This is a genomic window from Pseudoalteromonas sp. P1-7a, from assembly GCF_001401855.1.
Taxonomy (GTDB): Bacteria; Pseudomonadota; Gammaproteobacteria; order Enterobacterales; family Alteromonadaceae; genus Pseudoalteromonas.
In genome coordinates, this window is the sequence record NZ_LKDU01000002.1 from 229,894 (window position 1) to 287,564 (window position 57,671).

Annotated in this window: 50 protein-coding genes and 7 tRNA genes (2 of these 57 only partly in view); 36 read left to right on the top strand and 21 right to left on the bottom strand. The window is 40.7% G+C overall.

Features of this window, described 5'->3' with window-relative positions; translation table 11 throughout:
- On the bottom strand, window positions 1–2,040 hold the 5' portion of the coding sequence (gene dinG, locus AN389_RS03170) for an ATP-dependent DNA helicase DinG (RefSeq protein WP_055019233.1). 36 nt of this gene lie to the left of the window's left edge; 2,040 of the gene's 2,076 nt are visible here — the first part of the coding sequence; its start codon is at window positions 2,038–2,040; its stop codon lies off the left edge, out of view.
- A 233-nt stretch (window positions 2,041–2,273) separates the two neighbouring features.
- On the opposite strand from dinG, the gene AN389_RS03175 reads away from it, so the two are divergent.
- The 6 genes from AN389_RS03175 (at window position 2,274) to AN389_RS03200 (ending at window position 14,069) form a co-directional block, all read left to right on the top strand.
- A complete protein-coding gene (locus AN389_RS03175) occupies window positions 2,274–4,616 on the top strand; it encodes a DNA polymerase II (RefSeq protein ID WP_055013921.1) in 2,343 nt (780 codons plus the stop codon).
- A 245-nt stretch (window positions 4,617–4,861) separates the two neighbouring features.
- Window positions 4,862–7,483: a TonB-dependent receptor domain-containing protein gene (locus AN389_RS03180; RefSeq protein WP_055013920.1), complete on the top strand. Its 2,622-nt coding sequence runs from the start codon at window positions 4,862–4,864 to the stop codon at window positions 7,481–7,483.
- A 67-nt stretch (window positions 7,484–7,550) separates the two neighbouring features.
- Window positions 7,551–8,417: a class I SAM-dependent methyltransferase gene (locus AN389_RS03185; protein ID WP_055013919.1), complete on the top strand. Its 867-nt coding sequence runs from the start codon at window positions 7,551–7,553 to the stop codon at window positions 8,415–8,417.
- A gap of 451 nt (window positions 8,418–8,868) precedes the next feature.
- Entirely contained in the window at window positions 8,869–11,688 is a 2,820-nt protein-coding gene (locus AN389_RS03190) for a TonB-dependent receptor domain-containing protein (RefSeq protein WP_055017235.1), read from the top strand.
- 153 nt (window positions 11,689–11,841) lie between these two features.
- Window positions 11,842–12,144, top strand: coding sequence for an H-NS family nucleoid-associated regulatory protein (locus tag AN389_RS03195; RefSeq protein ID WP_055013917.1), 303 nt, complete (start codon window positions 11,842–11,844; stop codon window positions 12,142–12,144).
- A 173-nt stretch (window positions 12,145–12,317) separates the two neighbouring features.
- On the top strand, window positions 12,318–14,069 hold the full coding sequence (locus AN389_RS03200) for a DEAD/DEAH box helicase (RefSeq protein ID WP_055013916.1): 1,752 nt from the start codon (window positions 12,318–12,320) through the stop codon (window positions 14,067–14,069).
- Between the two features lie 16 nt (window positions 14,070–14,085).
- On the opposite strand, the gene AN389_RS03205 is transcribed toward AN389_RS03200, so the two are convergent.
- Window positions 14,086–14,421: a ribonuclease E inhibitor RraB gene (locus tag AN389_RS03205; protein ID WP_055014124.1), complete on the bottom strand. Its 336-nt coding sequence runs from the start codon at window positions 14,419–14,421 to the stop codon at window positions 14,086–14,088.
- 227 nt (window positions 14,422–14,648) lie between these two features.
- On the opposite strand from AN389_RS03205, the gene AN389_RS03210 reads away from it, so the two are divergent.
- From AN389_RS03210 to AN389_RS03220, 3 genes are read left to right on the top strand one after another with little or no spacing between them, the layout of a single operon-like run.
- Window positions 14,649–16,352, top strand: a complete 1,704-nt coding sequence (locus tag AN389_RS03210) for an autotransporter assembly complex family protein (RefSeq protein WP_235575945.1) — start codon at window positions 14,649–14,651, stop codon at window positions 16,350–16,352.
- Window positions 16,352–20,035, top strand: a complete 3,684-nt coding sequence (locus AN389_RS03215; RefSeq protein WP_055019235.1) for a translocation/assembly module TamB domain-containing protein — start codon at window positions 16,352–16,354, stop codon at window positions 20,033–20,035. The genes AN389_RS03210 and AN389_RS03215 overlap by 1 nt, the downstream gene beginning before the upstream one ends.
- Window positions 20,036–20,045: 10 nt before the next feature.
- On the top strand, window positions 20,046–20,927 hold the full coding sequence (locus AN389_RS03220) for a peptidylprolyl isomerase (RefSeq protein WP_055019236.1): 882 nt from the start codon (window positions 20,046–20,048) through the stop codon (window positions 20,925–20,927).
- A 67-nt stretch (window positions 20,928–20,994) separates the two neighbouring features.
- Here the strand turns inward: AN389_RS03220 and queF are convergent, their stop codons facing one another.
- Window positions 20,995–21,840, bottom strand: a complete 846-nt coding sequence (gene queF, locus AN389_RS03225) for an NADPH-dependent 7-cyano-7-deazaguanine reductase QueF (RefSeq protein ID WP_055019237.1) — start codon at window positions 21,838–21,840, stop codon at window positions 20,995–20,997.
- A gap of 59 nt (window positions 21,841–21,899) precedes the next feature.
- On the opposite strand from queF, the gene syd reads away from it, so the two are divergent.
- On the top strand, window positions 21,900–22,439 hold the full coding sequence (gene syd, locus AN389_RS03230) for a SecY-interacting protein (protein ID WP_055019238.1): 540 nt from the start codon (window positions 21,900–21,902) through the stop codon (window positions 22,437–22,439).
- Between the two features lie 44 nt (window positions 22,440–22,483).
- On the opposite strand, the gene AN389_RS03235 is transcribed toward syd, so the two are convergent.
- The 3 genes from AN389_RS03235 to AN389_RS03245 all read right to left on the bottom strand — a co-directional run bounded on the left by AN389_RS03235 (window position 22,484) and on the right by AN389_RS03245 (window position 23,883).
- Entirely contained in the window at window positions 22,484–23,257 is a 774-nt protein-coding gene (locus AN389_RS03235) for a Zn-ribbon-containing protein (RefSeq protein ID WP_055019239.1), read from the bottom strand.
- 13 nt (window positions 23,258–23,270) lie between these two features.
- Window positions 23,271–23,534, bottom strand: coding sequence for a hypothetical protein (locus AN389_RS03240; RefSeq protein WP_004585969.1), 264 nt, complete (start codon window positions 23,532–23,534; stop codon window positions 23,271–23,273).
- Between the two features lie 109 nt (window positions 23,535–23,643).
- Window positions 23,644–23,883 (bottom strand): DUF2789 domain-containing protein, encoded by a 240-nt coding sequence (locus AN389_RS03245; RefSeq protein WP_055013909.1) that lies wholly within the window; start codon window positions 23,881–23,883, stop codon window positions 23,644–23,646.
- A gap of 210 nt (window positions 23,884–24,093) precedes the next feature.
- Between AN389_RS03245 and AN389_RS03250 the strand changes: the two genes are divergently transcribed.
- Window positions 24,094–24,738, top strand: a complete 645-nt coding sequence (locus AN389_RS03250) for an N-acetyltransferase (RefSeq protein WP_055019240.1) — start codon at window positions 24,094–24,096, stop codon at window positions 24,736–24,738.
- 741 nt (window positions 24,739–25,479) lie between these two features.
- Here AN389_RS03250 and AN389_RS03260 read toward each other — a convergent pair.
- Window positions 25,480–25,779 carry a DUF3301 domain-containing protein gene (locus tag AN389_RS03260; RefSeq protein ID WP_055013906.1) on the bottom strand — a complete coding sequence of 100 codons (300 nt, stop codon included), beginning with the start codon at window positions 25,777–25,779 and terminating at the stop codon, window positions 25,480–25,482.
- The gene (locus AN389_RS03265; RefSeq protein WP_055019241.1) at window positions 25,779–26,807 is read right to left on the bottom strand and encodes a DUF3549 family protein; all 1,029 of its coding nucleotides are present in this window, start codon (window positions 26,805–26,807) and stop codon (window positions 25,779–25,781) included. The genes AN389_RS03260 and AN389_RS03265 overlap by 1 nt, the downstream gene beginning before the upstream one ends.
- A 105-nt stretch (window positions 26,808–26,912) precedes the next feature.
- Here AN389_RS03265 and AN389_RS03270 point away from each other — a divergent pair, with 105 nt between their 5' ends.
- From AN389_RS03270 to AN389_RS03280, 3 genes are read left to right on the top strand one after another with little or no spacing between them, the layout of a single operon-like run.
- Window positions 26,913–27,233: a YqcC family protein gene (locus tag AN389_RS03270; protein ID WP_055013904.1), complete on the top strand. Its 321-nt coding sequence runs from the start codon at window positions 26,913–26,915 to the stop codon at window positions 27,231–27,233.
- Entirely contained in the window at window positions 27,226–27,990 is a 765-nt protein-coding gene (gene truC / locus AN389_RS03275; RefSeq protein WP_055019242.1) for a tRNA pseudouridine(65) synthase TruC, read from the top strand. Before AN389_RS03270 ends, truC begins: the two co-directional genes overlap by 8 nt.
- A complete protein-coding gene (locus AN389_RS03280; protein WP_055019243.1) occupies window positions 27,990–28,439 on the top strand; it encodes a flavodoxin in 450 nt (149 codons plus the stop codon). The genes truC and AN389_RS03280 overlap by 1 nt, the downstream gene beginning before the upstream one ends.
- A gap of 279 nt (window positions 28,440–28,718) precedes the next feature.
- Here the strand turns inward: AN389_RS03280 and AN389_RS03285 are convergent, their stop codons facing one another.
- Window positions 28,719–30,296 (bottom strand): LysM peptidoglycan-binding domain-containing protein, encoded by a 1,578-nt coding sequence (locus tag AN389_RS03285; protein WP_055019244.1) that lies wholly within the window; start codon window positions 30,294–30,296, stop codon window positions 28,719–28,721.
- A gap of 140 nt (window positions 30,297–30,436) precedes the next feature.
- A complete protein-coding gene (gloB, locus tag AN389_RS03290) occupies window positions 30,437–31,210 on the bottom strand; it encodes a hydroxyacylglutathione hydrolase (protein ID WP_055017257.1) in 774 nt (257 codons plus the stop codon).
- Window positions 31,211–31,263: 53 nt separating this feature from the next.
- Here gloB and AN389_RS03295 point away from each other — a divergent pair, with 53 nt between their 5' ends.
- The gene (locus AN389_RS03295) at window positions 31,264–32,040 is read left to right on the top strand and encodes a class I SAM-dependent methyltransferase (RefSeq protein WP_004585979.1); all 777 of its coding nucleotides are present in this window, start codon (window positions 31,264–31,266) and stop codon (window positions 32,038–32,040) included.
- Between the two features lie 78 nt (window positions 32,041–32,118).
- Here the strand turns inward: AN389_RS03295 and rnhA are convergent, their stop codons facing one another.
- Entirely contained in the window at window positions 32,119–32,583 is a 465-nt protein-coding gene (rnhA, locus tag AN389_RS03300; protein ID WP_055019245.1) for a ribonuclease HI, read from the bottom strand.
- 68 nt (window positions 32,584–32,651) lie between these two features.
- On the opposite strand from rnhA, the gene dnaQ reads away from it, so the two are divergent.
- From dnaQ to AN389_RS03375, 15 genes are all read left to right on the top strand, one after another.
- Window positions 32,652–33,365 carry a DNA polymerase III subunit epsilon gene (dnaQ, locus tag AN389_RS03305; RefSeq protein WP_055013898.1) on the top strand — a complete coding sequence of 238 codons (714 nt, stop codon included), beginning with the start codon at window positions 32,652–32,654 and terminating at the stop codon, window positions 33,363–33,365.
- Between the two features lie 8 nt (window positions 33,366–33,373).
- Window positions 33,374–34,744, top strand: coding sequence for a TIGR03503 family protein (locus AN389_RS03310; protein WP_055019246.1), 1,371 nt, complete (start codon window positions 33,374–33,376; stop codon window positions 34,742–34,744).
- Between the two features lie 98 nt (window positions 34,745–34,842).
- Window positions 34,843–34,919 (top strand) — tRNA-Asp (locus AN389_RS03315).
- Window positions 34,920–34,946: 27 nt separating this feature from the next.
- Window positions 34,947–35,023, top strand: a tRNA-Asp gene (locus AN389_RS03320).
- Window positions 35,024–35,064: 41 nt separating this feature from the next.
- A tRNA-Asp gene (locus AN389_RS03325) sits at window positions 35,065–35,141 on the top strand.
- A gap of 31 nt (window positions 35,142–35,172) precedes the next feature.
- Window positions 35,173–35,249 (top strand) — tRNA-Asp (locus AN389_RS03330).
- A 37-nt stretch (window positions 35,250–35,286) separates the two neighbouring features.
- Window positions 35,287–35,363: transfer RNA gene (locus tag AN389_RS03335), tRNA-Asp, on the top strand.
- A gap of 37 nt (window positions 35,364–35,400) precedes the next feature.
- Window positions 35,401–35,477: transfer RNA gene (locus AN389_RS03340), tRNA-Asp, on the top strand.
- Between the two features lie 53 nt (window positions 35,478–35,530).
- A tRNA-Asp gene (locus tag AN389_RS03345) sits at window positions 35,531–35,607 on the top strand.
- A 240-nt stretch (window positions 35,608–35,847) separates the two neighbouring features.
- Complete coding sequence (locus AN389_RS03350; RefSeq protein ID WP_055017259.1) at window positions 35,848–36,561, top strand: response regulator transcription factor; 714 nt, start codon at window positions 35,848–35,850, stop codon at window positions 36,559–36,561.
- On the top strand, window positions 36,558–37,913 hold the full coding sequence (locus tag AN389_RS03355; protein ID WP_055019247.1) for a histidine kinase sensor domain-containing protein: 1,356 nt from the start codon (window positions 36,558–36,560) through the stop codon (window positions 37,911–37,913). Before AN389_RS03350 ends, AN389_RS03355 begins: the two co-directional genes overlap by 4 nt.
- Before the next feature lie 111 nt (window positions 37,914–38,024).
- Window positions 38,025–40,064, top strand: a complete 2,040-nt coding sequence (locus AN389_RS03360; protein WP_055019248.1) for a TonB-dependent receptor domain-containing protein — start codon at window positions 38,025–38,027, stop codon at window positions 40,062–40,064.
- Between the two features lie 17 nt (window positions 40,065–40,081).
- Window positions 40,082–41,215, top strand: a complete 1,134-nt coding sequence (locus AN389_RS03365; RefSeq protein WP_055013893.1) for a PepSY domain-containing protein — start codon at window positions 40,082–40,084, stop codon at window positions 41,213–41,215.
- A gap of 200 nt (window positions 41,216–41,415) precedes the next feature.
- Entirely contained in the window at window positions 41,416–42,006 is a 591-nt protein-coding gene (locus tag AN389_RS03370; RefSeq protein ID WP_055019249.1) for an ATP-binding cassette domain-containing protein, read from the top strand.
- Window positions 42,003–43,115: a DUF6136 family protein gene (locus AN389_RS03375; RefSeq protein ID WP_055019250.1), complete on the top strand. Its 1,113-nt coding sequence runs from the start codon at window positions 42,003–42,005 to the stop codon at window positions 43,113–43,115. Before AN389_RS03370 ends, AN389_RS03375 begins: the two co-directional genes overlap by 4 nt.
- Before the next feature lie 3 nt (window positions 43,116–43,118).
- Here AN389_RS03375 and fadE read toward each other — a convergent pair whose 3' ends face one another.
- Window positions 43,119–45,575 carry an acyl-CoA dehydrogenase FadE gene (gene fadE / locus AN389_RS03380; RefSeq protein ID WP_055019251.1) on the bottom strand — a complete coding sequence of 819 codons (2,457 nt, stop codon included), beginning with the start codon at window positions 45,573–45,575 and terminating at the stop codon, window positions 43,119–43,121.
- Between the two features lie 297 nt (window positions 45,576–45,872).
- Here fadE and AN389_RS03385 point away from each other — a divergent pair, with 297 nt between their 5' ends.
- A complete protein-coding gene (locus AN389_RS03385) occupies window positions 45,873–46,637 on the top strand; it encodes a class II glutamine amidotransferase (protein WP_055019252.1) in 765 nt (254 codons plus the stop codon).
- 71 nt (window positions 46,638–46,708) lie between these two features.
- On the opposite strand, the gene AN389_RS03390 is transcribed toward AN389_RS03385, so the two are convergent.
- From AN389_RS03390 to cmoA, 5 genes are all read right to left on the bottom strand, one after another.
- The gene (locus AN389_RS03390; RefSeq protein ID WP_055014123.1) at window positions 46,709–47,446 is read right to left on the bottom strand and encodes a DUF3108 domain-containing protein; all 738 of its coding nucleotides are present in this window, start codon (window positions 47,444–47,446) and stop codon (window positions 46,709–46,711) included.
- A gap of 16 nt (window positions 47,447–47,462) precedes the next feature.
- On the bottom strand, window positions 47,463–48,110 hold the full coding sequence (gene purN, locus AN389_RS03395) for a phosphoribosylglycinamide formyltransferase (protein WP_004588939.1): 648 nt from the start codon (window positions 48,108–48,110) through the stop codon (window positions 47,463–47,465).
- Window positions 48,110–49,162, bottom strand: a complete 1,053-nt coding sequence (gene purM / locus AN389_RS03400) for a phosphoribosylformylglycinamidine cyclo-ligase (protein WP_055013888.1) — start codon at window positions 49,160–49,162, stop codon at window positions 48,110–48,112. Before purM ends, purN begins: the two co-directional genes overlap by 1 nt.
- Before the next feature lie 202 nt (window positions 49,163–49,364).
- Complete coding sequence (gene cmoB / locus AN389_RS03405) at window positions 49,365–50,333, bottom strand: tRNA 5-methoxyuridine(34)/uridine 5-oxyacetic acid(34) synthase CmoB (RefSeq protein WP_055019253.1); 969 nt, start codon at window positions 50,331–50,333, stop codon at window positions 49,365–49,367.
- A gap of 12 nt (window positions 50,334–50,345) precedes the next feature.
- Window positions 50,346–51,071: a carboxy-S-adenosyl-L-methionine synthase CmoA gene (cmoA, locus tag AN389_RS03410; RefSeq protein ID WP_055019254.1), complete on the bottom strand. Its 726-nt coding sequence runs from the start codon at window positions 51,069–51,071 to the stop codon at window positions 50,346–50,348.
- Between the two features lie 116 nt (window positions 51,072–51,187).
- Between cmoA and AN389_RS03415 the strand changes: the two genes are divergently transcribed.
- Window positions 51,188–51,877 carry a DUF3334 family protein gene (locus AN389_RS03415; RefSeq protein ID WP_055013885.1) on the top strand — a complete coding sequence of 230 codons (690 nt, stop codon included), beginning with the start codon at window positions 51,188–51,190 and terminating at the stop codon, window positions 51,875–51,877.
- 113 nt (window positions 51,878–51,990) lie between these two features.
- Here AN389_RS03415 and AN389_RS03420 read toward each other — a convergent pair whose 3' ends face one another.
- Genes AN389_RS03420 through AN389_RS03430 form a run of 3 tightly spaced genes read right to left on the bottom strand, consistent with a single transcriptional unit; the run spans window position 51,991 to window position 53,998 of the window.
- Entirely contained in the window at window positions 51,991–52,578 is a 588-nt protein-coding gene (locus AN389_RS03420) for a hypothetical protein (protein WP_055019255.1), read from the bottom strand.
- Between the two features lie 60 nt (window positions 52,579–52,638).
- Window positions 52,639–53,136, bottom strand: coding sequence for a M48 family metallopeptidase (locus AN389_RS03425; protein ID WP_055019256.1), 498 nt, complete (start codon window positions 53,134–53,136; stop codon window positions 52,639–52,641).
- A gap of 13 nt (window positions 53,137–53,149) precedes the next feature.
- Entirely contained in the window at window positions 53,150–53,998 is an 849-nt protein-coding gene (locus AN389_RS03430) for a DUF72 domain-containing protein (protein ID WP_055019257.1), read from the bottom strand.
- Between the two features lie 247 nt (window positions 53,999–54,245).
- On the opposite strand from AN389_RS03430, the gene aspS reads away from it, so the two are divergent.
- The 3 genes from aspS to AN389_RS03445 all read left to right on the top strand — a co-directional run bounded on the left by aspS (window position 54,246) and on the right by AN389_RS03445 (window position 57,084).
- Window positions 54,246–56,024, top strand: a complete 1,779-nt coding sequence (aspS, locus tag AN389_RS03435; RefSeq protein ID WP_055019258.1) for an aspartate--tRNA ligase — start codon at window positions 54,246–54,248, stop codon at window positions 56,022–56,024.
- A gap of 203 nt (window positions 56,025–56,227) precedes the next feature.
- Window positions 56,228–56,458, top strand: coding sequence for a hypothetical protein (locus tag AN389_RS03440; protein WP_055013881.1), 231 nt, complete (start codon window positions 56,228–56,230; stop codon window positions 56,456–56,458).
- A 29-nt stretch (window positions 56,459–56,487) separates the two neighbouring features.
- The gene (locus AN389_RS03445) at window positions 56,488–57,084 is read left to right on the top strand and encodes a pentapeptide repeat-containing protein (RefSeq protein ID WP_055013880.1); all 597 of its coding nucleotides are present in this window, start codon (window positions 56,488–56,490) and stop codon (window positions 57,082–57,084) included.
- A 76-nt stretch (window positions 57,085–57,160) separates the two neighbouring features.
- Here AN389_RS03445 and AN389_RS03450 read toward each other — a convergent pair whose 3' ends face one another.
- Window positions 57,161–57,484 (bottom strand): hypothetical protein, encoded by a 324-nt coding sequence (locus AN389_RS03450; protein ID WP_055014122.1) that lies wholly within the window; start codon window positions 57,482–57,484, stop codon window positions 57,161–57,163.
- A 125-nt stretch (window positions 57,485–57,609) separates the two neighbouring features.
- On the opposite strand from AN389_RS03450, the gene AN389_RS03455 reads away from it, so the two are divergent.
- Window positions 57,610–57,671, top strand: partial view of an alpha/beta hydrolase gene (locus AN389_RS03455; protein ID WP_055019259.1) — the 5' portion only. Its footprint extends 682 nt past the window's final position; 62 of the gene's 744 nt are visible here — the first part of the coding sequence; the start codon lies at window positions 57,610–57,612; its stop codon lies beyond the right edge, outside the window.

Sequence of the window (57,671 nt, forward strand, 5' to 3'; positions counted from 1 at the left end):
GTCGAGCATGGCTTTGCCGTAGCGCTTGGTAACTAAGCGTCTATCGAGAATGGTTATACGGCCTTCATCGCTCTCTTTTCGCAGCAGTCTACCACAGCTTTGTACCAATTTCTTTGCTGCATCGGGCACGGTGATAGACAAAAACGGGTTACCGCCTTTACTTTGTACAAATTCGGCTTGGGCTTCTTCTATTGGTGATGTAGGTACGGCAAATGGTATTTTTGTAATTATTAGGTTTTCTAAATATTTACCAGGCAAATCAAGCCCTTCTGAGAGGCTTTGCGTACCAAACAAAATACTACCTTTACCACTATCAATATTTTGAGTGTGCTTTTTTAATAATGCCTCTCGCGACATTTCGCCCTGCACTAATAAGTTAAAACCTTTTGTTCTAAGAAACTTAGCCACATGGTCCATTTGCCAATACGATGCAAACAACACTAAATTAGCTTTTTTTGTGTTTAAGTACTCAGGCAAGGTTTGCGCTATATGATCGCTAAAGGCTTTGTCGGTTGGCTCAATTTTACTTACCGGAATACGCAAGGTTGCTTGTTTAGGGTAATCAAAAGGAGAGGGGACCTTAATAAACTTAACACCTTCTTCTTTTGCTAAGCCACTTTCATAAGCAAAATGATCAAACGAACCGAGAGCACTTAAAGTAGCAGAACACAAAACTGCACCGGCGCATTCATTCCATAGTTTGTCTTTTAAGTAGTAGCCAACTTCGATAGGACAATCACTTAATAGGTGATCGTGATGGTTTTTATATTCTAAACGCTTTATCCACCTAGCGTGGGGTGTGCCTTCGCCTTTATTTGCATAGCTATACCACAGCTTATTTAATTGCTCTAAGCGGTTTATGTAGTGTCCGCTTTCGGCCAAAACAGGGTCGGCAACGTAGGGTTTTATATCGCCATCGCTTACATCTTGCGTGAGGGTATCGTGCATTTTATTTAAACAACGCAGTGCATCTAGGGTGGCATCACTTATATCTTTAGCTTTGTTGTGCAATGATTTTGGTATTTCGCCATGCTCAAAACGGTATGTGTCGTCTTTTGAATATTCAAAGTCGGCATTATCAAGAATATCACGCACTACTTTTAAGTCTTTATTAGCATCGTTAATGCTATCGCATAGCTTAAAGTTTTGCCCAATGGCTTTTTGCCCCACTAGTACCTTAGACATTTTGCCGCTAAATTTGGTGAGCTTATCGAGCCAATCAATAGTGCCTTTAATAGTGGCCGCTGCCGATGAAAAGTCGCGGGTAATATGCGCAAGGTGGTGCGCTTCATCTATTACATAAATAGTATTATCGGGCTCGGGTAAAATTTTACCACCCCCTAAATCCAAATCAGCGAGTAATAACGAATGATTAATTACAAGTACATCCATTTGCATAAGCTGATTACGAGCAAGCTGAAATGGACAAGTTTGGTGGGCTTTCATTTGGCGTTGGCATGCGTGTTTATCGCAAGCGATTAAGTTCCATACCCTATCGGGGATGGTGTCGGCCCAGCTATCTCTGTCACCTTGCCACTTTTTATTTACATAGGCATCGTAAAGACCTTTTAAGCATTTAGTTTCCATAACACTTAGCGGCGAGGTAAGTGTGGGCATAAACTCCATTTGCGTTTGGCTATCACCATTAACTGCGTTATGTAGTTTATGGGCACATATATAGCGCTGCCTGCCTTTTACTAGGTCAAACTTAAAGTCGAGCCCAGAATGCTTTTTAAAAAAAGGCAGCTCTTTTGCTATTAATTGCTCTTGCAGTGCCACGGTAGCCGTAGAAATAACTAGCTTCTTTTTTTGTGCAAGGGCAAGCGGTAGTGCGCCTAAACAATAGGCAAGTGATTTACCTGTACCTGTGCCTGCTTCAATTACACAAATGCGCTGCTTTTTATGGTATTCGCCAGCCAGTGTTTTTGCTATTTCGGCAACTAGGTAGTTTTGGCTACTACGCGGGCGGTAATCAATGAGGTTATTAGCCACATGCTGGTGTACTTGCCTAATGGTTTTTTTTAGTTGGTCAGAAAGCATGGGGAGATAAACCTAAAATATGTATATAATTACAGTGTAGGAATTTTAGAGTTATAACCGTGTAACTACAAGCAACGATGAAATTAATTTAGTAAATTAATGCGGCGATTTTTTAAGTTTATAAATTACTCCCTATTGTGGTCTGTTTATATTTTGAGATTGAACAATTATCAACCCTTAATGTTTATAGGCCCTAAAGTAGAAAAACAAAATATAAGTAAGGTTTATTGATAGTGTATTTAACTTCTGGCTTTGTACTTTCTGCACAAGCGCACGATAGCGCTCAGGGTTTACAATATGAAATTTGGTTTGCTACCGATAATGGACCTATAAAAACAATTTCTGAGAATGAAACCGCGCTATTTTTTATAAAAAAGTCAGATGAAAAAGCAGCTCAAGCTATTTTATCTGCCGAATCACTGAACTTTTTAATCAAACCTCTTTCACTTAAAAACTTTCAGCAGCAAGTAATGTGTGGCTGTTACTTTTACTCGCTCAAACACTTTTATAGTGCGAGCAAAGCGTTAAAAAGTCGCGGTATTACACTTTATGAAGATGATATAAGGCCCATTGAGCGCTATTTAATGGAACGCTTTATTAAAGGTGGAGCGTGGGTTACGGGTAAACGAGTAGATCATGCGCATTACATTGAAATTTTAGATGCTAAATTAAAAGCTAACGCAGACTATACACCTACACTTTCTAAGTTATCACTTGATATAGAGTGTAATGAAAGTGGAGTGCTGTTTTCTGTTGGCTTAGTAGGCTGTGGTTTAGACTGCGTGATTATGATTGGCGAACCTGAGTATCATGATCCAAACATTGGTTATACTATTATATGGTGCGAAGACGAGGTTGCTCTATTGCATCAGCTTGTAACACTTATTAAGCAATGCGACCCAGATATTATTATTGGGTGGAATGTTATTGAGTTTGATTTTGCAGTTATTTATGAGCGCTCTGTGGCACTTGGAGTAAAACTATTACTAGGAAGAGGAAACCTTCCTTTATATGTTCGAAAAGGGCATTTTACACGGGTGTCTATTCCTGGGCGCTGCGTAATAGATGGTATTGATACTCTAAAAAATGCCACTTATAGCTTCGAGACCTTCTCACTTGCCAATGTTTCAAAAGAGATTTTAGGTGAATCTAAATTAATCGAGTCCAGTAACGGCTTACAAGAGATTATTCGTCAATTTAATGAAGATAAGCTCGCGCTCGCTAACTACAACCGCCAAGACTGCATACTTGTTAATAAAATTTTCGATAAGCTAAAGCTTCTCGATTTTGCAGTTATTCGCACACAGCTAACCGGCCTTGAGCTCGAAAAGCGTGGCGGCTCAGTGGCGGCTTTTGTAAACATGTATTTGCCTTTACTACATAGAAGCGGTTATGTAGCCCCCAATATGGGCGATCATGGGCTGACTTTTGAAAGTCCAGGTGGTTATGTTATGGAGTCGGTACCGGGGCTGTATAAAAATGTCATCGTGCTTGATTTTAAAAGCCTGTACCCCAGTATTATGCAAACCTTTCATATAGACCCGCTTGGCCTGATAGAAGGGATTGAAAACCCTGAAAATAGTATTGAAGGTTTTAATAGCGCACAGTTTTCTCGAGAGCAGCACCACTTACCCAAGCTTATAAAAAGCCTAGCACTCCAGCGTCAACGAGCTAAAGATAATCACGATTTAATGCTATCCCAAGCCATTAAAATAATAATGAACAGCTTATATGGTGTATTAGGATCACAAGGCTGTCGTTTTTATGACCCTAGACTCTCAAGTTCTATTACTTTACGTGGCCATGAAATAATGCAGCAAACTAAAAAGTGGATTGAAGAGCAAGGTTATAGCGTTATTTACGGCGATACCGATTCGACCTTTGTAAAATTAACGGATGATTTAAGTGTTGAAGTGTGTAATAAAATAGGTAAACAGTTAGCTAAACACATAAACACGTTGTGGCAGCAACACATACACGCTAAATATAATTTAACTAGCCATTTAGAAATAGAGTTTGAATCGCTTTACAGCCCGTTTTTTTTACCCACCATAAGAGGTAAAAGTGTGGGGTCTAAAAAGCGCTATGTAGGTCAGTTGATAAAGCCGGAAGAATCAAAATTGGTTTTTAAAGGCTTAGAAACCGTAAGAAGTGACTGGACTAAACTGGCTCAACAGTTCCAATTTGACTTATTTACCCTCCTTTTTAATCAACCTGAGCAAATTAGTGACCTTGTAAACGATTACATTAGTAAACTTTTACGTGGCGAATTTGATCATTTGCTGGTTTTTAAAAAACGTTTAGGTCAAAACTTAACCGATTATCAAAAAAATATCCCACCCCATGTACAAGCAGTAAAAAAGTTTCAGAAACAAAATAGTGAATTTACGCCAAAAAGAGGTGAATTTGTTACATTCGTTTACACAACCCACGGTGTTGAGCTGTATCAGGGGCTGCATAGCTATGACTACCCATTGTATATAGATAAACAGATTGTACCTTTATTAGAAATGGTTGCACAGTTTGTTAACGTTAACGTAAACAATTTTGAGCTAAAACAGTTCGAATTGTTCTAACTTGTACCCATTAATGCATTTTTTGATTACATAATCCACGTTTTAGCTCTATTTTTGTACAGCAATTCTTCATTTAAGCTAAAAACCAATAAAAACCCCTTTTTTAATTAATATTTGGTTAACAGTAGTTGGCTTTTAGATATTTTTTGTTTAGTATTTGGTTTAGTCGCTGTTAACAAACTGTGACAACAAAAAATAATTAAATAATAGTCGCTTCTAACAAGTGGTGACCCAGGGAGAATCAAATGTTAAATAATAAAGTTTCAAAGGCAGTTCGCTTAGCGATTGCATTTGGTGCAGTATCAACAGCTGCATTTTCGTCAAGTTCATTTGCTGCAGAAGAAGAGTCTGCAGAGAAAGTAGAACGCATCCAAGTAACTGGTTCACGTATCAAACGTACAGATTTAGAGGGTGCTTCTCCAGTAGTATCTATTACTTCTGCTGATATTAAACTAGAAGGTGACTACACAGTTGCAGATGCGCTACGTTCTAGTTCATTAAACTCATTCGGTTCGTTTTCAGAGCGTTCTGGTAGCTCAGCTCAATCACAGGCAACTATCAACTTACGTGGTGCTGGCTCACGTCGTACTTTAGTACTTTTAAATGGTCGTCGTTTCCCTGGTTCACCAACATTAGGTGGTGCTTCTGCTAACCTTAATGCTATTCCAATGGCTGCTGTTGAACGTATCGATATCATGACTGAAGGTGCATCTTCTATTTATGGTTCTGATGCAATGGCGGGTGTTGTTAACGTAATTTTAAAAGAAAACTTTGAAGGCCTAACGTTTAACATCGGTGCAGGTCACCGTGACCAAGACGAAGGTACTACTTCTACAGAGTTTTCTGTAACAGGTGGTGTATCTAGCGATAAAGGTAACATTACATTCTCTTTTGACCACCAATCTCGTAAAGGCATTTCAGATGCTGACCGTGACTACACTAAAGCGCAAATTGGTGATTTAGACGGTGATGGCGACATTGAGGCTTACACTGCAGATACTGTAGGTTGGTCTTACTACGGCGCTACTGTACTTTCACCTGATTTTGCTACAGCATCAGCTTCACTTTTATGTGACGATTTAATCTCTGAATACGGTGAAGATACTTTCCGTCGCGTTGATGCAAACGAAAGCTGGGGTCCAGGCTCTGAGTACTGTATGTATGCGTTCGCTAACGTATCTTACAACACAGCTTCAATCGACCGTAACACATTATATGTTAGTGCTAACTACGAGCTAACAGACGACATTGAGTTCTTTGCTCAAACAATGTTTGTACAAAACTCTTCATTTGGTCGTTACGCTCCACCGGCTGCACCATGGGAAAACATGTCAGCTGATAACCCACACAACCCATACGGTGAAGACGGTGCATATGGTTTATTCCGTTGGGTAGGTATAGGTACACGTGATGGTAACGTAGACGATTACAACCAAGATTTAACAGCTGGTTTACGTGGTGATTTAGATTGGAACAACGCTTCTTGGGAAGTTTACTACCACCACAACAAAGCAGATAACAAATCTGTGGGTGAGTACTACCTTTCTTACAGCGGTTTAGCATACAACGAAGCTAACGATATCGATTTAGGCTCTGATGAAGGCATTGCCAACATGAAATCGACTACGTTACAAAGCTCTGCTTCTACTTTTGACCAATACTTTGCTGGTTTAGGTTTTGACTTATTTGAACTACCAGGGGGCGCTGTTGCTCACTACGTAGGTGTTGAGTACTTTGAACAAACTTACGAAGATATTTACGATGGTCAATCTGAAGCTGGCCTAATCGGTGGCTCTGCTGGTAACTCTTCAATGGGTGACCGTGATGTTACTGCTATCTTCTTCGAATCAGTACTACCAGTTTCTGATACAGTAGAAGTAAACTTAAAAGCTCGTTACGATGATTACTCTGACTTCGGTGATAACCTTGCTCCTGCAGTATCTGCTCGTTGGCAGGTTGCTGATAACGTAGTGATTCGTGGTTCTTACTCTGAGTCTTTCCGCGCGCCAGGCCTAGATTTACTTAACGCAGCACGTACATTCTCAGCTGAATCTGCAATCGATTACTCTGCAGGCTCTACTACATCACGTCAGTACGATACGTACTACACAGCAAACTCAGAGCTTGAAGCGGAAGAGTCAGATTACATCAACTTAGGTGTGGCGTGGGATGTAAACGACAACTTAAGCTTTAAGTTAGATTACTTCCAACTTTCTATTGATAACGTTATACAGTCAAAATCTCTACAGGGCTTATTATCTGATGAGGCAGCTGGCCTAATCACTGCAGTAAGTGCTGATACAGATACGTCTAACGAAACTTTCTACCTTAAGCGTTCTGCTTCAGGTACGCTACTTGAAGCGGGTACTTCTTACTTTAACGGTGCTGGTTTCGAAATTGAAGGTTTTGACTTCACTATTAATGCAAACGTAGAGACTGATTTTGGTGATTTCCGCTTTAACAATGTTAACAGTGTAACTCTTTCATACGATTCTGAAGTGGGTGGTGTTGTACAAGACACTGCTGGTTGGTCTGGCCAACCTGATCTTAAGTCAGTAGCAACAATTTCTTGGTCACTTGATGATCACACAGTATCTTGGAACTCTACTTACACAGCAAGTACGTCTGAAACTGAAGTTGATGAAGATGGTGATGGTTTCTACGAGCAATCAGGTGACTTAGACAGCTGGTTAATCCATAACTTAACTTACAGCTACAATGCAGGTGTTTACGGCGCTGTAACATTTACAGTAAGTAACTTAACTGATGAAGACCCAGTTCTTTCTTCAGCTGGTACATGGGATAACCAAGACCTTTACAACAACTTTGGTCGTGATTACCGTCTAAACTACTCAATTAGCTTCTAATATTAATTAGAAACAGGTTGGTATATAGGGCTGAATTTATTCAGCCCTTTTTTTATGGGGATTTTATATGGAAAATTATTGGAGTGAGTATTGGTCTCAAGGGTATTTAACTTCATTTGGGCAGGATATTAAAAAAAACTATACAGGCAAGCTCAAGCAGAGCTGGACAGGTTTTGCTAGCGAGCTTAGTCCACAGTGTAAGATATTAGACATAGGGACTGGCAATGGCGCACTGATAAAGCTCATACACGATAGTAGTAAAGATCAGTTGAATTTTATTGGTATCGATAAAGCAACAGTGGCAAAGAGTGTTACAGGCGTGCCTGAGTCGCGTATTTTATCAAGTGTAAGTGCAGAGACCTTACCTTTTGAAAATAATGAATTTGATGCGATAGTGGCTCAATTTGCAATTGAATACAGTGAACTATCAAAAAGTATTCCTGAATTATTTAGAGTATTAAAACCGGGTGGGTTTTATCAAATTGTTTGCCATGAAATAGACTCAGATATAGTTAAACCAAATGTGCTTATACTGGAGTCTGCTGTTCGCGTACGTAGCGACTTGTTAACCCCCTTAAAGCAGCTAATTGATGAGTTAACAAAAGGTGATAATGCTCAGGTCAATAACTTGATAAAAACAATAAATAACCTTATCCAGCTTGAAAGGGAAGTACATCCACACGCAGTTAATGGAACACGGTATCCTGACTTTTTTCAGTTTATTTTGAATAATAGAAAAATAGATTTAGAACGCGCCTATCAATTATTTACTCAAGAGCTTGAGGGGCTGACCTTTAGGCTAAATGACTTAAAGCAAGCGGCGTTAAATTCACAGAAAATTAGCCAGTTGTTATTAGGCAATAAAATATCTAAAGAGGCTTTAGTTGACGCTAATAATGAATATATCGGAACGCTTTACAAGGGACGCAAATAGCTAGCCTCATCACTAAAATGCGTTCTGTGCATTAATAACCTAGCAGCTTTGATGGTATTTCATAGGCCGTATGAGCTGCATAGCCCACCCCTTCTAGCTTTGTGGCGACTTGTTAAACAACATTTTCACTCACATTGTCATTTATAAATTTTAAATTATCTTGTTAATACCTTTAAAAATGTTAATAAATAAATGTGTTTTAGACTTTATACCTAAAAATACATCGTTCCGATTTTTGGTATATTTAAGTTTAATTGTTTGTCCCTTTTATTGAAATAAACTCTAGTTAATTATATTTAAAGTGATGTGAATTATTGGTTTTTAATGTGTTGACTATGTTTATATATTGGTAATAACATTTACAAAAGAAGCGATGCTTTCACTTCTTATGCTATTCATTTAATAGCTAAAATAATAAATATATAAATAAAATTCTTTCAGGGAGAATCACATGTTAAATAATAAAGTTTCAAAGGCAGTGCGCTTAGCGATTGCTTTTGGTGCAGCATCTGCAGCTGCGTTTTCAGCAAATACATTTGCTGCTGAAGAAGGGGTTGAAAAAGTAGAACGTATTCAAGTTACTGGTTCACGTATTAAGCGTACTGACGTAGAAACACCAGTACCTGTGACTATCATTGGCAGAACAGATATAGAGCAAATGGGGGCATTAAACGTAGCTGACGTTTTAAACCAATCACCTGTTGCTATAGCCGGCGCAGACCAATCTAACTCTTCATTCAGTACTTCTGGCGTAGGTTTAAACACAACCTCATTAAGAAACTTAGGTGAAGCGCGCACTTTAGTATTGGTTAACGGCCGTCGTTTTGTATCTGGTCGTTCACCTTCAAGTGGTTATGCCGTTGATTTAAATGCCATCCCAGCCTCAATGATTGAGCGAATCGAAATATTAAAAAGCGCTTCATCTGCCATCTATGGTACAGATGCTGTAGCTGGTGTAGTAAATATTATCACTCGTGATAACGTAGAGGGTGTTGAAGTTAACGCTCAAACTGGTATTTCCGACGAAGGTGATCGTGAGAAGTACTCTCTAAATCTAACCGCTGGTAATAGTTGGGATTCAGGTAATGTAACCGTTGCTATTGGTTATGATGATGACAAAGGTCTAAAACCTTCTGACCGTGCGTTTTCTGAGTTTGATGAAGCGATACTACTTGATGAAAACGGTAACGAGTATGTAGGGAAGGTATTCTCTTCGTATACTCCTCAGGGGCGTGTCGGCTCGTATAATGCTGACGGTACTCCTTACACTGGGCTTGAAGGTGGCGATGCATTTAACAGAGCTGATTATCGTCAATTAGTTACCCCACTTGAAAGAAAGTATGCTGCGTTAAACATCAAGCAAGAAATTAATGATGATGTGGAATTCTTTGCTGAGATGAACTGGAACTCATCTAAAACTTATAACTCGACTATTGAGCCAACGCCATTTTCTACTAATGATGTATTCTTACCAGAACGTGGTGGAGAAGGTGGGATAAAGCTTAGTAATCCTATGGTTCCGGAGTTACTTCGTGAAAATCTTCTTAATGACGGTTATGGCTTAGATGATAACATTCCCGAGCTAGTTCGCCGTATGGTTGAGTTTGGTGCTCGTTCTACTGATTTAGAGCGTGATACTGTTCGAATTGCGACAGGCATAGATTGGATGATCAATGATGACTGGTCATTAAATACTTATGTATCTTGGGGTAAAACTGATCAACGTCAAGACAGTGGTGGCCAAGTTAACATTGAAAGAGCAGCACAAGCTTTTGATGTAGTACAAAACGATGATGGTTCACTTCAATGTGCAAATGATCTAGCTGTTTTACAAGGTTGTGTGCCATTAAATTTATTTGGTGAGGGCTCTGTTTCAGCAGAAGCTGTTGATTATGTTAAAGTACCTGCCAAAATTGCTGGCCAAACTGAGCAATTTATAGTTTCTGCTTCTTTAGTTGGTGAATTACCAGTTGAACTAGCAGGCGGAAGAATTGGTGTAGCTATGGGGGCAGAGCACCGTTTAGAAAGTGGTTTCTTCAACCCAGGTGATCTAGCTCAAACTGGTGCGTCAAGTACTAACCGCTCATTACCAACTGATGGCAGTTACTACTCTAACGATTACTATGTAGAAACAATATTACCTATTTTAGATAATCTTGAGCTTGATTTAGCTGCTCGCTATTCAGATCATGAAATTGTTGGTGGTCAAACAACATGGAATGCGGGTATTCAATACTCACCAATTGATACATTGAAATTTAGAGCTTCAGCAGCAACAGCTATACGTACACCAAACATTGCAGATTTATTTGGTGGCCGAGGTGAGACCTTTGCTACAGTAACAGATCCGTGTAGTGGTGTGACTGCTTCAGATACTGGTAATGTAGCTCAAAACTGTTTATCAATTCCTGAGATTGCTGCTCGTGTTGCCGCAAATGGCTCGTTTGAATTAACACAAACAGAGGCACAAAGCACTGGTGGTTTTATTGGTGGTAATGAAGATGTTCAAGAAGAAACTGCAGATACATACAGCTTAGGTGTTGTGTGGCAAGCAACTGAAGAGTTTGCTTTAACAGTAGATTACTATGATATCTCTGTGGAAGATGCTATTTCAACGACAAGCCGTACTACAGTACTAAACCGTTGTTTTGATGTAAGTGCTGCTGACTTTGATCCAACTTGTGGTGGGAATTCTTTACGTGACCAAAATGGTGCTTTAGTTGAAGTAAACTCAGGAACAAGTAACGAAAACAATATCGAAACTGCTGGTCTTGACATTGAGTTAGCGTACAAGATTGATACTGAGCATGGTGAATTTGGTGCAAATCTGATTTGGAATCATCTAATCAAATATGATGAAACAGGTATCGAGAGTGGTGAAACAGTTGAATATGCTGGCCAAGTATTCACTCCAGATAACAGAGCAAATCTTAACTTAAGCTACGGCTTAGAAGATTTAAATCTTTCGTGGCGTATGCGTTACTGGGATCGTTCAAAAGATAGTGTTGATGGAGGTAACTTCAACTACACAGACTTTACTCCTTTAGAGAAATATAACGAATTCCCATCAGTTGTTTATCACGATATTTCAGCAGGCTATAGCTTCTCTGATAGTACAAATGTGACATTAACAGTGCGTAACTTATTTGATAAGCAACCACCAGTTGCTAACCAAAGTTCTTCTAGTGGTGGTACAGGTATTAATACAGTTTCTGAAGCATATGATGTAACTGGTAGATACTTACAATTAAGTTTAACTACTAAGTTTTAATTAGTTATTAAATGTCAAAGCCGTGATTTTAATCGCGGCTTTTTTTTAAACTTTAAAAAAATAGCTAATACTTTCTTCTCGTAGCCTATTTTCTATTTTAGGCTTATACTAAAAAGGAATTAAAATCTAACCCTATAATTTAGCGAGATATAAATGAAAGAAGTTCGATCTTTTATTAAAACAGCATCATTAACTGAGCTAGAAAAAGCACAACAATTAATCACTGATGCGATTGCAAAATATACTGAGCAGCTACAAGCTAAACAGGAAGTGTTGGATCTTTTAAAAGAAAAAGGACTTACGTTAGAAGATTTACAAGATGGTACTGCAGATAAGCGAACTAAAGTAAAAGCTAAGTATCGCATTGAAGTAGATGGCGAGGTGGTTGAATGGACCGGTCGTGGACGTCGTCCTAAAGCGTTTGAAGGTGTTGATTTACAAAAGCACCTAGCTTAATAAAATAACAGAGAAGCTACGGCTTCTCTTTTTTTATGATGTATAACTTAATAACTAAACCTTAGGCTTACGCTTTGCAAGTCAGGTTTAATTGGCGAAAACTTACCTTAAACTCCCCGCAGTCGCTTAGTATTTGTTAAACTGCATTTCTGGTTATTCTATTTACTATTTTCATGAGCTATAAATTAAGGCCGTATCAGCAAGAGGCCGTAGAGCGCACCGTTTTACATTTTAGAAAAACAAATGACCCTGCCGTAATTGTACTGCCTACCGGTGCCGGTAAAAGCCTTGTTATTGCAGAGCTTGCGCGAATAGCTAAACAAAAAATACTGGTGCTTGCACATGTTAAAGAGCTTGTAGAGCAAAACGCACAAAAATATAAAAGCTTTGGTTTAAAAGCGAGTATATTTTCAGCAGGGTTAAAAGAAAAATCACTTAGCCACCAAGTTACCTTTGCCAGTGTTCAATCTTTATCGCGTAATTTAAATAAATTAAATGAGCATTATTCTTTGCTTATTATTGATGAGTGCCACAGAGTAAATGGTGATAAAAAAAGCCAATACGGAAAGGTTATAAATACGCTCAAACAATATAACCCTCAGTTAAAAGTATTGGGTTTAACGGCCACACCTTATAGATTAGGAATGGGGTGGATATACCATCATCATTACCATGGTTTTGTAAAAGGTAATAAAGAAAGCCCATTTAAAAACTGTATATTTGAATTACCGCTCAGGTATATGATCAAACATAACTACTTAACGCCGCCAAATGAAGTGGACGCGGCAATTAGTCATTATGACTTTTCGTCTTTGGCTACTAATGCGTTTGGGCAATATACGACTGATGATATGAATGCGCTTTTAAAAAACAGTGAGCGCGCAACGCAAGCTATACTAAAGCAGGTAATACAATACAGCGAAACCCGCCAAGGCGTAATGATATTTGCGGCAACGGTGATGCACGCGCAAGAAATTTTAACTTATTTACCCGCAGAGCAAAGTGCCCTTATAACTGGTGATACCCCAAATGCTGAACGCGATAAATTAATAAATCAATTTAAACAAAAAAACATCAAATACCTCGTTAATATTTCTGTTTTAACTACCGGATTTGATGCGCCGCATGTCGATTTTATCGCTATTTTACGCCCTACCGAATCGGTTAGCCTATACCAGCAAATTGTTGGCCGTGGACTTAGGCTAAATGAAGGAAAAACAGATTGCTTAGTTATAGATTACGCAGGCAACGGCTTTGATTTATTTCACCCTGAAGTGGGTGATAAAAAAGGTGACAGCGATAATGAACCCGTTCAAGTGCTTTGCCCTGGGTGTGGGTTTGCAAATATTTTTTGGGGAAAAACCGATTCAGCAGGCAAAGTCATTGAGCATTTTGGTAGGCGCTGCCAAGGTTTATTAGAAGATGACGAAGGCCATAAAGAGCAATGCGATTATCGGTTTAGGTTTAAAGAGTGTGACCAATGTGGCGCTCAAAACGATATTGCTGCGCGTAAATGCCATGATTGCGGCGCTGTAATGGCCGACCCCGATGACAAGCTACGCAACGCACTTAACTTAAAGGATGCGTTAGTACTACGCTGCAGCGGGTTATCAGTGGTAAAACTGAAAGATGATTTAATTAAAATAACCTACTTTGATGAAGATGGCGCAAGTTGCGATGAGGTATATAACCTTGCCAGTAAAGGTGGGCAATATATTTTTAATAAACAGTTTGGAAAACGCCTAGGGCAGGGGCAAGCGCCAGTCGAATTTAAAAATGCTGAGCAGGTTATTAAGGCACAGTTTGATTTAGTGCACCCTGACTTTGTTATCGCGCGTAAAAGTAAAAAGTATGGCTGGAAGGTATCTGATAAATTATTTGATTACACAGGCAGCTTTAGAAAAGCGAATCAGTTAAGCGGCTAGGCTTAACTGATCCTTATCAAGCGGCGTCTTCGTCCATTAAACCCCAGCCATCGCCATAGCCATTGTAGCTATTAGCAATGCTTTCAAGGTATTGCTCTGCTTGGCCAAGTAATGTGTGCTCTGGCACCATTTGTACATGAGTAATTACTTCCCATACGCCTGTGTCTTTGCATTTTTCAACGTTAGTGCTTTGTACTAATGCATCAGAGACTATTTCTTTAGCAAACTTTTCAGCGTCAGCTTGTTGTTCAAATAAAATGAAAAAATCGATTTGGTGCATTTTGCTTAAATCAACGCCAGCAGCGGCTATTTCGGCTAAAAGTTGGCCGTTATCATCATCAGGGAATTGCATTAAAAACTCATTTAAAATTAATTTTGTATTCGTAGTGGCTATTGTAACCAAAATATTGCTTTAAAGCGTATTAATTTTAACGTTAAAAACGAGCAAAATTTGGTGCAAGATTACGATTAAGTTAATGTGTTGCTCATTATGGCTATGTTAGTATGCAACTCATCCAAGGTTAAATTTAAAGAATAAAAAGTAAGGATATTTACTTGTTCAAACAGTTATTACGTTTTGTGTTTTTTTTCGTTTTTTTCATAAGCACTCAAGTCAGCGCTGAGCAAAGGGTAATTGAAGATTACGAGATTAAAGGGATCAGTGGCGAGTTAGAAAGTAACGTTGAGCTATATTTAAAGCAACTAGTTGGTGAAAAGCCTACAAGAACCTTGCGTCGCTACGCCAAAAAGCAAGTACAAAGCAGTATTAAAGCGCTGGGGTATTACAATCCAACGATAGACATTGAGTTTGATAAAGACGATAAAGAGCTTATCGTCCAAATAGAACGCGGACCTGCCACTCGCATTGAAGCAATTAATATAACGCTCAATGGTGAGGGGAAAAGCGACTCGCAATTACAAAATGTTATTAAAAATTTAAATTTAACCCAAGGCGATGTGCTTAATCACGGCAAGTACGACTCAGCCCATAAAAAAATAGAGTCGATGTTATTAGAACTAGGCTATTTCGATGCTAAATGGCCAGTTCGAAAGCTTGCTGTATCAGTGCAAAAAAACAGTGCCGTTATCACATTCAGTATAGACACCGGCGTGCGCTACGCCTATGGCGATATTATCATCGCAAAAGACACGCCCGCAGAAAAATACATTCGCTCACTTGCGCCTTTTACCCAAGGTCAAGCTTATAAAGCCACACAGATTGCTGATTATAACCTTGAACTTTCAAGCACGCCGTATTTTTCAAGCGTGCGTATTTATGCCGATATACCAGCAAGGGCCAACGGGCAAGTACCGATTAATATTGACGTGCTGCACAAACCCGCTAATAGCTACGAAGTGGGTGGCGGCTTCAATACCGAACTGGGTCCAAAAGTGCGTTTTAAATGGAGTAAACCCTGGATCACAGAAGACGGGCATTACCTCGAAAGCAATTTAAATGTAGCTGAGAAACAACAAGATATTTCTATGGCGTACACCATTCCAGTCGATGACCCGAACGACGATTTATGGCGGTTTTCAGTAGGTTACAAATTAGAAGATGAACTTGCCGATGATATTTACAGTGAAATACTGACCGGACAATTACAGCGCCAATGGTTAACTGAAGATAAATGGGTACGCACGGCATTTTTACGCCGCGACCAAGAAACATACCGCATTGGTGATGAACCTGAAGAAAGCACCGAAATGCTAATGCCAGGTATTAGCTATGCCCGTAAAAAAACAAAAGGGGGCACAACGCCTTATTGGGGGGAGCAGTGGTTAATTTCGGCAGAGTTTGGTTTAGACGATGTACTTTCAACTACAAACTTGGTGCGGGTGCAATTGCAGCATGCGTGGCTACGAACTTATTTAGATAAACACTTAGTTTTTTTAAAAGCAAACGTTGGCGCAATGCTGGTCGATAATATTGAAAACGTACCTTATTCGTTGCGTTTTTATGCCGGTGGTGACCAAAGTGTACGTGGTTTTGCTTATCAGTCTATTTCTCCTGAAGATGAAGACGGTGACTTAATTGGTGGTAAATACTTACTAACTAGTACGATTGAGTACAACTACCAGTTTGCGCAAAACTGGCGCGCAGCCATATTTGTAGATGGTGGTACCGCCACAAATGACTTTTCGGATGACTTTGAAGTGGGCGCAGGCTTTGGCTTTCGTTATTTAACGCCCATAGGCCCCGTAAAAGTAGATCATGCATGGGGGCTGACTAAAGAAAGTAAAAGCACACGTTTAAGTATTACCATAGGGCCAGAAATTTAATGTCAGTATTTAAAAAAATATCCGCCGCTGTCATCGGCATTTTAATCACGCTTGCCGTTATTATATTTTGTTTGTTATTTACTGCGCCCGGTAATCAATTTATTGCTTATAGTGCAAACAAAATGGTAGACGGCTTACATATTGAGATTAAAAAAGGGCGCTTTTTATATAACAACCCGTTTAATGTGAGCTTTAAAAACCAAAGTACAGATTTTAAAGCCCAGCAGCTTAAAATAGATTTATTTTGGTGGCAGTGCGATGGCTTATGTATTGAAAATGTAAGTGCGCGGTCAGTCAAGCTTGCTCTTGGCAATCCGCCCGAAGCTACACAAGAGAGCGCCTCAGAGCCATTAGCTAAAATTACGTTTCCCTTTAATATTGCAGTAAAAAATATAGCAATAAACGAATTTGTATTAAATCATTCCAGTGCTGATGTAACCGTAAATAACTTTACCCTTGCAGCGAAAGCCGAAGATGCAACCTTAGCGGTAAAAAGCCTGACTATTAGCGATGTACTGGTAAAGCTTAAAGAGCAACCCACCTCATCCAAACAGGCAACGGTTCAGCAAAGCCAGGCGCTAACAGCGCTACCCGCGTTACCAGATATAGAATTTACATCGCCCCTTAATTTACGGGTAGAGCAGTTTGACGTAAAAAAAGTGGGTATTGAACTAGGTGAGCAAACACATACAGTTGAAAACATAGCGCTTGCACTAAATGTAGAAGATGAAATAGTTAACTTACAAACCCTTAGCGCGCAGTATCAACAATGGCAATTAAATACGCAGTTGAGCAGTGAACTTACTGGGAACTTGCCGATAAAGGGTGAAATAGCCTTAAATAGCGACTTACATCAAGCTAATCTGGCATTAAGTGGCGATCTATCTGATTTAAATATAAAGTTAAATACAACCGGCCAATACCCATTGAATTTAACGGCAACGGCTAATTTAAAACAAAAAAATTATCCATTTGAACTTACCGGTAAAGTTGAGCAGTGGCTGATTGACGCGCAAAGTAATGAGCTAAAAGTAAGTCATGTTGATTTATCAGCCTCGGGTAATGCAGATGATTATACGCTAAGTTTAAAAGCGGATAGCCAGCTAGGTGCCTATCCAGCTGTTGTATTAAATACGCAATTAAACGGCTCGCTTAGCCAAGCACAGCTAAGCACTTTAAGCCTAAAAGCAAACGACAGTAGTGCAATATTCAATGGCAACGTTAATTGGCAAAAGGGCATACAGGCCGAATTTTCTGGTTCGTTAAATAGTTTAAAAGCACAGTATTTAACAGATACCGTTACAAGTGATATTTCTGGTCAGCTAGAGGGGCGCTTTAATAGCGAAGGGCAAAACTGGCAATTGCAAATGGATAATACGCAGCTTACAGGAACACTTAACCAAACACCGCTTGAATTTGCCTCAAACTTTACACTTAATAATACGCTTAAAGCTAACATAGATAGCCTGTATTTGAGTAGCGGGCCTAATAAGTTAACCTTGAGCGGGCAAGTAGACGACACCTGGCAGGTTGACGGGAAAGTAACACTCACAGGAAGTGAGCAAACAAACCTGCCATTTGTAGCAAATGGTAAGGCCGATTTAAAGATTAGAGGCCAGCGTTTAACCCCTGCCGTTGATTTATCGTTATTACTCGACAACTTTATCTATAACGATATAAACGTTAACAAACTCGCCCTCAAAGGAAAGCTCGATACCGCCGCAGACTGGCAAACTGATGTGAGCTTAAACGTAGGCTCAGCAAAGGTTGCTGATGAGATCATTAATCGCGTTGAGCTAACAGCCTCTGGCGATAAAACCGATCACCAAATTGTTGTCGCTATAGATGCAGAGCAAGGGGCTGCTGAGCTTGAAGTAGCCGGTAAGCTAAATAATGACGTGTGGAATGGCTCGCTCAGTAACATAACGCTAAGTGATAAAAAGCTTAGTTTTAGTAATAGTAAAAAAATTGCAGTGATGTTTAATACTCAAACCAGCGACTTTGATGTGAGTGCGCATTGTTGGCGCTCAAACAAAAGTGAGCTATGCATTAACACTCTTGCGCAAACCAAAAACTTGGGCCAATTTAATGCCAGCTTGAGCAATTTAGCGCTTGAAGAGCTAAAACATTTTTTACCAGATAACATGCGTACGCGAGGCGATATAAGCGGCGACTTTGCTGCAAATTGGAGCGAGGGCGCTTTAAAAACACTACGGGCTAATTTAAATTCGCACGAACTTGTTGCGGTTCTTACCTCAGAGGAAGACCTGTTTAGGTTGCCTATAGAAACGCTAAAAATCAGTGCCTATACTGACTCTCAAACAGGTAAACTAGAAGCAGATTTAGACTCAAGTGTGCTGGGTAAAATAACCACCCAAATTAATATTGATGATATTCAAAATCAGCAAACATTAAACGGTAACATCGATATAGACAAAATTTTGCTATCAGACTTACATCCATTTTTAGAGACCCTTGAGCAATTAAAAGGGGATGTAACCGGTAATGTGGCACTTGCTGGCACATTACAAGACCCACTATTAAAAGGTGAGCTAAATGTTAGTGATATCAATTTAGAAGGTGAGCAGTTACCTATAGTATTGCAAAAATCTAATATAAACATTTTATTTGATAAAACTACCGCCACAATTAAAGGTAATTTAAACGACAGCCAAGGTGGTAAAATAAACTTAACTGGCGATGTAGATTGGCAAAGCGCACAGCCTGAGGTAAACGTAAGCGTTAATGGCGAGCAGTTTTTTGTGCGTGCACAGCAAGGCGTGACGTTTAAAGTATCTCCTGATTTAACCATTGGACTGGCAAATAATGCATTAAAGCTGTCGGGCGAAGTGATTGTACCTTATGGCAGAGTAATGATTGAAGAGCTGCCAGAGGGCGCCGTTCAAGTGAGCGACGATGAGATTATTGTTGATCAGCAAACGGAAAAATCAGAAAACGTGCCATTTGACTACGATGTAAATTTAAAAGTCATTGTTAAAAACGATGTGAAAATAGAATCGTTTGGCCTTGAGTCTAAAATAGCGGGAGATTTGGCCATCAAAATGAGCCAAGGGGCCCCTATAATTGCCACCGGCGAGCTCAATTTAATCGATGGAACGTATTTAGCTTTTGGCCAAGATTTAATTATTAGTACTGGGCAAATAGGGTTCAGTGGCTCGATTGAGCAACCATTTTTAAATATTGAAGCCATACGTAATCCAGACACAACAGCAAACGGTGTTGTGGCAGGTGTTACGCTTACTGGTAACGTTGAGCAACCTACCTTAAAAGTGTTTTCTGAGCCGGCAATGGACCAAGCACAAGCGCTTGCTTATTTACTCAATGGGCAGCCGTTAGGCGAGGGTGACAGTTCAAGCGACGCCATGCTTACTCAGTTATTGCTCTCACAAGGGGTGAGCCGCAGTGAAGGCGTTGTATCTAAAGTTGGCGAAACCATTGGTTTATCTGATGTAAGCTTAAGCTCAACGGGTTCTGGCGATAACACTAAACTTGAAATATCGGGCTATGTAGCGCCTAGCTTACAAGTTAAATACAGCGTAGGGGTGTTTGACTCGCTCAGCGAGGTCGCTATTCGTTATCAGCTGCTTTCGCAATTTTATGTAGAGATCACCAGTGGTTTAAATCAAAATGTTGATTTACTCTATAAGTTTGATTGGGATTAAATAGAATTATATGAAAGGATTATATTTAGCAGCACTAATAACAGGATTAACTGGCTGTGCCCAACACACAGAGCAATACGCGAGTACTCAACAAACACCAACACGTAGCGCAAGCGAGGTAATAAAGCAGGCTAAAGCGCACGAATGGCGAAATGTAGACAAGCAAAATATTTTAAAAATTACGCTACCTACAGGGCCGGCTTATGTTGAGCTTAACCCGCAGCTTGCAGCTAAACATACTGCGCACATAAAACAACTTGCACGAGAAGGTTTTTACAAAAATACCCGTGTTTATCGTTTTGTTGAAGGGTTTGTAGCACAAGGTGGCGACAGCTCAGGCAACAAACCAATTAAAACGGCTAATAAAACGGTGCCAGCGGAGTTTTACCATACCACTACACAGCCGCTTAAAATTACAGAGCTGCAAGGTGATGGGTACGCGCCTGTAACGGGGTTTTTAAACGGTTTTGCCGTCGCACAAAATGCTACTAATACAAAAACTTGGCAGGTACATTGCCACGGCGTGTTTGCCATGGCGCGTGGCAATGAGATAAACAGTGCAAGCACGGAATTTTTTGTCACCATTGGGCAAGGTCCGCGCTACCTTGATAATAATATTACTGTGTTTGGAAGAGTGCTTGAAGGTATGCAGCACTTTAATCGTTTACAGCGTAAGCCTGTTCCTAATACGCCATTTAACCCAATTACAAACATTGAGGTGTTAGCTGATATTAAAAGTGATAAAAGCACCTTTAGTGTTATGAACACAGACTCACAATCATTTAGAGAATTGATTGAGGCGCGAAAAAATCGTACCGAACCTTGGTTTGTGCACGCCCATAACTATGTTGATGTGTGCGCAATGCCTATTCCGACTAAGCGCATTAATTAGCATATAATGTGTATAAAAAAAGGAGCTTAGGCTCCTTTTTTTATAGTGATATTTAAGTCGATTGGTATTACTGGCGATTAATTTTTACCGCAAACGGCGTATCGTTATAGTGCGTTGAACGATACGGATTTATATCTAGTCCACCACGGCGTGTATAACGCGCATAGACCTCAAGCTCTTTAATATTTAGCTGCGTGGTTAAATCACTATAAATACGCTCTACACATTGCTCATGGAATTCATTGTGCGTTCTAAATGAAATTAAATAGCGCAAGAGTGCCTCATGGCATATTTGCTCACCAGTGTAGCGAATAATTATACTGGCCCAATCAGGCTGCGAGGTAATTAAGCAGTTAGATTTAAGCAAATGGCTATGCAGGGTCTCAGTTACTTGGGTGTCACTTTTTGATTTAAGTGAGTAGGCGTCAATATCGTAGTTATCTATTTCAATATCTAAATCGTCAATACATTGCCCAGGTAATGGCGTGCAAGGTAAGCAGTTATACTCATCAGGTGCGTATAAAGTTACTGCTACATCGCTATTTACCGCATTTGATAAGTCTTCAATTAAATGCTGTCTTACTACCTCAATACTTTCAAAGCGGGTTTGATTAAAGCTATTTAAGTAAAGTTTAAACGACTTAGATTCAATAATATGGCTGCTTTGGCACGCAAAAGTAAATAAAGCCACGGCAACCTGTGGTTTACCTTTAGCGTTTAACCATGAAAGCTCATAACCTGTCCAAATATCTTGGCCTTTAAAGGGCAACTCGGCTTCGTCAATATTTAAAGCATCACGATTTAACTTGCGGGCAATAGGAAAAAGTAAGCTAGGCGAATATACATCTACGTATTCAGTAGACTGCCCTAACACACTACCTTTGAGATCTGGAGAATTGCTGTAATCTGTCATGTTTGCTCTTAAATAGTTACAATAGATGGATTATATCTAATTTAAATGAGTTTCGCAGTATGTCTGTTGCAATGCAAATGGCCCAACTTCACGCACAATTTTGTGAAAAAACCGTTAAAAACACCGCTAAATACCCGCTTATGGCACACGATGAGCAATGGCCTAGCCCGTGTGAATTTGGCGAAGTAGACGCCCAAGGCAATATTCAATGGAAAAGTGCTTTGCAATCTCCCATAGGTTCGTTATCAGATTTAGCTAACGCACTTGAGCTGAGCTTCCCTGCAGGGTTTGATGAGTTTTATGGGCACATGTATGGCGGCAGTATTTTAGCCAGCATAGAAGGCCATCGTGTTGAGTTATTACAAGCGTGGAATAAAGATGATTTTGACCTGCTGCAACAAAATATTACTGGCCATGTCTTAATGAAACGAAAGTTAAAGCAGCCAGAAACCCTATTCATTGGTTTAACTGAGCAAGATGACCTACTGGTTACCGTGCAGGTAAATACCGGTGAGGTATGTTTAGAGTACGTGGGTAAAAAGCCGCATCATGTACTTGCACCCAATATAGAATCATTTTTAAAAGCGTTAACAGTGTAAAAAGTAGGTGCCAGCTTAACTCACTACTGGCACCTATTAGTTTGTTACTGAAAATCCCACGAAACATTAGATACCAACCCGCATGGCTCACATCTAAAGTCAAATAACCCAAACCACGGTTCTGGCAGTTTCCACTCACTATTGCAGCTAGGGCATTTACGCTCAAGCTCTGAGGCTTTATCGACACCACCTACACGGTATAAATAATAATAAACCGGTTTTTGAGTTAAAAAGCGGATACGTTTAGCAATGTCTTTACCGCGGCGATATAAGTCACTTTTTGTGCTTGATATTTCTTCAAGCGCGGGAAATTCGCACCGCGTAGCGCCATTAATTTGTATTTGATCGCAGGCTTGCCAATCTTCTTGCCATTTTATGAGTGTTTTATAGTCCCCATTTGCAATGGCGGGAATAGTAAACAATGGCACAGGTAAAAAGTCATCACCACAATACAGTGGGCTACAGGTATGCACATAGGTTGTGTATAAAATATAGCTTGAAGGCGATTTACAGGTATCGGCACCGTTTGAGTGAATGTCTTGGCCAATCACTTTTATTTTAGGGGCAAGCAAACCAGCACTGTGTAGCTTCTCAATACTGTGTTTTACAAAAGGGCTATTATTTAATGGGTGCATGGCGTCTTCGGTTGGGCACATGACCCGGGTAATAAAATAGCCATCTTTTAATACAGTTGGGAATTCTTCCCCCATAATTTGGCCATTAAAACGCAGTGCATTAACTAACCGGTTAATGGCTTGCTCGGCGTGTTCTAGGGTAGTGTCTTGGTAGCAGTCAAACGTTAAATCAACAACGAACATTTATAGTCTCAAATTATTTTTGCTCTAACAGGGCTAGCAACCTATCGAGTTTTTTCTCAATGCGATCGAGTTGAGATGTTTTAGGCTCAACGATGCTCTGCTCAGGGTTTTTCATTAAATTATGAATTGAATCAGGATTATTTTTATATTGGCTTACTGCGGCAATAATAACCGGCATAGGCACAGGTTGTGCTAAACGGCTTTTAGTTAGGGCAACAGTAGGGGTTTTGCCTTCATCAAGAAGGACTTTAATTGCATCAAATACAACTGCATTCATTAGATTTGTAACTCTTTAATATATATGCGCAGCAAGTGTTTGTTGCGCGGGTGCTATAGTAGCAACAATACCAAGGCGCATAAAGCCTTGGTATAAGTAGAGGGGGGGATTACTTACCTTCTTGGCGAAGCCTCACATCAAGTTCATCAATTACTTCGCTCCACGCGCCATCTTCTGCTAGCGATTCTGCTAAAAAATGCTGCTGTGCTTCATCCCAAAAAGGAGCGTGTTGTAAAAGCGTTGTGTCTTCTAGTGAGTGAGAAGCAATAAAATCGTCAATCTGTTGCTCTGAGCTAGGTAAACCCAATTGTGCAAACAACGTTTTCATATCATGTTTTGTCGTATCCATATTATTACTCCATCTGATTAAATTGAACCAAGCTTAGAGCCAGACTATAGGCTTTGCTAGTTAAACTCTCGCTGAATTGACGGTATTTTTGCTTTAGGTATATAGTTAACGTGTAGTATAGATAAACATTTTCGCCATACAATTACCAACCATCTTACATGTGGTAAACAACTGGCAACGTTGAGGGTAGAAAAGCAAAAAGGATACACAATGACAGTCACCTCTAATGAGCACATATTAAGCGTACAATACCTCGCCCCTGAAGATATAAGCACGGCAGGGAGTTTAATCTATCAGGCCTATCATGATGATCCGCTACTGCAAAATTTATTAGGTTATGATCAACATAATATGGCTGCCTACGAGAAAAAATTACGCTCAGTGATACGCGAAGAACTCAGTGCTTTTTGGCAAGAAAAGCTGCCATTAATAGGCTTGTACCGCGATGATAAATTAAAGGCGGTCGCGTGTGTATTTGAGTCAAGCAGCCAATTACAACCAGAGCGTTATTGGCATTGGCGCTTAAAGTTAATGCTCAGTGCAGGGTATTTGCAAACCAACCAACTAATAGAAAAAGAGCAAACAATACGCGCTGCGCTTAATGAGATTGGCGATTACTACTATTTAGCGTTTATTGCGGTAGACCCGCACGTGCAAGGCCACGGCCTTGGGCGTTACCTGTTACGAGGCTTGGATGATTTAGCAACTAAAAACACAGGAGCTAAAGGGCTTGCCGTTTTTGTTACACGCCAAGAGCATAATACGTTTTTTAAATCAGAAGGATTTAGCACCTATAAAGCACTTGCCTTTAATAAAGTATCTGGAGAGCTTCTTTTTAAATCTTATGCAAAATAGGCAGGTAAGCGATAAGCGCCATTACGGACATATGCCCGTGAGATATATCTTACATTGACGTGCGCATTATCAGTTACGGTCGTTCACAAATGCAGCTTTAATAGGGTAAGGTTTTGTTTTGTATGGGGTTTCATATTTTTTCATATATATTACGAAAAATTAATTTTGTTTACCTAGTAGGATGAAACCCAAACTCGCGTAGTATTTAACGTGTCAAGACGACATAGCTTAATGACTAAGCTACTGCCAAGGATACGGAATAGGCAACATAGCAGATGCCAGCAGGAAGCATAAAGGACAAATTAAAAAGGACGCAAGGACGAACGAGGAAGTGCATGAAGCGCTTAGTAGTTGGAACTACTTAAGGATATTTACGGATGAGGCTACAGGAAGTAGCAGGAGCGTTAGTTTACGCAGGATGGCCAAGGCGGCAAGTGGAAAGTGCAGGATGCATTTAAAGTGGCAGGAGCTACTTAAAAGGATGACCAAGGATGATGCTACAGTAAGTAGCCAAGCGTTAGTTTACGCGGGTTAGCCAGGATGGTTATGGATTTTGCAGGATGCAATGTTGAGGGTAAATAGGGTTGTTTACTCGTTCAGGGGATGATAATACGGATTTTGGGTCAAGGATAACAAGCAGGATGCTGTAAGAGTGAGGCGTAACTTTTGTTACGCCTTAGTTTTATGTATTAACTTATTTTAGTGGTTTCACTTTAACCCCACTGGTTTTAACGATTAGCGTTAAATTTTGTGTGGGGGCACAACAACACTTTTTAGCATTTCATTTTCCATAATTAAAATACCTTGATAGGCATTTTCGCCATCACTTGAAAACTCAAACATAAATTCGCTTTTGATCCCCGGTTTGCCATTTTTTAAAACGCCAAAGCGGCGCTTTGTGCACGCTACGCTCATTAACTGAACCTGTAATTGTTCAGCTTGGCGCGCAGCATGACTGTTAGCAGCTTCTGCTACTTTTCGGTTTAGCCAAAATAAGTATATTACAGCGCCAATAGCGATAAACGTCCACAAAGTAGCCATTAAGAGAACAACCTTCCAATTGCGCGAGCGAGCGTTTCGCTGCGATTTTCTTTACGTAATAAGCCTAATAAGTGTGGGCGTATAGTGGGTATTGCAACTAAATCAGCAAATATACTGGGAAATAGCTCGGCAATTTGCTGGTGGTGCGCACAATTATCCATAAAAATATGTAAGCGCTCAGGCTCTTCTAGTTGAGCAAAACAACGCCCTGCAATTGTTAAAAGTACATCTGAATCAGTACTAAGAGATGAGCTTAATGCAGCATCTACTAGTTGTGTACACAGCCCTTGCGCTTGGCCTTTTGAAAGTGAGCGCAGTGCGGCAGTCAGTGCAATAGTATCGTTATTTTCAATGGCTGTGTGGCCATAGGCCACTAAAAGCTGACTGAGTGATGGCGGTATTTCTACATGTTCAAGCATAGCGCTCAGAGGCTGTAATACTTCAAGTGGTAAATGCGGCCAAGCATTTTGCAAGTTTGCTAAGTTGTTGTCGTGATTTAGGCGCAGTGCAAAATCCGCAATACCTTGTAGCGCAACGCTTTGCCAATCATCAAAACCTAAATCACCACTAAAGTACAGCTGCGTATGCTCGTAATATTTAGAGGCTGGCTGCTTTAACAATACTTTAAGTTGGGCGTTAAAAGCCGCTAATTTATTTGCATTAGGGGTAAACACATAAGGGTTATTATCTAGCTTACCATCGGCTTGCTCGCCGGTAATTTCGCTGCCTAGGGCCTCAATAACCATATTAGCGAAATGATCGCGGCTCGCGCTCACTAATTTACTTTGCTCATCAAGTGGAAATTTTAAAAACCACACATAAGGTTCTTTACTTGCTTTGCTATCCCAAAATTGAATAGCCAGCCATGCATGCCCTGCAAGCGGATAAGGATAAGGAACTTGCGCTTGCTCGATAGCTAAAAACTGTTTTTTATCAAGCTTAGTAATATGCCTGCCAATATCAAAAGCACGCCATTGTGTACCGGCGCCATCTAAAAGTTGGCCAAGTGTCGTTATGTGTTCGCTCATCGTTATCTCAATTGTTTTTACTGCAAAATTACCTCAATTATACGCCATAGCAGGCATTGAGGGAACAGGGTATAATTGCCCCATAACGTAAAAAGAAGAGTGGTTATGTATCAACAAACGCAGGCTTATTTAAACCAATTAAGCACACTTTTAAAAAAACATAAGCTGTGGCAAATTACGCCAATAGAGGCAAATAGATTACAATCTCAAGTGCCGTTTTGTCACGATACTATGGCATTTGAGCAGTGGTTACAGTTTGTATTTATTGAAAAAATGCAGCAATTAATAACGCTTAACCAACCATTACCACAAAATTTTGCTATTGCGCCCATGGCTGAAATGGCGTTAGTGGGTAAAACCGGCAGCGGCGAAATTATAGCGTTACTTAGTGAGCTTGATGCTTTTTTAGGTAACCCCCATGACTGAAAAGAGAGAACCTATAGCGTACGGCGAGCTTAATATTCTTTACCATGACGACTACTTTGTTGCCATAGATAAGCCCGCAGGCTTATTGGTTCATCGCTCTTTTTTAGATAAACACGAAACGCAGTTTGCAATGCAGATGCTGCGCGACCAACTAGGGCAACATGTATTTCCGGTGCACAGGCTAGATAGACCAACATCAGGTGTGCTGTTATTTGCGCTAAGCTCAGAAGCCGCCCGAGACATGAACACGCTTTTTATTGAAGGCACGATTACAAAACGTTATTTAGCGCTTGTACGTGGTTTTGCACCTGAATCGGTATTTTTAGATAAACCATTAAAAGAAGAGCTTGATAAAATAGCTGACAAATTTGCTACGCAAAATAAAGCGCCACAAGCGGCGCAAACGCAATTTAATTGTCTGCATCAAGCCACGCTACCCATCCCTATCGGTAAATACCCCACGGTACGTTACTCGCTCGTAGAGTGTTTTCCAAAAACTGGGCGAAAGCATCAGATTAGGCGCCACCTTAATCATTTATCAATACCTATTATTGGTGATGTAAATCATGGTGATAATCAGCATAATCAATTTTTTAGGGAGCATTTTGCACTTAGGCGGTTAATGTTATTTGCAACGCAGCTTAGCTTTGTGCACCCTTATACGCATAAACCCATCGTAATTAAAGCGCCACTAGGTGAAGACATGCTTAGTATATGTAAGCAACTAGGTTGGCCACAGCAAGAAAAGGATTATTAATGGCACATATTAGTATTTTTGTAGGCAGCGTTAACGGCGGCGCAGAACGTTTAAGCTACGACGTTGCAAATACAATAGAAAAAGCGGGGCACACTGCGAGCGTTATTAATGAGGCCTCACTTGATGATATAAAAAACGCATCACATATATTAATTGTTACCTCAACCACAGGGCAGGGCGATGTACCTAGCAATTTAGCGGGGCTCTACTTTGCTATGAACAGCACATTTCCGATGCTAACCGATAAGCCATTTGGTGTTATTGCTATGGGCGATAGATGCTACGGCGATACGTTTTGCGGTGCAGGGCGCAGCTTTGATGAGCTACTACGTGACTTGCAAGCTAAGCCGATAGGAAACCGTTTAGAAATAGATGCCTGTGAAGACTTTGAGCCATGGCCTGTAGCAGAGCCGTGGTTAAAAGCATGGCTTGAAAAGTTACCAGCTTAGTAAACTGCTTTATACCAATGCGCATAATTAAGTGATCTATTTTGAGGATGGATAAACGTGTTGATAGCAAGGCAAAAAATTCGCGATTTAGTTGTTCTCGGCAATTGCTCCTGCATTGCTCTACCTTCTGCATCCATGCAGTCGTAAATGAGATTTTTTAAACGCAGATAGTGACACGTTTAGTCCCTGAAAATGATTAAGTATTATTGCGTATTGGTATTATATGCACAAAACAAAAAAGGAGCGCATGCGCTCCTTTTTTAAATATTAAACCGTTGGTTAACTACTTCTTACATCAACCTTAAGCTTTAACTTTTGGCCTGGTTGTAAATACTTTTGGCCGGCTAAGTTATTCCACTTAATAATTTCGTTTACGGTTAAATTAAATTTAGACGCAATACGTGCGAGCGAGTCACCACGGCGTACTTTGTAAGTAATGGTGCGATTAGTACTTGCAGTTGCTTGTGGTTTACTCGCTGATTTATACACAGTGAGCTTTTGATTTAAGCGCAACACTGCGTTTTTCTTCAGTTTATTCCACGCGGCCAGCTCATCCATGGTGACATCGTATTCACGACTAATGTCCCACAGGGTGTCGCCACTTTTAACCGTGTGCGACAGCTTTTTACGGGTGGCTTTATTAGCGGCTAAACGCATTTGCTTAGGTAAATGTTCGCTATTAATTGCCCCATCGGTTAAGGGGACCAATAACTGTTGGCCAATACGTATGGTGTTTGACTTTAATTTATTAAGCGAGCGAATAGCACTGGTGCTGGTGGTAAACTTTTTAGCAATAACCGATAGGCTATCACCGCGCGCCACAGTGTATTGTTGCCAACGTAAACGGTCTTTCACATCGGTTTGTGCCAGCTTTTGGCTAAATTGCTCAGCTTTATCGCTGGGTAACAATAAAAAGTGCGGGCCGTTAGGATCGGTCGCCCAGCGATTAAAGCCAGGGTTTAACCTGTATAGCTCAGTCAGGGTCATATCGGCCATATCAGCGGCCAGTGCTAAGTCTATCTGTGAGCCTACATCAACCACTTCTACAACTTGCGCGTTGATTACCGGCTTCCACTTTACATTAAACTCATCAGCGCGTTTTAATAAATCGGCAAGGGCTAAAAGTTTTGGTACGTACGCGGTGGTCTCGCTAGGTAAATCCAAAGACCAAAAGTCGGTGGGTAAATGCTTTTTACGGTTTTTCTTAATCGCACGCATTAAACGCCCTTCGCCTGAATTATAAGCCGCAATGGCGTTTAACCAATCGCCCTCAAGGGTTTTGTGTAAATACGATAAGTAATCAAGGGCAGCACGCGTAGATTGCACTATGTCGCGTCGGCCGTCGTACCACCAGTTTTGTTTTAAATCAAAACGCTCGCCTGTGGCTGGCATAAATTGCCAAATACCCGAAGCACTGCGATTAGAGTAGCCAAATGGGTCAAACGCGCTCTCTACAATAGGTAAAAGCGCGATTTCGATAGGCATTTCGCGCTTTTCTACTTCTTCAACAATAAAGTGTAAGTAAGGTTCTGCGCGTTTTGAAATGCGATCTAAATAAGCTTGATGACGTGCATAGTAATTGCGCTCAGTAACAACAGGGCGGTTTTGCGGTACATCAATAGACAGTTGGTAGCGAATACGCTCCCACACATCGTCAAAAACGGGGGCGTCTTCGCTCTGTTCAACGTGTTGATATTGTGCGTTTACCATCAATGCATTGTTAATATCGTTAGGGCTTGCACCTTCTAAGCGCTTATTTGCTTGGGTAGCAGCTTGTGCGTCTGAATCTACGGTTGTTAATGTTTGACAACCACTTAGCGCAACCGCCAAGGCAATTAATAGAGGAGATTTATTCATATATACCAATACATCAGGTAAAAAAACTCGGCGAATACTACCCGTTATGAGTCAACATTGCCACTTAACGACCAACTTTATCTAGGTCATACCTAACCACGATGCTGCAAAATTAATAACAGCAGGTCAACATATCCTAACTAAAAGTTGTCTTTGAATCGTCTCAGACTGGCAAAGTTTTCCCAGGGTTCATTGTTTTTTGTAACCAACACAAACTCTTTTGGAATTAACTCTGTAATTGTCGGTAGGTCGCTGCGCATAAACGGATTAACTTTTAGCTCTTGGCCTATTGTACTTGGCAGTGTAATTTCGTTGTTAGCGCGCTGTGCATCTACTTTATCGCTGTATTGGAGTAGTTCAGGGTTACGCGGCTCTACGGCTTTTGCAAATGCTAAATTAGCTTGTGTGTATTCATGGGTGCAATACACTTTGCAGGTTTTAGGTAGCTCACGCAGCTTATTAAATGAGTGCCACATTTGCTCTGGCGTGCCTTCAAATAATCGCCCACAGCCACCGCTAAAAAGCGTATCGCCTGTAAAGGCCAACTCTTCATGAGTATAACAAATGTGATCAAGCGTATGGCCTGGGGTAGTAATAATATTAAAGCGCACACCCAATACCTCAATGCTATCGCCATCAACCAGAGTGTTGGTGACTCCCGCAAAGGGACTGTTTATAGGGCCGTACACGGCAATACTTGGAAACTGTTTTACAAGTTCGCCTACGCCACCGGTATGATCGCTATGATGATGGGTAATTAAAATACCACCAAGTTGTAAATTATGCTCTGCTAAATGTGCTATAACGGGCTGAGCGTCGCCAGGGTCAACCACCCATGCTAGGTCGCTATTATGGGTAGTTAAACACCAAATGTAATTGTCAGAAAAGGCTTTAATTGCTTTAACTTGCACCATATTAATTTGCTCTATAAAGTGACAGATAACACCTAGTATAACGAGCTATAAAAATGAAACCAGCCCTTAGTTTTCAAGAAGGACCCAAACCGCTGTCATGGCAGCAGTTCCCTCATGGGGACTATTTACGTGCTGACATTGAACAAAAAATGGATCAATGGCTGCCACGTATGTTTGGCTACCATATGCTTAAATTGGGGAATTTAAGTGGCGAGCTTAATACCAGTGTAAGCACTATAAAGCACCAAGTATGTGTTGCCGAAGAGGGGCCTTACACAGGTGTGATAGCCGATATAGACGAGTTGCCCTTTTATGAGCACAGTGTGGATGCATGTATTTTAAGCCACTGCTTAGAGTATCACTCAGACCCTCATCACATATTACGCGAGGCGCACCGCACGCTAATACCCGGTGGTTACATTGTTATTACCGGATTTAATCCGTTTAGCTTATGTGGATTGGCGCAAATGTTGCCTTTTAGCGGCCAAAAACTGCCGTGGACGGGGCGTTTTTTTACGCCTGCGCGGGTAAAAGATTGGCTTAATTTATTGGGGTTTGAAATTATTAGCGATGAGCGCTTTATTTACTCATCTCTTGCGCGTGGTAACAGGCTTTCGCGGTTTGCATTTTGGCGCAGTTTTGCCAAACAGTATTTAAAACCTATGGGGAGTGTGTACATGCTGGTGGCGCGAAAACGCGTAGCTCCGCTTACGCCTATAAAACCTAAGTGGCATGCAAGGCCGCAGTTTTCACCCGTAAAAGGGGCTGGGCTTAGGCAAACCTCAAAACAGCACTTTAAGCAGTGTGAGCAAAAAAATAATAATAGTTAAAGAAAGTAAGACGCACTTTTTTATTGGCTCGATAAACCTAACATTCATGACATTAAAAAGTGCGTAAGCTTTAACGGGTTAAGGCTGATAGCCTTCATCATCAAGTAGATTGCTACTGCTTGCTGCTTCACGTGCTAAATCGTCAACTATTTCGTTATATTTATGCCCGCTATGCCCCTTGACCCATTTCCATGTAACCGTGTGCTCGCTACAAGCGCTATCAAGGCGTTTCCATAAATCGACATTTTTAACCGGTTTTTTTGCTGATGTTTGCCAGCATCGCTTTTTCCAATTTGCAATCCACGATTCAATGCCTTGCTTAACATATTGGCTATCTGTAGTGAGGTTAACTGTGCAAGGGCGGGTAAGTGATTCAAGGGCAACAATGGCTGCGAGCATTTCCATGCGATTGTTCGTGGTGAGCTTATACCCTTGGCTTAATTTTTTTTCGTGGCCGTTATAAATCATAAAAATACCATAACCACCCGGGCCTGGATTACCTAAGCATGAGCCATCGGTGTAAATCTCTACGGTTTTTTGCACTGTTTTACCTTGATATTATGTACAATAAAGTGATTATAGAAAGATACCAGAGTCAGGCTAAATTCGATATGGCACGTAGACAAATAGTTTTAGATACAGAAACCACCGGCATCGACCCCAAACAGGGGCACCGCATTATAGAAATTGGGTGTGTAGAGTTAGTAAACAGGCGCTTAACCGGCAACAATTTTCACGTTTATATAAATCCACAACGTAGTATTGAAGAAGAAGCAATAGATGTTCACGGTATTACCAATGAGTTTTTACGTGACAAACCACTTTATCGCGATATAGCGCAAGAGTTTTTTGATTACATTAAAGGTGCAGAGCTTGTAATACATAACGCCCCGTTCGATGTGGGCCACATGGATAACGAGTTTGCGCTGCTTAACCAAGGCTATCCAAATACGCACGAGTACTGCCAAGTTCTCGACACCCTTAAAATGGCGCGTGACTTGCATCCTGGTCAAAAGAATAACCTCGATGCTTTGTGCCGTCGTTATGATATAGACAACGCCAAACGGACCTTACACGGCGCGTTACTGGATTCTGAAATTTTAGCCGATGTTTACCTTGCCATGACTGGTGGGCAAACCAAGCTAAACTTAAACCAAAATAAAGACGACGGCAGCGAGCAACAAGCTGGCGGCATAAGGCGCTTAAGTAGTGACCGAGCACCTTTGGTTGTATTGCGCGCAAATGACGCAGAGCAAAGCGCACACGAAGCACGACTCGATCTTGTAAACAAAGAAGGCGGCCACTGTTTATGGCGCGCTGAATAAGGCCAACTATGAAAACGATGTATTTTATAACTGCACTATGCGCCGCCTCGCTTTTTAGCGCCAGTGCGTTTGCCGTTAAGCAAGTAGAGCTGCTCAAACGCGACGGCCAACAAAATGAAATACCGCTGCTAGATAACCGTTTTCGTATAGACAGCCAATTAGACGAAATAACCTTACTATTTTTTAGAAAGCCAGGGTCGCCTGCGGTTATTTTAGTTAGGCCCGATGGCAGCAAATACTTTGCCACCAACGCCGTTAAAGATCCTAATCTCGATTGGTTTGATGAGCTTAGTTACGATTTAATCACCATAAAAAAACCGATGGCGGGCCCATGGCAAGTTATTGGCCGTATTTTGCCCGACAGCCGCATTGTGGTTTTGGGGGAGGTGTCTTTAAAAGCACAGCCGTTACCCCCTATGTTGTTTAGAGGTGAGACAATAAAAATAACGGGCGAAATTTTAAATGATGATGAGCCTATCGATGCAAACTTATTTAAAGATGTGGTAAGCCTTAACGTTGACTTTGTAAGCACCAACGATGAAAGCTACGCAAACTTTGGTGCCGGCATTCAAGAAGTTGCCGAATTTAAAGACGATGGGCGCGGCTTTGACGAGCGTCCTAAAGATGGGGTGTTTACTGGCGAATTTAAATTAGACTTTCCAGCAGGGCAGTGGACGCCTGAGCTCTACATAGCCACTCCTTTACTACAACGACGTATTGTGCAAGACCCTATTATTGTGCATGAACCGCCATTTAAATCTGAAATAGCGTTAGCAGAGCTTGATACCGATGAGCACTTGCTAACTATTAATATAGATAGCAACATAGTTAAACCCGACACCGTTATTGTACAGGGGAAAATTTATTACCCTAACAACGAAGAGCAGATGTTTACGATTGACGCGCAAGCGGGTGATACACGACAACTGGCAATTAAAAACTATGATTGGGGAAGATACAGCGTTGAACTGTCTGTTTTTGGTACTAATATAAACGGGCGTGAGTTTATGGCCACAATACCAACGTACAAGTTTGAGATAGAAAGACCCATAGAAGCAGTGCCCGAAATAGACCCAACTACGCTGATTGATCAAAACCTCCCTTTAGAAACCGAGCCCGTTGAAGAAAAAATGGCCACTTCTACTTTAGTGATTTTAATCGCGGGCTGTAATTTGCTCATTTTATTGTTAGGCTGGTTAGCAATTCGTATTTTTGTACAGAAAAAGCCAATCAAATTTAACTTTAAACTCCCTTTTTTAAACAAAAAGGAAGTAGGCGGTCAGCACGATGCCGAGGCAGAAAAAAATCAAGTCGGCAAAAATGGCTCAAAAAGTGACAAATCAGGTGAAATTTTAAACCTTTCGATGTCAGATGACTAAAAAACCTGTAAAAAAACAAAAAAGCCCTTGACGAAGTAGGGGCTGATTCGTATTATTCACGCCGCTGCAAAGGGAGACCTAAGCAGAAACGAAAATGCGGAGTGGTAGTTCAGTTGGTTAGAATACCGGCCTGTCACGCCGGGGGTCGCGGGTTCGAGTCCCGTCCACTCCGCCAATTTTCGACAATTTGTAAGTAGACGCTGGAGTGGTAGTTCAGTTGGTTAGAATACCGGCCTGTCACGCCGGGGGTCGCGGGTTCGAGTCCCGTCCACTCCGCCAACACTTACACAACATATGGTTGTAAAACATATTCTTATTATGGAGTGGTAGTTCAGTTGGTTAGAATACCGGCCTGTCACGCCGGGGGTCGCGGGTTCGAGTCCCGTCCACTCCGCCAATAAGAAAAAATAGCAGTTTAAATATGCGCTGGAGTGGTAGTTCAGTTGGTTAGAATACCGGCCTGTCACGCCGGGGGTCGCGGGTTCGAGTCCCGTCCACTCCGCCACTATTTAAACACTGTTATATTACAAAATTTGTATGCTGGAGTGGTAGTTCAGTTGGTTAGAATACCGGCCTGTCACGCCGGGGGTCGCGGGTTCGAGTCCCGTCCACTCCGCCAACAAATTTAGTAATGACAAGTAATATGATATCTCTGCGGAGTGGTAGTTCAGTTGGTTAGAATACCGGCCTGTCACGCCGGGGGTCGCGGGTTCGAGTCCCGTCCACTCCGCCATTTGATATCGTAACAAAATTAGTAAGTGCATTACCCCATGCACATGCCACTGCGGAGTGGTAGTTCAGTTGGTTAGAATACCGGCCTGTCACGCCGGGGGTCGCGGGTTCGAGTCCCGTCCACTCCGCCACTTGTTATTTCCTCAATAGCAAGCTTATAAAAACCTTATTTAAATAATCATCACTAGAAATTATTTGTTCAAGTTTTTTAGCCTTAAAACGTTAGTGTTTAAGCTATCTGTCACGCTTATTTTTTATACAACTATTGAATTTATTAGATAACGAACAATAGTTAATTTAACGTATTTGATATTGATTTGTATTACTATTTGTTTTAGTTTCTTTGCATTCGATAACTAACTTGGTTTGATATGCCAAACTCTTTCGCTTTTCAGCACACAACCCTCGAATTTAAAATTTTAGTCGTTGAAGATGATAACTTGCTCAATGAGCAAATGAGTGAGTTACTAACCGCTCAAGGTTATGCTGTAACGTCGTGTTTTGACGGTGATGATGCGTTGCACCTTGCGGTAACTCAAAGCTTTAACCTGATCTTATTAGATGTGATGTTACCGGGAAAAGATGGTTTAACGATGTTAAATATCTTGCGCAGTTGTAATAACACCCCGGTAATTATTGTCTCGGCAAAACATGCGGAAGAAGAGCGAATTAAGGGGTTATCTGCAGGGGCTGATGATTATCTTGCCAAACCATTTAACAGCCAAGAGCTGCTTTTACGAGTCGACTCTGTGTTAAGGCGCGCCTTTAAACAAGACGGTAAAGCACCTTATGTTACCAATATTGAAGGACTCGAAGTTGATAGTTTACATCAACAGGTGAGCTTACATGGCGCAGTAGTTTCCTTTACGCCTATTGAATTTGGTTTATTACATATTTTGATTAAAAATCAGGGGCAGATATTGCTAAAGCCTTTTTTATATCAAGTGGTATTGAATAAACGTTTTAGTCAATATGATCGTAGCCTAGATATGCATATGAGCCGAATACGAAAAAAGCTTAATAATGCGGGCTGGGACGGAACGCGTTTGCAAACGGTACACGGCAAGGGGTATTGCATTAAATGACCCGTCGTTTATTTTGGAAGCTATGTTTAATTATTGGCACCGGTGTGGTGGCCATGTTTTATTTAATCAATGTTGCGGTCACTCACTTTGAAAACGATATGAGCATGCTCTCAGACTCAAGTCGTGCGCAATTACTTAAATGGCAAAAGCAAGCAGAAGATATTTTACACCAAGGCGATATTGAAGCGCTTGAACAGTGGGTTAGTAACTTACAACAACAAGAGAATATTTGGGCTGTGATTGCCCGAGCAGATGTAGTTGAGTTGGCTGGCAATCGAAACCATCGTTATGAATATACCGGTTATAACTTGGGTCGTAGTATTGATTGGAAAATTCACCTGTATTTTGATCACGCCCCAGTGATGCAATTACCGTTTACTCATAACGAAGCAAGTTTAGTAGTGCAGCTGCCTGAGCGTATGCGCCCTGGTTCATTGTGGAATGCTACACGCCTATCATTACAGGTTTTTTTACCTATGTTGATTTTAGTGTGTTTATCCATTGTGTTATATCGCCATATTATGCACCCCATTAGGGAAATGGACAGTGCCACTCGCGCATTTAGTTCGGGAGACTATAGTGTGAGGGTAAGAAAACAGTTTGGCTCTCGCAAAGATGAGTTAACCCAGTTGGCAGCTACTTTTGATTTAATGGCTGAGCGGATCAGCGAGCAAATTATGCATCAAAGAGTGCTGTTAACCGATTTATCCCACGAACTGCGTACACCACTGACACGCCTAGATATTGCTACAGACAACTTATTAGCCAAACAGCACGAATTTTCTCACGCAAATCAAGCGAAATTAGAGCGCATTCATAAAGAGTCGTTACATATTCGTAAGCTGGTTGAAGATACCTTAACTTTATCTTGGCTCGACAACGAATCACCTCAGTTACGAGTAGAGTCGCTTGATATTGTAGACTTGCTTGAAATATTAATTGAAGATGCGCGTTTTGAATACCCTGATAAGCGAATAATAGCCCAGTTACCCAGTCAAGCGCTTATTGAAAATAGTAATCATAGGGCGCTTGGCCAAGCCATTGAAAATATATTAAGAAATGCACTGCGCTATACTCCAAAAAATAAACAAGTTGATATTAGTTGTCACGATAGTGGCAATAAATACCGGATTATTATTACCGATCAAGGCCCTGGGGTTCCTGAGCATTATTTAAATACTATTTTTAGACCCTTCTTTCGTGTTGACTCTTCTCGTTCGTGTAACAGTGATAGCTTTGGTTTAGGGCTAGCTTTAGCTCAACGTCAATTACATGCGATTGCAGCAGAGGTGGTGGCAAATAACAACGCAACAGGGGGCTTGAGCATGACACTATGGGTACCCAAAAAATAGACTGGCAGAGGCGCATTTTTTTATGTTTAAAATGTAACAAATGTAAAATTGCTATACACAGTCATTAAAGGTAATGATAATTCTTTTTATTTACAAAAAAGGATACTTACCTTGAAAAAGTTAGCCCTAGCCAGCGCTATTGCTGGTGTATTTAGCTTATCTGCAGTTGCTGAACAACAAAACGAAACAACAAAAACGTCTGTTGAACAAATTACGGTTGTGGGCTCTGCCACTAACCTCACTGTTTCAGCCGAAGAAATTGAGCAATATCAAGCTAATGACTTAGCAGATATCTTCCGCTACTCTCCTTCTGTAAGCGTAGGCGGCTCAGTTGGGGTAGCACAAAAAATATACATTCGTGGTGTTGAGGATTCCTTGCTAAACATTACAGTGGATGGCGCCCAGCAAACGTCAACACTATTTCACCATATTGGCCGTGTAACAATTGACCCTGATTTATTACAACAGATTGATGTGCAGGCCGGTGCTGGCGAAGCAACCAGCGGTCCAGGTGCAATAGGTGGCTCAATTCGATTTAAAACAAAAAACGCACAGGATTTATTACAAGAAGACGAACAGTTTGGCGGACGTGTTAAAGCCAGTTACTTTTCAAACGATGGTACTCGTTTTAGTGGTAGTGCCTATGGCAAGCTAAGTGATACCTGGGGTGTTTTAGGCTACTTTAGCACTGTTGAGCGCAATAACATGGAAGATGGCGATGGAGATACCATTTATGGCACTGCAGCAGATCAAGATATGTTATTTATTAAAGCCAGCGGAGAGCTTGCTAATAACCACTACCTGTCGCTTAGTGTAGAGCAGCGTGATGAAGAGGGTGAGTTTTCGGCTCGCCCTAACTGGGCTGTACAAGAAGGCGGAGCGTTATACCCAAGTGAAGCCCAACGCGATACTTATGTTGCAAATTATACCTTCTCACATAGCCAGTTATTACATTTAGAACTGAGTGCATATAAAACAGAATCATCTTTTGAAGGTGGACGTTTTGCATGGCTTGCCGATATTGATACCTATGGCTTTGATATTAGAAATACCAGCATTATTGATGAACATAAATTTATCTATGGTGTTGATTATCGTGATGATGAAGTCAGCAGTGGCCCTGCCTCTGGAGCAAAAGAGAATGCTGAGCAAGGCAGTGTTTTAGGTGTATATGCTCAAGGTTATAGCGATATTACACCCCAGTTATTACTGAGCTACGGGGTACGCTACGACAGCTACAAATTCCAACAACACATTTTATTAGATGAATACTATGGCACGCCTATCACAGAAAGTGCATCAAGTTTAGATGACAGTGAAGTGAGCTTCAATGTGGGCTTAGCCTACGATATAAATGAAGCGTGGACGTTCGGCTTAGGCTATGCAGAAGCTGCAAGAGGAAAACAAATAGGTGATGGTTTCACCCTTGACGGGTATTTATATGATGGCTCGGATGCGCCGGTTGTATCTGAAAGCCTGGTTCCTGAGACGGTAACAAATATTGAAGCTTCAATCTCTTACTCAAGTGAAAACTTATCAGCTAAAGCCAGTATTTATAATTCAGCCTTAGATGATGTAATTTTTGAAGGGTATGAAGGTAACTCGGTATACAATAATATTGGTACGCTTAATACCAAAGGGGTTGAGTTTGACCTAGCTTATCGAGTACAGGCATTTGATTTCTTCTTGGGCTTTTCTGCTACTGATACTGAACTTGAACCACGTGATGGCATATATTCTGTAAACTATGATGCAATTGATATTAATGGTTACGAATTTGTTGGCTTAGGTAATAGCCGAGGCAATACTTGGGTAGCTGGCGTTGATTATACAATTAATACCGATGCAAAGGTTGGTTTAAGTGTAACTAACGTTGAGTCGCTGGATTTAGATACATTACATCAAGCGGTTGATTTAGGCTGGACTGATTCAATTTATACATTAAATAAGCCAAGTTACACCACCGTTGATATTTATTCTCAGTGGCATGTTACTAGTGAGCTGTTATTAAATGTGGCAATTACGAATTTATTTGACTCGCTTTATATCGATCATTCAAGCGTAGGTGACTATAGTGAAGTTTTCCCTACCGTTGTTGGCCCTTATGAAGCTGGACGTGATATTCGCTTATCTGTCTCATATCAATTTTAAGACATAGTTTTAATATTATGTTCTTAAAATTATTTAAAAAGTGGGTCTTTTGGACCCACTTAGTTATTGGTGTTTTAGCGGGCTTATTTATTTTTATAATGGCTTTTACGGGGGCTATTTTAACTTATGAACGACAAATCGTAGAGCTCAGTGAAATGCGCTTTACGGTGGATAAGGTTGACCAACAACACACCTTATCAACCGATGAGGTTGTGGCTATTTTGCAAAAAATGCACCCAGATGAACCACATATTTACATTCGTTGGGTAAATAGGGAAGGGGCCGCTATTCCAGCATGGGCTGGTAAACATAGTTATTTATTACATCCATACTCTGGTGCTGTGTTACGTGAGGGTGAAGGGGTTGCAGCAGACTTTTTCCATGTTGTTACAGACCTGCATCGGTATTTATTGTTGCATGGTCCAGCCCAAACTGTGGGAAAAAATATCAATGGTTATGCCAATTTATTGTTTATTTTCTTATTGCTATCAGGAGCCTATCTTTGGATCCCGAAACGATTTAATCGATCGGCACTGAAAGGCCGTTTATTGCTCGCAAAAAAATATAAACATACTCAACAACGAGATCGGCAATGGCATTTTGTGTTTGGCTTTTGGTGTTTGCCTATCTTGTTGGTTTTGTCGTTGACAGCAACCTTGTTTCACTTTGATTGGGCCAATAAAGCGTTGTATGGCGCATTTTCTCAAGATGTACCAGTAAGAGAGAGGCATCCGCCAGTATCAGATTTATCGGCCGATACTCAGCCTTATGAAGTGTTACTGCAACAGGCTAAAGCGCATGCACATAATAATGGTGCAGCTGATTGGTATTCAATCTGGATAGAGCTGGGCAATAAAAAGCATGTAGCTAGGTTTTATATCGATACCAGTATTGGTCATCGACAGGAGCTAGCATATTCATTGTACTTAGATACTCAAACTGGAGATCAGATAAGAACCTTAAGAAAATCGGATTGGTCGCCTGGCGATCAAGCATGGGGCACCGCGCGGTTTTTACATACAGGTGAATATTTTGGTGTCATTGGGCAAACAATTGCTGGTATTGCTTCACTTTTGTGCTGTTTACTGGTTTACACTGGTATTGTTTTAGCCTGGCAGCGTTTAGTACCTAGACGCAAAGTTAAAACTTAGCAGGGCGAATATAAGTAAATAAACTTTTCGTCAACTAAGCCGCTTTAATTTATTAAGGCGGCTTTTTCATTGGTGCGGATTGCAAAACACGTCAACTTGACCCAACATATCGCTCTGGGAGTGTAGAAGTATAGTGTTACATCACAATGAATAGTGCTTTTTGATATGTTGCTACAAGGGTCTGAAAAATAGAGTGAACAATGATACAAATTAAAGGATTACATAAGCAGTTTGGTCATAGTATTTTGTATGAAAATTATAATAGAGAATTTTTAGCACCTAACTTATGCATAGAAGCACCTAATGGCCAAGGGAAAACCACGCTATTAATGATGCTAGCCGGGCTTGAAACTTACGAAAGTGGTGAGCTTTTGTTTTCTGGAAACACATTAACCGAACCACATAAGCAAGTTGCTATAGCCTCAGATTGTATTGCTTTACCTGACTTCTTAACAGCAAAGCAAGTAATTAACTTATCCTCAAATACATTTGGCTGTCGTTGGCCAACAGCTATAGTTGATGGATTTCATTTTAATGAATTTCTAAATACACGCTTTGACGCTCTATCATCAGGTAATCAAAAGAAATGTCAGTTAATTTTAGCGCTTATGCGCGATGCACCGTATTTACTGTTAGATGAACCCAGTGCAGCGCTTGATCAAGCGAGTATTGCGTATTTATTAACTTTACTTGATGAATATTTAGTACATAAGCCACAGGGTCAAATAATTATTACCTGTCACGAGCCAGCTGCTTTTGTAAAACATGGCTTTGAGTGTATGCCTTTATGATTGCAAATTTAAAACACTCAATTGGCCAATACCGCTTTTTTATGGATTATCGTATTGGGGCATACAAGGCCGAGCTTACACAATTATTTTTACAACTGAAAAGCTTTGGGTTGTTATTTTTAGTGGTGTTAGGCTCATCAGTATTAGGTTTAGTATTACTACTACTTTTAGGGCTTGGAAAAATTATTGATAGTAGTGATGCACCTCAATATGGTGCGCAAATGGCCTGGCTGTATTTGTTGCTACAAAGTGTCATGTTAAGCGCAATGAAGTCTGCAATAAAGAACTCCCCCCAGCGAGCGTTTCAACAGACGTTGGTAAAGCGATATTGGCTAGTCTTAATAGATATAAAGCTTTTGCTGTTAAGTAATGGCTGGTTGATTGCAAGCCTTGTTATCGCAATCGATCTAAGCATAAACCAGTGGCTTCAAGTGCCGCATTTTTTGGTGTTTTTACTATTACAATTTACGCTCGGCATTTTATGTTTATACAAACCAATAGCACTTGTTTATGGATTTTTGTTATCCGCAATGTGGTTAATGTTACCGTTTGATGTAAGTCCAATGATTTATCAGTGTGGGTTTGTGTTGTTATTTGCCTTAAGTAGCTTAATGGTACCTTTTAATTTTACGGCTAAATTAGAGCTAAGCTCACTTACCGGCTTTTGGCTTATGTTTTTTATGCAAAATAGTTGGACTTTAGTTTGGCGAGGGGCTCTATTGCTGTGCGTCTTTGTTGTATCGCAGGTGTTGCTACAACAGCGAGCTGATTTAGTTACTATTTTCAGTATTGTTTCACTTGCCTATTTGGTGTTGTTTAGTAGCTCATTGCACTTTGATTGTAGTCATATACATCAACAATACAGTGTGTTTTTTAAAATGCAGAACAAGCAAACAGCCTTTTATGCTAGCCAATTTATCCCAAGTTTAGTTATGTTATTGCCCGCACTTATTGGGTATATGATCTTATTCAATCTGACAAATAGCGTATTGGTGTTAATAGGTATTATTTGGTGCTTATTGCAACAAGTTATCGCACAAAAAAAACCAGCGCATTACGCGCTGGTTTGGGTGATCACAACAGGCGGACTGTTGACGGCGTTAACCTAACGGTTAAGCTGCATCTGCTTTGCTGTCTTCACTTTTACGTGCGGCTTTGCCTGCTAATAAATCAGCGGGGTCAAAGTCATCTACGTTAATTACATCTAAACGGGCTTTTTCTACAGCAGCTAATTTATCAGCTTCTGCTTGGCTTAATATGCCAGCTTCAAGGCCCATTTGCGCTACTTTATCAAGTTGGAAGAATGGCAGTTTAACGCCTTTTTCTTTACATACTCTTTCAAATAACGGCTCTACAGCGAGTACATCTTTAAGTGTTTGTTCTTGACGGCCAACTAGATTTAGTGGCTCATCTTTTAAGTAAACATAACTTGCTAAACGGTTACGCGTTTCGCTTGGTACTTGTAGAATCTGTGCTAGTTTATGTTCAAGCTTGTCGGTAGGTTTACGAACCGGGCGACCAAACGGGAATAACAATACTTTTAATACGCCACGTAATGGAGCAGACGGCATGTTATTAATCAAATCAGCTAGAGCACGTTGGCAGTGGTAAAGATGATCCTGACAGCTCCATTTTACTAGGGCTAAATCTTCTTGCTTACGGCCTTCATCGTTGTAACGTTTAAGCGTTGCAGATACTAAGTATAAGTAGCTTAGTAAGTCACCTAAACGTGCCGAAATACGTTCTTTACGTTTAAGCGAGCCACCAAATACTGCCATGCTAATGTCAGACATTAGGGCAAGTGATGCACTAAAGCGTGATGCTATACGGTAAAACTCTGCTGTGTCGTCTTTGTAAGGTACGCTGGTAAAACGTGCACCGGTAAGGGCAAGCCACTTAGTACGTACAAGGTTCGACATAGTAAAGCCAATGTGGCCCATTAGCGCTTTATCAAATACGTTAAGCGCTTCTTCGCGGTCTTCAATTTCACAGGCACCAAGCTCTGTAAGTACAAATGGATGACAACGAATTGCACCTTGACCATAAATAATCATATTACGGGTCAAGATGTTGGCACCTTCTACTGTAATAGCAATAGGGGCACCTTGATAGCCACGACCTAAATAGTTATTTGGCCCAAGCATAATCCCTTTACCGCCAAGTACATCCATTGCATGAATGGTCGACTCGCGCATTTGTTCAGTAAGGTGGTATTTAATAATAGCTGATACAACAGATGGCTTTTCACCTAAATCTACCGCACCAGTCGACATGCTAACTGCTGCATCAGAGCTGTAAGCGTAACCTGCAAGTTTAGCCAGCGATTCTTCAACACCTTCCATTTTACCAATTGGTAAGCGGAACTGACGACGAATACGGCTGTATGCACCTGTTGCTGTTGCGATTGTTTTAATGCCGCCGGCAGAGTTTGACGGCAACGTAATTGCACGGCCCACCGATAAACATTCAACCAGCATGCGCCAGCCCTGGCCAGCCATTTCTGGGCCACCAATAATGTAATCAAGAGGAACAAATATGTCTTTACCGCGGGTCGGGCCATTTTGAAATGGTACGTTAAGCGGGAAGTGGCGACGACCAATCTCAACACCTGGTGTGTTAGTTGGAATAAGTGCACAGGTAATGCCTGGCTCTTTGTTGTCGCTTAGTAAACCATCTGGATCTTGCAGTTTAAAGGCAAGACCAAGTACAGTGGCCACAGGGGCAAGGGTAATGTAACGCTTGTTCCAGGTAAGGCTAATACCTACCACTTCTTCGCCGTTCCATTGCCCTTTACACACTACACCGTAGTCTGGAATTGAGCTTGCGTCAGAGCCTGCTTCTGGAGAGGTTAATGCAAAACATGGGATCTCTTGGCCTTGCGCTAAGCGTGGCAAATAATGATTTTTTTGATCTTCAGTACCGTAGTGCTGTAGTAATTCACCCGGACCTAATGAGTTTGGTACACCTACAATTGAAGAAAGCAGGGTAGACTTACTGGTTAGTTTTTGCAGAACACATGATTGTGCAAATGCAGAAAACTCTAAACCGCCGTATTCTTTTTTGATGATCATGGCAAAGAATTTATTATCTTTTAGATATTGCCATACATCTTGCGGTAAATCGGTAAGCTCGTGTGTTGCTTCCCAATCATCTAGCATGCTACAAACTACTTCGACAGGGCCATCAATAAAGGCTTGCTCTTCAATAGTGAGTTTAGGTACTGGGTATTGGTGTAGCTTTTTCCAATCTGGGTTACCACAAAATAAATCAGCTTCCCACCACGTAGTACCTGCATCGATTGCTGACTTTTCAGTATCAGACATGCTTGGCGTTACTTTTTTAAAGGTAGTAAAAATCGGCTTGATTATATATTGCTGACGAATGCCAGTAACAGAAAGAGGTACCGCGATGATCAAAAAGATCAACCAGCTAATTAAACCAAAAGCACCAGCAAAGGTACCAATTAATAAAGTTGCGGCAGAAACACCAAGTGCTGTGTTCCAACTCGCTCTGTGGTAAACCGCGATGCTGAGCAGTGCGATTAAACCGAGTGTAAATATGAGTGTCATTGCTTATTCCTTAATAGAGGTCAGACCACCTCAGTTAGAGTAGCGCTAGTGAGCGTAAGTTTCAAGTACATTACAGTGTTAAATTAACGACAAACTTGCTATTTTGCTTATCACAATTCCCTTTATGAGGTACGAGCATGCACCACTGCTGTGTTTAATTCAATCACAACGCTTATTTAAGCGCTAAAAATCAGTAAATCAGCTAGCCAAAAAAGTTTTTTTAAGTAAGTATGTTTGTTGTAGTGCACAGTAAATTAAAGCGCTATTTATACGTATTTTTTAAAGGTTAGTTTATTAATGTGTGAATTACTTGGCATGTCAGCCAACGTACCTACGGATATTTGTTTTAGTTTTTCAGGCCTATTAGAGCGTGGTGGTAATACTGGCCCGCATAAAGATGGTTGGGGTATTACATTTTACGAGGGCAAAGGGTGTAGAACCTTTAAAGATCCTGAACCAAGTTATCAATCAGAAATTGCCAAACTGGTAAAAGCCTACCCCATTAAAAGTGTGTCGGTAATTAGCCATATTCGCCAAGGAAACCGTGGCCGAGTGTGCCTTGAAAATACCCATCCGTTTACCCGTGAGCTTTGGGGGAGGGAGATCACCTATGCACATAATGGCCAGTTATCTAACTATCATGATTTAAAGCCAGAGTATTATCGCCCAGTGGGTAACACCGACAGCGAGCTGGCATTTTGTTGGTTGCTTGACAAAATTCGCGAAAAGTACCCAAAACGCCCCTCTAATATGGCCGCTGTTTTTAGATACGCGGCAAAGCTTTCAAATACGCTACGTGAAAAGGGTGTATTTAATATGCTGTTGACCGATGGTGTATTTGTTTTAGCTTACTGCACAAATAACTTACATTACATAACGCGCCGTGCGCCATTTGGTAAAGCGACATTAATTGATGCTGATATGGTGGTAGACTTTCAAAAAGAGACAACCCCAAACGATGTGGTAACTGTCATTGCAACAAGGCCGCTTACTAACGACGAGCGCTGGCAAAAAATGGAGCCAGGGGAGTTTGCGTTATTTAAAATGGGCGAACTAATTTAGTTAAACAGCCTCTAATTAAACAAAAAAACGCGATTATAAAATCGCGTTTTTTATGTTTGCTATCACCGTGTTTACGGCGCTTCTGACCTAACTTCACTGCTACCAGTGGCTGGAGTAGAAACAGGTTGGGTAACCGTAAATGAATTCATTTGTACTTCAAACTGCTCCATGCCTTTTTCGCCTTTCCACATACGTACTAGCATGTAGTCCATTTCTGGCGCAAACCAAGCAAGGGCTTGGCGTTTATCGTTATCGTATAAACGCTTTACTTTTATAGCTTCTACGTTGCCAATTGGCAGCGAAATCATTTCTTTGCCAACCACTTCAAAGTTGTAGTCGCGGCGATTGCCTTTTTTATCAATAAGCGGAAACGAAAAATATGTTTCGCCTTTTTTTAAACCTTCGCGTACTTGTACTTGGTACGAAATAGCATCTTGAAATTCGTCAGTCCATTCGCATTTTAGCGGGTATTTGCTAGTGCTGCTGGTGACCACTTTATTTTGTGTATCGAAGTCTATTTTATAATCTTTATCTGGGCCGGTGCCGGTACGTACCATGTTGTAATGATGTGGCGTGACTTTGTTATCTAAAAAAGTAAATACAGAGGTTTCTTCTCGCTTGTCAGAGAAAATCATCCACTCAATATTGCTGTGATAAGTAAGTTGATATGTTTGCTCACCAACTTTTTTAAGTTCGCGTACAGCCTCGCCATGATTTTTACCTTTACGTAAAATATCGTAGCTGGCTTGATATTCTGTTAGTTCGCCTGCAATTAGGCTAGTAGGAAGTAAAGCGCCCACACATAACAGCAGGGCACTTATTTTTTTATTGTGGGTAGTGCGCGCCGTGTGCAGGAAGTTGTTTTTCGTCAAGAACTGCATAATCTGCTTCCATCGTAAGTCTGTGTTCACTGAACCATTTGACCACCAAAGGATAGATTATATGCTCTTGTTCGTGCACGCGTTTAGCTAATGTCTCTGCTGTATCATCCTTGAGTACAGGTATTTGCGCCTGAAGAATAACCGGACCGCCGTCTAATTCTTCAGTTACAAAGTGAACACTTACGCCATGAACATCGTCTTTTGCATCAATTGCTCTTTGGTGGGTATTCAGCCCCTGATACTTAGGCAACAAAGATGGATGAATGTTCAACATTTTTCCAACATATTTTTGCACTAAGCTAGGAGTAAGAATACGCATAAACCCAGCTAATACAACTAGATTTGGCATAAAAGAGTCAATTACATTCATTAATTGCGCATCATAGGCCTCGCGCGAGTCAAAATCTTTATGACTGAGCACTTTTGTAGCAATGCCTGCTTGTTTTGCACGCTCTAGGCCGTAAGCGTCTGCTTTGTTGCTGATAACAGCTGCTATGTGCCCGTTTATTTCGCCGCGCTCGCAGGCATCAATAATGGCTTGTAAATTAGAACCACTACCCGATATTAATACCACTAAGCGAATGGGTGCCATTACTTAGCACCACCTACAATTTCAACTTGCTCTTCACCAGGCGACGCGTCATGTATTTCACCTAGGTGCCATGCGTTTTCGCCTAAATCTTTTAATATTGATAAGCTTTGCTCAAGCGCATCGGCTGGTACTACTAATACCATGCCTACACCACAGTTAAATGTACGGTACATTTCGTGGGTAGTAATGTTGCCGTTTTCTTGTAACCAGTTAAAAACGGTTGGCCACTGCCAGCTATCACCTTTAACCACTGCTTTTGCAGAATCGGGTAATACGCGCGGAATGTTTTCCCAAAAGCCGCCACCAGTAATGTGCGAAAGGGCATGCACGTCAACTTGCTTAAATAACTCCAGTAAAGGTTTAACGTAAATACGTGTAGGTTCTAATAAGTGCTCGCCTAAAGTTTTACCGTCAATAGTTTGGTTAGTATCGGCGTTTGATACTTCAAGTACTTTACGAATTAAAGAAAAGCCATTTGAGTGCGGACCGCTAGAGGCAAGCGCAATAAGTTGATCGCCAGCTGCTACCTTTGTGCCATCAATAATTTTAGATTTTTCTACCACACCGGTACAAAAGCCGGCCATGTCGTAGTCTTCACCATCGTACATACCCGGCATTTCTGCTGTTTCGCCGCCAATCAGGGCACAGCCAGAAATCTCACAGCCTTTACCAATACCGGTTACTACATCGGCCGCTGTGTCTACATCTAGTTTACCTGTTGCATAGTAATCTAGAAAAAACAGGGGTTCAGCGCCTTGTACTATTAAATCGTTTACACACATTGCAACTAAATCAATACCTACAGTGTCGTGTTTTTTTAAGTCGATAGCTAAACGTAGTTTAGTACCTACACCGTCAGTACCTGCTACTAGTACTGGCTGTTTGTAACCTTCTGGAATTTCGCAAAGAGCGCCAAAACCACCAATTCCGCCCATTACTTCTGGACGACGCGTTTTTTTAACTACGCCTTTAATACGCTCAACAAGTGCATTACCAGCGTCGATATCTACGCCCGCGTCTTTATAGCTTAATGACTGTTTTTGTTCGCTCACAGGTTTTCCTCAAATAATTGCTTGGGGTTGCTTTTCGATAGCTTAGAAACGCGCGTATTTTACAACAATTGCAACTGCGCGGCTAGCTCAAATATAGTTTTGAAATAATTAACAAGGACACTTGTCCGCTGCCTGTTGTTTAAATAAACAAAAAAAACGCCCGTAGGCGTTTTTTTAGTAATTAAAGGCGTTAAATTAACAGCTATGCTTTTGCAGTTAAAATAGCTCTAAGTGGAGCAGGGTAACCTTCAATGGTTATGCTAGTATCGTTTGGGTCTAAAAAATCAACTAACGATTCGTTTTCCATCCAGTCGGTCTTGCGTTGCTCATCAAGCGTGGTAATTGCGCAATCTCTTATTTGCACATCTTTAAAGCCAACGCGCTCCATCCACAGTTTGAGTGCAGCAGTACTTGGAATAAACCACACATTACGCATTTTTGCGTAGCGGTCAGTAGGTACCAATACGGTGTTTTCATCGCCTTCAATCACTAACGTTTCAAGCACTAACTCGCCACCTGGGCGAAGCTGCGCTTTTAACTGCGCTAAAAAATCAATTGGCGAGCGACGATGATAAAGCACCCCCATCGAAAACACCGTATCAAAGGCTTTAAGCTCAGGGAGGGCCTCTACACCTAGCGGTAATAAATGCACGTTTTCATCTGGGTTGTAGTGTTTAATAGCCTGAAACTGACACAAAAATAAATCAGACGGGTCAATACCCACAACAAACTTTGCGCCTTCACCGCGCATGCGCCATAAGTGATAGCCAGAGCCGCAGCCTATATCTAACACTGTACGGCCTTTTAATGGCTCAATGTGAGGAAGCAGACGGTCCCATTTCCAATCGCTGCGCCACTCTGTGTTTATTGCAATACCGTGTACAGTAAAGGGACCTTTTCGCCATGGCATCATGCGTTTTAATAAATGCGTAGCTTGTTTTTGCTCGCCTTCGCTCATTTCCCCTGGTGCGCCAATTTCTACTTTAGTAGCAATATCAACGTGGGTTGTTTTTACTTCAGGCAAATTTTTAAGTACTTTTTGCCATTTTGGTAAATCGCCATGGCTTGCCTCGTTTTGCCAATGTTTTAATTGACCGGGCAGGGTTTCTAGCCAGTGGCTAAGCGGGCTTTGTGCAATTGCTGCGTAAAATTGGTTAAACCATTGAGACATACATTACTCTTTTTATTTAATTGCTACCATTGAGCAAAAATTAAAACATTGATACCACACCTGCGTTTGGCTAAAACCAATGTCGCTTAAACGATTAAAGTGCGTGCTTAGTGTATCGGGGCGCATCACGTTTTCAATGGCTGTACGTTTTTGGCTTATTTCAAGCTCTGAGTAGCCATTGTGGCGTTTAAAGTCGTGGTGCAAATCAATTAATAAATTATCGCACTGCTCGTTTTCGGCTTTAATTTTTTCGCTAAGGAGCAGTACGCCACCGGGTTTTAAGTTAGCGTAAATTTTTTCAAGCACGGCTTGGCGCTGTAATGGCGGAATAAATTGCAAGGTAAAATTCATGGCCACTACCGACGCATTTTGAATCTCAAGCTCGTTAATATCGCCTAAAGTTACTGTAACAGGCACGTCTGACTTAAAGCCTTGTAAATGAACCTTACAACGCTCAACCATAGCTTGTGAGTTATCTACAGCAATAATGTGGCAGTCATCGGTGCGAATATTACGGCGCATGCTTAGGGTAACCGCACCAAGCGAGCAGCCTAAATCGTAAAGGTTTGAATTACTTTGCGCATATTCACCGGCCAATTTACCCATAGTGCTTACAATGGTGGCGTATCCAGGGACAGAGCGCTGGATCATATCCGGAAAAACCTCAACCACATTTTGGTCAAAGCTAAAATCTTTTACTTGTTGCTCAGAGGCGTAAATACTGTCTTTTATACTCACTAAGGCAGTCTCTTTAAAAATAATGGCACTATTTTAACATTTTATGCTGGATAGTCAGTGATAAATTCAGTAGCTTGGCTAGAATTATGAATAATAAGTATAAAAGAGAACGTTAAATGAGCAAAAGTAAGGTAATTAGCACAGACGATATATTAGCAACCCTATGTCATTCAGTGACTGGGGTCCTGTCATCAGCCAGTGGCAACGAAATTAGCTACTCCGCCATGGTGCAAAAAATAACACGCACCTGTATGCGACCAGACATTGGCTGTTTTGTATTATTTGATGGTGGCTTTACAGGCCTTGTTGTAACCAACTTTACTGCGCAAGCGGCAATGGAAATTTACGGCGATTACATGCGCAATATGGGCATGCCTGAAGAGGAAATTGCCCACAGTCATTTATCCGATGACGTTTCAAATGTAATGGGCGAGCTGATGAACCAAATTGTAGGCGACTTTACCTCTAAAGTGCGCGAGCAATTACATACCTCTATTACACAAAACCAGCCAAAAATGATGGCAATCAACAAGCAAGTGCAAATATCGGTAGATACTACAATGGATCGCCCTCAAGCACGCCGCGTAACCTTTACTACACGCAACCAAAATATCTTTTACCTAGAGCTGGCAATGGATAAAACGGAGTTTATTAAACTACACGACTTCGACATTGTAGAAGCCATAGACCCTGATGATATTATTGAAAATGAAGCTAAACAAAAGGCTCAAAAAGAGAAAGCTAAGTCAAAAGAAGCAGAGCAAGATGATGCCGATGACGACTTTATGGCTGAACTAGGGCTGTAATGTAGGTTGGGTTCAGCGAAGCGAAACCCAACGTGCTTTTGAGCTGTCAGTTTTAAGCTATCAGCGGTCAGTATAAAAGTTACGATAGAGAACGCGATTTTAAATCGCGTTTTTTATTTTATATACCCTTTATTCTTACTCATTTTATTTATTTCTTCCTTCCAATTTACTACAGAGGTTAGGACTGTATTTAACTCTTTCTTAAGCTCAAGTTTCCAATCATTCTTTTGGAATTGTACAAGACTCTCTAGGAAGGCATAAAATTTAGAGTCCGCCTTGATAAAGTCATCAGAGACTTGAGTTAACTCATTAAAATTAAGTTTTGAAATAATAGCTGCTTCTGAAACGTTATTGTTGCTACTGTTTAAATTAATGGCATTTCTGATAATGATAATTTTTATATCTTTATCTGTCTTTTCATTAAAATATCTAGTATCGATATTTGAACCTAAAAGTGACATTAAACTACGAGAATCATTTATATAAGTTTCAACAGATTTAAAAATAGCTTCAATTTTTTCTCTTTCAACGGCTTTTAGCTTTTCGGCTTTTTCGTACTCATGACTATTACGTTGCCTTTTATCCATTCTATATTGAACATAGAATGCGATTAAAAAAGCAAAAAATATAGCTAAAAAGCTAGATAATGGTTGAATAATTAGTGGGTATTTTTCGGCTAATTCTTGCAATAATTGAAGCATATTAATCCCATTTTGTTTTTAATTAAACGTTGTTTATTTTGAAGTAAAGTCTACATAGCATTAAGTATAAGGATTCTCTCCCATCGCTACCACCACACAAAAAATTCGTAAATCTAACTCTAACTGATGATACTGCGGCTCCATGTGGCAGCACAGTTTATAAAAGCTTTTGTTGTGATCTTTTTCTTTAAAATGTGCGAGCTCGTGTACCACTAATGCTTTTAATAAAGGCTCGGGCGCACGCAGCAAATCACTGTTAATCGCTAAATCGTGCTTACGGGTTTTACCTTGCATGCGGTAGGTGTGTGTACCGAGTGCATTGGTGATCATATCACCTTGTTTTTTAAATGCAGCGCGGCCAAACGGTGGGGCATTTTTTAAATACTGTTTTTTTAAATCTGTAGCGTAGCTGTAAAGCAGTTTATCGGTGGTGATGGTGTGCGCGTGTGGGTACTTTTTTAGTAAGTAGTCACACACCTTGTTGTTATTTATAAGGCTTAATACTTGCTCAACAATGTTAGCTGGGTAGCCGGTAAAGTAACGTGCGTATTCACTCATTTTTATTCTCTATTTAAAAAAGCGTTGGCTGGTGGGCTTCTTTTTCGCCACTGAATGGGTTTAATACCGGGTGATTATACCCTAGGTCTTTACAAAACTGCCTAGCAAGTAACGGAGACTCTTGGTTGTCGGCAGTATGAAAAAACACATACGGGCTTTTACCCTCATCAAGCCATTGTTTTACTTTACCAAGCCACGGCTTGTAAAAAGATTTATAGTCGTTTTGTAAATCGGCTATGACAAAGCGGGCCATGGGCTGCGAGCCAGTCGCTATTGCATGTACAGGTAAGTGGGGCTTTTTTTGTTGCGCATCTATTAGCGCCTCGGTGGTGGGCTTTACTGAAAAAAGCGCACGGGTATCCATAGAAATACGGTTTATATTATTTGCCATTAATAGCTGATTAAGGGCAATTTCGGCCTCACCTTTTTTAAAAAAATCACTATGGCGTACTTCTACGCCGTAATTTAGCTCTTTGGGGAGCAAGCTAATAAATTGCGTTAGTTTAGGTAAATCGCTTGGACCAAACGCTTTGGGTAATTGCAGCATTATTTGTCCTGTTTTTTCAAGTATTGGGGCAAATAACGCAAGCCAGTCATTAAGTTCTGTTTGAACATTACTAAGCGCAAGCTCGTGGCTAAAGCGACGATGAAACTTAAACGTAAATTTAAAGTTCTCGGGTACGCTTTGAGCCCAGCGTAAAACAGTGCTTGGCGCTGGGTCTGCGTAAAAGCTGGTATTGCCTTCAACTGAGTTAAAATGCTGGGCATATTGGCTTAGCATATCGGCATTTTTACATTGGCGGGTAAATAAGTTGCCTTTCCAGGCGCTGCTCGACCACTGAGGGCATCCAATATATAACATAAAAAGGGTGGCTTAATGACTTTGTGGCGCTAGTGTAACAAATACTTACCGTGCTTGCTGTAAATTCAACCGCCGAAGTTCAACACGCCCTAGCATCTTGATACTACTTGGGTATAATGCAGTGCTTAATTCGATTATTTTTAGATTGCTAGCGGCTTTATTTGTATTGTGGTGACCTGTTTTTTAAATCACACGCCTTAAAACAAATAAATTTAACCGTTCAAGCCTTTTATCTGACAGGAAAACTATGCGCTCTATATATTGCGGACAGCTAAATAAAACTCACGTAGATCAAGAAGTTGAACTATGTGGCTGGATCAACAAACGACGTGACCTTGGTGGACTTATCTTTGTCGATTTACGCGATAGAGAAGGGTTAGTACAAGTTGTATTCGATCCAGAGGTTGAAGGGTTAATGGATACCGCTAACAAACTTCGTCAAGAGTTTTGTGTGCAGTTAAAAGGGGTTGTACGTGCGCGCCCAGAAAGCCAAGTAAACAAAGACATGGCAACAGGCGAAGTAGAAATTTTAGGTACTGAGCTAACTATTATTAACCGCTCTGAGCCGCTTCCGCTTGATTTTAACCAGACCAATTCAGAAGAGCGTCGCTTAAAATACCGCTACTTAGATTTACGTCGCCTTGAAATGAGCGACCGTATTAAACTGCGCGCTAAAGCAAGCAGCTTTGTTCGTCGCTTTTTAGATGACAATGGCTTTTTAGACATTGAAACACCTGTACTTACCAAAGCAACACCAGAAGGTGCACGCGATTACTTAGTACCGAGTCGTGTTCATAAAGGTAGCTTTTATGCATTACCACAGTCACCACAGTTGTTTAAGCAATTGTTGATGATGTCGGGTTTTGACCGTTACTACCAAATTGTTAAATGTTTTCGTGATGAAGATTTACGTGCCGATCGCCAACCTGAATTTACCCAAATAGATTTAGAAACCTCGTTCATGAGCTCTGATCAAGTACGTGCTATGACCGAAAAAATGGTCCGTGAGATGTGGCAATCATTATTAAATGTTGATTTAGGCGATTTCCCAATTATGCCTTACTCTGAGGCAATGAGCCTATACGGTTCTGATAAGCCAGATTTACGTAACCCAATGAAATTAGTTGATGTTGCAGATTTAGTAAAAGATGTAGAGTTTAATGTTTTCTCTGGCCCAGCTAACGACGAAAAAGGCCGTGTTGCTGTATTAACAGTACCAGGTGGCGCTAAACTTTCGCGTAAGCAGCTTGACGATTACACTAAGTTTATTGGCATTTACGGCGCTAAAGGCATGGCGTGGATGAAAGTAAACGACCGCGATGCAGGCGCTGAAGGCGTTCAATCTCCAGTGGCTAAGTTTTTAAACGAAGAGGTAATTACTCAGTTACTTGAGCGTACTAACGCACAAACGGGCGACATTATTTTATTCGGTGCCGATAAACGCAACGTTGTAAACGAAGCAATGGGCGCGCTTCGCTTGAAGATTGGTGTTGATTTAGAAATCACTAACCTTGATAGCTGGGCGCCACTTTGGGTTGTTGATTTCCCAATGTTTGAAGAAGATGACGAAGGCACGTTACATGCTGTGCATCATCCATTTACTGCACCTAAAGATATCAGCGCAGAAGAGCTTGAAGCAAACCCAGCAGCGGCTATTTCAGATGCCTACGACATGGTATTAAACGGCTACGAAGTAGGTGGTGGTTCGGTACGTATTCATAATGCAGATATGCAAGAAGCCGCATTTAGAATTTTAGGTATTGAAGCACAAGAGCAACAAGACAAGTTTGGCTTTTTACTTGATGCCCTTAAATACGGCACACCGCCACATGCTGGTTTAGCCTTTGGTCTTGACCGTTTAGTTATGCTTTTATGTGGCACTGATAACATTCGTGACGTTATTGCGTTCCCTAAAACCACTCAAGCATCGTGCTTATTAACCGATGCACCTAGCAAAGCGAATAGCGACTCGTTAACTGAGCTTGCGATCAGTGTGGTAGAAAAAGCAATACCTAGCGAAGAGTAATATCGCGCGCAGTAGATGCGCCTCGCTAGATTTAAAAGCCCTTAGGAGTATGCCTAGGGGTTTTTTTATGGTTAAATTTAAAGTAGTTTAAATATTATACTAATCGATTTAAATATTTAGCCTTTTATCATTCTATTTATTTGTCGCTATAAATGGTTAGTAACTTAAGCAGATTGGTAGTATCCAATAGAGAGGGAGTTCTTATGTCGTTTAATCTCACATTATTTGGTGAATTTTTAGCGTTTTTTATTTTATTTTGCATTCCAATTTTTGCGCTTATTAGCTACAAAATAGGTAAACGTAAAAGCACCATGCCGGGCGTGTTAGCCTTTGTAGGTGGATGCTTAGCGATATTTCCACTCTTTGGCCTAATTTTTATCGCCTTATTAGCGCTTAAACAAGATTTGCCAAAAACCAGCCCTTATGCCCATTAAACAACCCTAAATACGGACACGTAGTCACAGTGCCAATTTCAAATAATAACTATTATTGCGATCAGCAATTTAGTGCCTTACAGCTAGCAAAAAATACAATCGAAAACACAGAATTTGAAGCGTGTACGTTTACTGAGTGTGATTTCTCACAGGCGCAATTTAAAACGTGTCGATTTATAGAGTGCAGTTTTAAAAATTGTAATTTGTCGTCACTCAAGTGGGACTATAGCTCCCTTGAAAGTGTAAGCTTTAGCCATTGTAAGTTAAACAGCGTGCAATGGGGCGATGCAGATTGGGGAGCGCTAAGTATACATGCGCCGGTGAGCTTTAATAGCTGTGAGCTTAGTAACAGCTCTTTTTTTGACTTAACGTTAAATTCACTCAAATTAATTCATTGCTTTGCAAAAAATGTTGATTTTAGACATGCCAATTTAAAGCAAAGTACATTTACAGGGAGTAATTTTCGCGATAGTGAGTTTTTTCAAACCAATTTAACTAAGTGTGACTTTGTTGGCGCAACTGAGTTTAATATTGATTTGAACAATAATATATTAGCGGGGGCAAAGTTCGAGCGCTTTGAAGCACTTAACTTGCTTACAAGCCTTGATATAGAGCTCTGTAACTAATTATCCGATGATTGAGGTTATTTAGAAGCTGCAAATTACGAGCTTCTAAATAAGTTAGTGACCAGTAGCTAACTAATTAACAGCTAGGGCCATTTTTGTTACGTGCGCTAGCAAGTGTGCGGGCAATTTCAAGCAGTGCAGGGGTAATGTCATCAGCGCCGTCTTTAATTAGCTTAGTTACATCACCTGATGAATATAAGCTATCGCGCGGCGACTTAATGCCAAGCTCGCGAACAAAGTCTTTTGTTTTACCTGTGCTGCCCGTTTCAATAAATTTAAAAATAATACGCTCGTTGTTACTTTTTGGCTCGGCCTGTAAGACGGCGATTTCTTCTTTATAGGCTTCTATTCGACTTTGCAAAATGTCGATACGTTGTTCAATAGTGCTGTATGATTTCATGGGGTGCTTTTCTAAATTAACTAAAAATAATACCTGTATTATCGCATACATTAGCAATGGCGCGCGCTAACCTTTATAGTAAAAGTTATTTTTATTTAAAAACAATAATTTATACGATTTAAAACATGCATAAAATAATAAAAAAGTTACTAACATTAAGCGCATTTAGCCTAAGTGCGAGTTTAAT

Coding starts and splice junctions, on each gene's coding strand:
- AN389_RS03180 (WP_055013920.1), top strand. CDS start 4,862: ATGTTAAATAATAAAGTTTCAAAGGCAGTTCGCTTAGCGATTGCATTT.
- AN389_RS03185 (WP_055013919.1), top strand. CDS start 7,551: ATGGAAAATTATTGGAGTGAGTATTGGTCTCAAGGGTATTTAACTTCA.
- AN389_RS03190 (WP_055017235.1), top strand. CDS start 8,869: ATGTTAAATAATAAAGTTTCAAAGGCAGTGCGCTTAGCGATTGCTTTT.
- AN389_RS03195 (WP_055013917.1), top strand. CDS start 11,842: ATGAAAGAAGTTCGATCTTTTATTAAAACAGCATCATTAACTGAGCTA.
- AN389_RS03200 (WP_055013916.1), top strand. CDS start 12,318: ATGAGCTATAAATTAAGGCCGTATCAGCAAGAGGCCGTAGAGCGCACC.
- AN389_RS03205 (WP_055014124.1), bottom strand. CDS start 14,421: ATGCAATTCCCTGATGATGATAACGGCCAACTTTTAGCCGAAATAGCC.
- AN389_RS03215 (WP_055019235.1), top strand. CDS start 16,352: ATGTCAGTATTTAAAAAAATATCCGCCGCTGTCATCGGCATTTTAATC.
- AN389_RS03220 (WP_055019236.1), top strand. CDS start 20,046: ATGAAAGGATTATATTTAGCAGCACTAATAACAGGATTAACTGGCTGT.
- queF (WP_055019237.1), bottom strand. CDS start 21,840: ATGACAGATTACAGCAATTCTCCAGATCTCAAAGGTAGTGTGTTAGGG.
- syd (WP_055019238.1), top strand. CDS start 21,900: ATGTCTGTTGCAATGCAAATGGCCCAACTTCACGCACAATTTTGTGAA.
- AN389_RS03235 (WP_055019239.1), bottom strand. CDS start 23,257: ATGTTCGTTGTTGATTTAACGTTTGACTGCTACCAAGACACTACCCTA.
- AN389_RS03240 (WP_004585969.1), bottom strand. CDS start 23,534: ATGAATGCAGTTGTATTTGATGCAATTAAAGTCCTTCTTGATGAAGGC.
- AN389_RS03245 (WP_055013909.1), bottom strand. CDS start 23,883: ATGGATACGACAAAACATGATATGAAAACGTTGTTTGCACAATTGGGT.
- AN389_RS03250 (WP_055019240.1), top strand. CDS start 24,094: ATGACAGTCACCTCTAATGAGCACATATTAAGCGTACAATACCTCGCC.
- AN389_RS03260 (WP_055013906.1), bottom strand. CDS start 25,779: ATGGCTACTTTGTGGACGTTTATCGCTATTGGCGCTGTAATATACTTA.
- AN389_RS03265 (WP_055019241.1), bottom strand. CDS start 26,807: ATGAGCGAACACATAACGACACTTGGCCAACTTTTAGATGGCGCCGGT.
- AN389_RS03270 (WP_055013904.1), top strand. CDS start 26,913: ATGTATCAACAAACGCAGGCTTATTTAAACCAATTAAGCACACTTTTA.
- truC (WP_055019242.1), top strand. CDS start 27,226: ATGACTGAAAAGAGAGAACCTATAGCGTACGGCGAGCTTAATATTCTT.
- AN389_RS03280 (WP_055019243.1), top strand. CDS start 27,990: ATGGCACATATTAGTATTTTTGTAGGCAGCGTTAACGGCGGCGCAGAA.
- AN389_RS03285 (WP_055019244.1), bottom strand. CDS start 30,296: ATGAATAAATCTCCTCTATTAATTGCCTTGGCGGTTGCGCTAAGTGGT.
- gloB (WP_055017257.1), bottom strand. CDS start 31,210: ATGGTGCAAGTTAAAGCAATTAAAGCCTTTTCTGACAATTACATTTGG.
- AN389_RS03295 (WP_004585979.1), top strand. CDS start 31,264: ATGAAACCAGCCCTTAGTTTTCAAGAAGGACCCAAACCGCTGTCATGG.
- dnaQ (WP_055013898.1), top strand. CDS start 32,652: ATGGCACGTAGACAAATAGTTTTAGATACAGAAACCACCGGCATCGAC.
- AN389_RS03310 (WP_055019246.1), top strand. CDS start 33,374: ATGAAAACGATGTATTTTATAACTGCACTATGCGCCGCCTCGCTTTTT.
- AN389_RS03350 (WP_055017259.1), top strand. CDS start 35,848: ATGCCAAACTCTTTCGCTTTTCAGCACACAACCCTCGAATTTAAAATT.
- AN389_RS03355 (WP_055019247.1), top strand. CDS start 36,558: ATGACCCGTCGTTTATTTTGGAAGCTATGTTTAATTATTGGCACCGGT.
- AN389_RS03365 (WP_055013893.1), top strand. CDS start 40,082: ATGTTCTTAAAATTATTTAAAAAGTGGGTCTTTTGGACCCACTTAGTT.
- AN389_RS03370 (WP_055019249.1), top strand. CDS start 41,416: ATGATACAAATTAAAGGATTACATAAGCAGTTTGGTCATAGTATTTTG.
- AN389_RS03375 (WP_055019250.1), top strand. CDS start 42,003: ATGATTGCAAATTTAAAACACTCAATTGGCCAATACCGCTTTTTTATG.
- fadE (WP_055019251.1), bottom strand. CDS start 45,575: ATGACACTCATATTTACACTCGGTTTAATCGCACTGCTCAGCATCGCG.
- AN389_RS03385 (WP_055019252.1), top strand. CDS start 45,873: ATGTGTGAATTACTTGGCATGTCAGCCAACGTACCTACGGATATTTGT.
- purN (WP_004588939.1), bottom strand. CDS start 48,110: ATGGCACCCATTCGCTTAGTGGTATTAATATCGGGTAGTGGTTCTAAT.
- cmoB (WP_055019253.1), bottom strand. CDS start 50,333: ATGTCTCAATGGTTTAACCAATTTTACGCAGCAATTGCACAAAGCCCG.
- AN389_RS03415 (WP_055013885.1), top strand. CDS start 51,188: ATGAGCAAAAGTAAGGTAATTAGCACAGACGATATATTAGCAACCCTA.
- AN389_RS03420 (WP_055019255.1), bottom strand. CDS start 52,578: ATGCTTCAATTATTGCAAGAATTAGCCGAAAAATACCCACTAATTATT.
- AN389_RS03425 (WP_055019256.1), bottom strand. CDS start 53,136: ATGAGTGAATACGCACGTTACTTTACCGGCTACCCAGCTAACATTGTT.
- AN389_RS03430 (WP_055019257.1), bottom strand. CDS start 53,998: ATGTTATATATTGGATGCCCTCAGTGGTCGAGCAGCGCCTGGAAAGGC.
- aspS (WP_055019258.1), top strand. CDS start 54,246: ATGCGCTCTATATATTGCGGACAGCTAAATAAAACTCACGTAGATCAA.
- AN389_RS03440 (WP_055013881.1), top strand. CDS start 56,228: ATGTCGTTTAATCTCACATTATTTGGTGAATTTTTAGCGTTTTTTATT.
- AN389_RS03450 (WP_055014122.1), bottom strand. CDS start 57,484: ATGAAATCATACAGCACTATTGAACAACGTATCGACATTTTGCAAAGT.